This is a genomic window from Azospirillum doebereinerae (assembly GCF_003989665.1).
Classification (GTDB): Bacteria; Pseudomonadota; Alphaproteobacteria; order Azospirillales; family Azospirillaceae; genus Azospirillum; species Azospirillum doebereinerae.
Window position 1 is genome coordinate 1 of record NZ_RZIJ01000020.1, and the last position, 56,915, is coordinate 56,915.

General features: G+C 69.2%; 46 protein-coding genes and 5 pseudogenes (1 of these 51 running past the window's edge). 21 read left to right on the plus strand and 30 right to left on the minus strand.

Annotation, left to right across the window (positions count from 1 at the left end; translation table 11 throughout):
* Positions 1-322 precede the first annotated feature (322 nt).
* The 4 genes from EJ913_RS21945 to EJ913_RS21960 form a co-directional block, all read right to left on the minus strand.
* Positions 323-1,219 (minus strand): tetratricopeptide repeat protein, encoded by an 897-nt coding sequence (locus tag EJ913_RS21945; protein ID WP_127001889.1) that lies wholly within the window; start codon positions 1,217-1,219, stop codon positions 323-325.
* An 8-nt stretch (positions 1,220-1,227) separates the two neighbouring features.
* Positions 1,228-1,734, minus strand: a complete 507-nt coding sequence (locus EJ913_RS21950; RefSeq protein ID WP_185909885.1) for an invasion associated locus B family protein — start codon at positions 1,732-1,734, stop codon at positions 1,228-1,230.
* A 335-nt stretch (positions 1,735-2,069) separates the two neighbouring features.
* Complete coding sequence (locus EJ913_RS21955; RefSeq protein WP_127001893.1) at positions 2,070-2,531, minus strand: hypothetical protein; 462 nt, start codon at positions 2,529-2,531, stop codon at positions 2,070-2,072.
* Positions 2,532-2,771, minus strand: a complete 240-nt coding sequence (locus tag EJ913_RS21960; protein WP_127001895.1) for a hypothetical protein — start codon at positions 2,769-2,771, stop codon at positions 2,532-2,534. It abuts the gene before it with no gap.
* 82 nt (positions 2,772-2,853) lie between these two features.
* Here EJ913_RS21960 and EJ913_RS21965 point away from each other — a divergent pair, with 82 nt between their 5' ends.
* The 4 genes from EJ913_RS21965 (at position 2,854) to EJ913_RS21980 (ending at position 10,667) form a co-directional block, all read left to right on the plus strand.
* Positions 2,854-7,353, plus strand: coding sequence for an autotransporter outer membrane beta-barrel domain-containing protein (locus EJ913_RS21965; RefSeq protein ID WP_127001897.1), 4,500 nt, complete (start codon positions 2,854-2,856; stop codon positions 7,351-7,353).
* Between the two features lie 103 nt (positions 7,354-7,456).
* Positions 7,457-9,415, plus strand: coding sequence for a 7TM diverse intracellular signaling domain-containing protein (locus EJ913_RS21970; RefSeq protein ID WP_185909886.1), 1,959 nt, complete (start codon positions 7,457-7,459; stop codon positions 9,413-9,415).
* Positions 9,416-9,964, plus strand: coding sequence for a sensor histidine kinase (locus EJ913_RS21975; RefSeq protein ID WP_127001901.1), 549 nt, complete (start codon positions 9,416-9,418; stop codon positions 9,962-9,964).
* 34 nt (positions 9,965-9,998) lie between these two features.
* Positions 9,999-10,667, plus strand: coding sequence for a response regulator transcription factor (locus tag EJ913_RS21980; protein WP_127001903.1), 669 nt, complete (start codon positions 9,999-10,001; stop codon positions 10,665-10,667).
* A gap of 149 nt (positions 10,668-10,816) precedes the next feature.
* Here the strand turns inward: EJ913_RS21980 and EJ913_RS21985 are convergent.
* Positions 10,817-10,970, minus strand: a pseudogene (locus tag EJ913_RS21985) (IS5/IS1182 family transposase); the annotation flags it as partial.
* Positions 10,971-11,103: 133 nt separating this feature from the next.
* Between EJ913_RS21985 and EJ913_RS31800 the strand changes: the two are divergent.
* Positions 11,104-11,553, plus strand: a pseudogene (locus EJ913_RS31800) (transposase); the annotation flags it as partial.
* A gap of 253 nt (positions 11,554-11,806) precedes the next feature.
* On the opposite strand, the pseudogene EJ913_RS32725 reads toward EJ913_RS31800, so the two are convergent.
* The 3 pseudogenes from EJ913_RS32725 to istA form a co-directional block, all read right to left on the minus strand.
* Positions 11,807-12,612, minus strand: a pseudogene (locus EJ913_RS32725) (IS1595 family transposase); the annotation flags it as partial.
* A 6-nt stretch (positions 12,613-12,618) separates the two neighbouring features.
* Positions 12,619-13,047 (minus strand): annotated as a pseudogene (locus EJ913_RS22000) (ATP-binding protein); the annotation flags it as partial.
* A 10-nt stretch (positions 13,048-13,057) separates the two neighbouring features.
* Positions 13,058-14,558, minus strand: a pseudogene (istA, locus tag EJ913_RS22005) (IS21 family transposase).
* Between the two features lie 187 nt (positions 14,559-14,745).
* Here istA and EJ913_RS22010 point away from each other — a divergent pair.
* Complete coding sequence (locus EJ913_RS22010; protein WP_127001907.1) at positions 14,746-16,791, plus strand: NAD(+) synthase; 2,046 nt, start codon at positions 14,746-14,748, stop codon at positions 16,789-16,791.
* 22 nt (positions 16,792-16,813) lie between these two features.
* Here the strand turns inward: EJ913_RS22010 and EJ913_RS22015 are convergent, their stop codons facing one another.
* The 5 genes from EJ913_RS22015 to EJ913_RS22035 all read right to left on the minus strand — a co-directional run bounded on the left by EJ913_RS22015 (position 16,814) and on the right by EJ913_RS22035 (position 22,474).
* On the minus strand, positions 16,814-17,026 hold the full coding sequence (locus EJ913_RS22015) for a hypothetical protein (RefSeq protein ID WP_127001909.1): 213 nt from the start codon (positions 17,024-17,026) through the stop codon (positions 16,814-16,816).
* Positions 17,023-18,174 carry a PepSY-associated TM helix domain-containing protein gene (locus EJ913_RS22020; RefSeq protein WP_127001911.1) on the minus strand — a complete coding sequence of 384 codons (1,152 nt, stop codon included), beginning with the start codon at positions 18,172-18,174 and terminating at the stop codon, positions 17,023-17,025. Before EJ913_RS22020 ends, EJ913_RS22015 begins: the two co-directional genes overlap by 4 nt.
* Positions 18,175-18,221: 47 nt before the next feature.
* Positions 18,222-20,705: a TonB-dependent receptor gene (locus EJ913_RS22025; RefSeq protein ID WP_244939450.1), complete on the minus strand. Its 2,484-nt coding sequence runs from the start codon at positions 20,703-20,705 to the stop codon at positions 18,222-18,224.
* 127 nt (positions 20,706-20,832) lie between these two features.
* Entirely contained in the window at positions 20,833-21,837 is a 1,005-nt protein-coding gene (locus EJ913_RS22030) for a FecR family protein (protein WP_127001913.1), read from the minus strand.
* 121 nt (positions 21,838-21,958) lie between these two features.
* On the minus strand, positions 21,959-22,474 hold the full coding sequence (locus tag EJ913_RS22035; protein WP_244939451.1) for an RNA polymerase sigma factor: 516 nt from the start codon (positions 22,472-22,474) through the stop codon (positions 21,959-21,961).
* A 252-nt stretch (positions 22,475-22,726) separates the two neighbouring features.
* Here EJ913_RS22035 and EJ913_RS22040 point away from each other — a divergent pair, with 252 nt between their 5' ends.
* Together EJ913_RS22040 and EJ913_RS22045 are read left to right on the plus strand one after the other, a co-directional pair.
* Positions 22,727-23,044, plus strand: a complete 318-nt coding sequence (locus tag EJ913_RS22040; protein ID WP_127001915.1) for a hypothetical protein — start codon at positions 22,727-22,729, stop codon at positions 23,042-23,044.
* A gap of 153 nt (positions 23,045-23,197) precedes the next feature.
* On the plus strand, positions 23,198-25,549 hold the full coding sequence (locus tag EJ913_RS22045) for a tetratricopeptide repeat protein (protein ID WP_127001917.1): 2,352 nt from the start codon (positions 23,198-23,200) through the stop codon (positions 25,547-25,549).
* A 167-nt stretch (positions 25,550-25,716) separates the two neighbouring features.
* Here EJ913_RS22045 and EJ913_RS22050 read toward each other — a convergent pair whose 3' ends face one another.
* The 13 genes from EJ913_RS22050 to phoU form a co-directional block, all read right to left on the minus strand.
* Positions 25,717-26,001, minus strand: a complete 285-nt coding sequence (locus EJ913_RS22050) for a hypothetical protein (protein WP_127001919.1) — start codon at positions 25,999-26,001, stop codon at positions 25,717-25,719.
* Positions 25,991-26,635: a sigma-70 family RNA polymerase sigma factor gene (locus EJ913_RS22055; RefSeq protein WP_238522256.1), complete on the minus strand. Its 645-nt coding sequence runs from the start codon at positions 26,633-26,635 to the stop codon at positions 25,991-25,993. The genes EJ913_RS22050 and EJ913_RS22055 overlap by 11 nt, the downstream gene beginning before the upstream one ends.
* On the minus strand, positions 26,616-27,095 hold the full coding sequence (locus EJ913_RS22060; protein ID WP_127001922.1) for a flagellar export chaperone FliS: 480 nt from the start codon (positions 27,093-27,095) through the stop codon (positions 26,616-26,618). Before EJ913_RS22060 ends, EJ913_RS22055 begins: the two co-directional genes overlap by 20 nt.
* 77 nt (positions 27,096-27,172) lie before the next feature.
* Positions 27,173-28,867, minus strand: a complete 1,695-nt coding sequence (gene fliD / locus EJ913_RS22065; RefSeq protein WP_127001924.1) for a flagellar filament capping protein FliD — start codon at positions 28,865-28,867, stop codon at positions 27,173-27,175.
* 149 nt (positions 28,868-29,016) lie between these two features.
* Positions 29,017-29,841 carry a flagellin gene (locus tag EJ913_RS22070; RefSeq protein ID WP_127001926.1) on the minus strand — a complete coding sequence of 275 codons (825 nt, stop codon included), beginning with the start codon at positions 29,839-29,841 and terminating at the stop codon, positions 29,017-29,019.
* A 357-nt stretch (positions 29,842-30,198) separates the two neighbouring features.
* A complete protein-coding gene (locus EJ913_RS22075) occupies positions 30,199-31,107 on the minus strand; it encodes a flagellin (RefSeq protein WP_127001928.1) in 909 nt (302 codons plus the stop codon).
* Between the two features lie 11 nt (positions 31,108-31,118).
* A complete protein-coding gene (gene flgK / locus EJ913_RS22080) occupies positions 31,119-32,858 on the minus strand; it encodes a flagellar hook-associated protein FlgK (RefSeq protein ID WP_127001930.1) in 1,740 nt (579 codons plus the stop codon).
* Between the two features lie 27 nt (positions 32,859-32,885).
* Complete coding sequence (locus tag EJ913_RS22085) at positions 32,886-33,359, minus strand: hypothetical protein (RefSeq protein WP_127001932.1); 474 nt, start codon at positions 33,357-33,359, stop codon at positions 32,886-32,888.
* Between the two features lie 164 nt (positions 33,360-33,523).
* Positions 33,524-33,772 (minus strand): hypothetical protein, encoded by a 249-nt coding sequence (locus tag EJ913_RS22090; protein WP_127001934.1) that lies wholly within the window; start codon positions 33,770-33,772, stop codon positions 33,524-33,526.
* 10 nt (positions 33,773-33,782) lie between these two features.
* On the minus strand, positions 33,783-35,093 hold the full coding sequence (gene flgE, locus EJ913_RS22095; RefSeq protein ID WP_127001936.1) for a flagellar hook protein FlgE: 1,311 nt from the start codon (positions 35,091-35,093) through the stop codon (positions 33,783-33,785).
* 52 nt (positions 35,094-35,145) lie between these two features.
* The gene (locus EJ913_RS22100; RefSeq protein WP_127001938.1) at positions 35,146-35,823 is read right to left on the minus strand and encodes a flagellar hook assembly protein FlgD; all 678 of its coding nucleotides are present in this window, start codon (positions 35,821-35,823) and stop codon (positions 35,146-35,148) included.
* Between the two features lie 230 nt (positions 35,824-36,053).
* Positions 36,054-37,934 (minus strand): right-handed parallel beta-helix repeat-containing protein, encoded by a 1,881-nt coding sequence (locus EJ913_RS22105; protein ID WP_127001940.1) that lies wholly within the window; start codon positions 37,932-37,934, stop codon positions 36,054-36,056.
* 44 nt (positions 37,935-37,978) lie between these two features.
* On the minus strand, positions 37,979-38,794 hold the full coding sequence (gene phoU / locus EJ913_RS22110) for a phosphate signaling complex protein PhoU (protein ID WP_244939452.1): 816 nt from the start codon (positions 38,792-38,794) through the stop codon (positions 37,979-37,981).
* A gap of 256 nt (positions 38,795-39,050) precedes the next feature.
* On the opposite strand from phoU, the gene EJ913_RS22115 reads away from it, so the two are divergent.
* The 3 genes from EJ913_RS22115 to EJ913_RS22125 are packed head-to-tail and all read left to right on the plus strand — an operon-like array spanning position 39,051 to position 43,621.
* Positions 39,051-39,749 (plus strand): hypothetical protein, encoded by a 699-nt coding sequence (locus EJ913_RS22115; protein ID WP_127001941.1) that lies wholly within the window; start codon positions 39,051-39,053, stop codon positions 39,747-39,749.
* 19 nt (positions 39,750-39,768) lie between these two features.
* Complete coding sequence (locus tag EJ913_RS22120) at positions 39,769-41,907, plus strand: adenylate/guanylate cyclase domain-containing protein (protein ID WP_127001942.1); 2,139 nt, start codon at positions 39,769-39,771, stop codon at positions 41,905-41,907.
* A gap of 7 nt (positions 41,908-41,914) precedes the next feature.
* Complete coding sequence (locus tag EJ913_RS22125; protein WP_127001943.1) at positions 41,915-43,621, plus strand: ShlB/FhaC/HecB family hemolysin secretion/activation protein; 1,707 nt, start codon at positions 41,915-41,917, stop codon at positions 43,619-43,621.
* A 49-nt stretch (positions 43,622-43,670) separates the two neighbouring features.
* On the opposite strand, the gene EJ913_RS31805 is transcribed toward EJ913_RS22125, so the two are convergent.
* Complete coding sequence (locus tag EJ913_RS31805; RefSeq protein WP_185909888.1) at positions 43,671-43,847, minus strand: hypothetical protein; 177 nt, start codon at positions 43,845-43,847, stop codon at positions 43,671-43,673.
* 217 nt (positions 43,848-44,064) lie between these two features.
* Here EJ913_RS31805 and EJ913_RS31810 point away from each other — a divergent pair, with 217 nt between their 5' ends.
* From EJ913_RS31810 to EJ913_RS22140, 3 genes are all read left to right on the plus strand, one after another.
* Positions 44,065-44,490: an RcnB family protein gene (locus EJ913_RS31810; protein WP_185909889.1), complete on the plus strand. Its 426-nt coding sequence runs from the start codon at positions 44,065-44,067 to the stop codon at positions 44,488-44,490.
* A gap of 533 nt (positions 44,491-45,023) precedes the next feature.
* Complete coding sequence (locus EJ913_RS22135) at positions 45,024-46,172, plus strand: quaternary amine ABC transporter ATP-binding protein (RefSeq protein ID WP_238520464.1); 1,149 nt, start codon at positions 45,024-45,026, stop codon at positions 46,170-46,172.
* On the plus strand, positions 46,165-47,007 hold the full coding sequence (locus EJ913_RS22140) for an ABC transporter permease (RefSeq protein WP_127001946.1): 843 nt from the start codon (positions 46,165-46,167) through the stop codon (positions 47,005-47,007). Before EJ913_RS22135 ends, EJ913_RS22140 begins: the two co-directional genes overlap by 8 nt.
* A gap of 11 nt (positions 47,008-47,018) precedes the next feature.
* On the opposite strand, the gene betI is transcribed toward EJ913_RS22140, so the two are convergent.
* Positions 47,019-47,597 (minus strand): transcriptional regulator BetI, encoded by a 579-nt coding sequence (gene betI, locus EJ913_RS22145; RefSeq protein ID WP_127001948.1) that lies wholly within the window; start codon positions 47,595-47,597, stop codon positions 47,019-47,021.
* Between the two features lie 156 nt (positions 47,598-47,753).
* Between betI and EJ913_RS22150 the strand changes: the two genes are divergently transcribed.
* Positions 47,754-48,722 carry a choline ABC transporter substrate-binding protein gene (locus EJ913_RS22150; protein WP_185909890.1) on the plus strand — a complete coding sequence of 323 codons (969 nt, stop codon included), beginning with the start codon at positions 47,754-47,756 and terminating at the stop codon, positions 48,720-48,722.
* Between the two features lie 109 nt (positions 48,723-48,831).
* Here the strand turns inward: EJ913_RS22150 and EJ913_RS22155 are convergent, their stop codons facing one another.
* Positions 48,832-50,181, minus strand: a complete 1,350-nt coding sequence (locus EJ913_RS22155) for a PQQ-dependent sugar dehydrogenase (protein ID WP_127001950.1) — start codon at positions 50,179-50,181, stop codon at positions 48,832-48,834.
* A 624-nt stretch (positions 50,182-50,805) separates the two neighbouring features.
* Here EJ913_RS22155 and EJ913_RS31815 point away from each other — a divergent pair.
* A complete protein-coding gene (locus tag EJ913_RS31815) occupies positions 50,806-51,129 on the plus strand; it encodes a DUF3325 family protein (RefSeq protein ID WP_185909891.1) in 324 nt (107 codons plus the stop codon).
* A gap of 34 nt (positions 51,130-51,163) precedes the next feature.
* Here the strand turns inward: EJ913_RS31815 and EJ913_RS22165 are convergent, their stop codons facing one another.
* Positions 51,164-51,784 carry a cold-shock protein gene (locus EJ913_RS22165; protein ID WP_127001954.1) on the minus strand — a complete coding sequence of 207 codons (621 nt, stop codon included), beginning with the start codon at positions 51,782-51,784 and terminating at the stop codon, positions 51,164-51,166.
* A 280-nt stretch (positions 51,785-52,064) separates the two neighbouring features.
* Here EJ913_RS22165 and EJ913_RS22170 point away from each other — a divergent pair, with 280 nt between their 5' ends.
* From EJ913_RS22170 to EJ913_RS22190, 5 genes are all read left to right on the plus strand, one after another.
* Positions 52,065-52,736 (plus strand): TetR/AcrR family transcriptional regulator, encoded by a 672-nt coding sequence (locus tag EJ913_RS22170; protein WP_127001956.1) that lies wholly within the window; start codon positions 52,065-52,067, stop codon positions 52,734-52,736.
* 141 nt (positions 52,737-52,877) lie between these two features.
* The gene (locus tag EJ913_RS22175; protein WP_127001958.1) at positions 52,878-53,681 is read left to right on the plus strand and encodes an ABC transporter permease; all 804 of its coding nucleotides are present in this window, start codon (positions 52,878-52,880) and stop codon (positions 53,679-53,681) included.
* Between the two features lie 114 nt (positions 53,682-53,795).
* The gene (locus tag EJ913_RS22180) at positions 53,796-54,797 is read left to right on the plus strand and encodes an ABC transporter substrate-binding protein (protein WP_211099023.1); all 1,002 of its coding nucleotides are present in this window, start codon (positions 53,796-53,798) and stop codon (positions 54,795-54,797) included.
* A gap of 48 nt (positions 54,798-54,845) precedes the next feature.
* Entirely contained in the window at positions 54,846-55,670 is an 825-nt protein-coding gene (locus tag EJ913_RS22185; RefSeq protein WP_127001962.1) for an ABC transporter ATP-binding protein, read from the plus strand.
* Positions 55,671-55,819: 149 nt separating this feature from the next.
* Positions 55,820-56,915, plus strand: the 5' portion of a protein-coding gene (locus EJ913_RS22190; protein WP_127001964.1) for an enolase C-terminal domain-like protein. The gene runs 239 nt beyond the window's last position; 1,096 of the gene's 1,335 nt are visible here — the first part of the coding sequence; its start codon is at positions 55,820-55,822; the stop codon falls past the right edge of the window.

Here is a 56,915-nt window from a genome sequence, read left to right on the forward strand (position 1 = left end):
TCACGGTGATGCCGCGGGCCGCCAACATCTCCTCGACCATGCGCAGGCTCAAGGGGAAGCGGAAGGGAAGCGGAAGGGAAGCGGAAGGAGAGCCACACCGCCGTCGCGATGACCTCGGCGGGGAAGCGGAAGCCGACGTAGCGGGGGGCACGGGGCGTCGTCATGGCAACCAACCCTATACCCGCACCCCAGCCACCCAGCCACCCAGCCACCGTGGACTTGACGGTGCCACTCGTCGAGATGGCCCTGGGCGCGCAGGGCGACCGCCAGCAGATGCCAGCAGTTCACCGCCCCGTCCCGCCGGCCAGCGCCTGGGTTCCGGTCATTGCGGCTTGCCTTTCGCCGCCGCCTCCGCCTCCGCGATCCGGCCGAGCCGATCCACGATGAACGCACGGGCGCCGGGAAGCTTCGGGTTGTCGGGAGCGAAGTCGCGCAGGGCCTCCAGCCAGTTCAGGGCATCGGTCCAGCGCCCGCGCCCGGCCTCCAGCTCGGCGGCGTTGAGATAGGCGTCGGCCATGCGCGGATTGATGGCGAGGGCGCGACGCAGCAGCGCCATGCCGGCCTCGGGCTGTCCGAGCGCGGCCGTCAGCTTCCCCAGATTGCTGCACGCGTCGGCGTAGAGCGGGTTGAGGATCAGGGCCGCGCCATAGCGCAGGGCGGCTTCCCCCGACCGCTCCATCAGCAGCAGGGTGTTGCCGAGGTTGTTGTGCCCCTCCGGCGCGTCCGGCGCCAGCGCCAGCATGCGTTGCAGGCAGCGCGCGCTGTCCTCCAGCTTTCCCGCCTCCTGCAGGATGATGCCGAGGTTGCTCCAGATGCCGGGCGCCAGCCAGTCCCGCGCCGCCGCCTGCCGGGTGGCGCGCTCGGCCTCCTCCAGCCGGCCGGCGCGGCGGCACAACTCGCCGAGATTGCTGAAATAGGCGGCCGGCGCCATCGGCTGCCCGCAGGCTTGGCGCATATGCTCGATGGCGAGGTCGAGGCGGCCGAGCGCGTGCGCCATCAGGCCCAGCAGATGGTGGGTGTCGGGCTGCGCGGGCAGCACCGCCAGCACCTGCCGGCAGAGCGTCTCCGCCTCCGGAAACTGTCCCGCCTCCCAGTGGCGGTAAGCCAGGTCGATGGCCTGTTCGACCGGTATTCCCTGGGCCGGCATTCCCTGGGGCGCGGAAGCGGCGGCGCGGGAGCGCGCGTGTCCCGGCTTGCCGGGTCGTGGGGAACGAGCCATCGGCCGGCCTATTTCTTCAGCTGCTTCAGGGCCGCGTCGAAGCCCTTCAGCGGGACCGGGATGTCGACGGCCTGCCGGTCGGCGGTGACGAAGCGCACCGTCATCTTATCGCCGCGCCGGAACTGGTCGAGGCTGGACTGGTCGAGATCGGCGACCATGCGGCAGCCGCCGGCCTGACAGTTCTCGAAGGGCAGGGTGACGGGCTTCGCGGAATCGATGCTCATCGCCAGCCCCGGCGCCAGCATGACGCCGAGCGGCGCCGTCATGATCATGCGGGGCTTCCCCTCGGGTCCCAGGAAGCCGACGAGGACGTTCAGCAGGACGGCGTTCGCCGGCATCGCGACGGCGTATTGCTCGATGAAACAGACCTCGCGGTCGTTCTCCTTGACGCAGCGCTTGCTCCACAGGGGTTGGGCAGCACCGTCCGGCTTGGCGGGCGGGTCGGCCGCAAGGGCGGGCTCCGTTCCCACCGCGGCGAGGGCGAGGCAGAGCAGGGCGGCCTTCCAAACGTTCATGGCATCCTTATCCATCACTGCGCCCTTCCGTCATACTGCGGCCGGAGCGGCGCGTAAACAGCCCGCAGGGTATTTGGCCGGGCCTTTGTCCGCATCCATTCTGCACGCAATGAGTGCAAATCTTCAAAATATCAATAAATTTAGCAAACGCGGCATTATTTAGCAAACCTCATGTCATCACTTAAAATGAAAGAACTGGAAAGAACTAGAAAGGATTGGAAAGATCTTGGTGTTACATTTCGTGACATTGACTTTTAACATGTTTTTGCTATTCATAAAGCCATATTTCATTTAATAGATGAGATATTGACTTGGTATCAAATCCTAAGAATCCATCATTGCTGCAATAACTCAACAGCCGCAATCTCCAATTGCCGATGACTTGCGCAAAACACAGCCCCTGGCCGGATCGGGATGCATCCCCACGCGACCTCCGAATCCCGTGCCAAGTGAATGACCGAGGTTAGGACGATGATGTTGACCGTTTCCGCCCGCAACCACGCCAATCTGCGCCGGGGTCTCCTGGCGGGCGCTTCGATGATCGTTCTTGCCGCCGTCCTGGGGCCGTCGCCGGGCGAAGCGACGACCAGCACCGTCTCCTCGTCCGTTACGACCCCCCAGACGATCAATTCCGGCAACAGTTTGTCGATCAGCTCCGCCGGCACCATCTCTCTGAGTTCGGGTGTCGCCGTCACAATCGGTAGCGTCACGATCGGCTCGATCTGGAACGACGGCAACATAATTTCGACCAACTCGAGCGGCATCGCCATCGCGAGCAACGGCTTGGTCGGCGGCATTTACAACACCGGCACCATCAGCACCGCTTCCATCGGTGTAAGGGGAAGCTCGGGTTCCGGCATCGGAACGATCACCAACTCCGGCACAATCATCTCCTCGACCTTTCCCGCCCTCAGCTTCGACGGCATGACGCTGGGCACCATCACCAATTCGGGATTGCTGCGGGGGGGATCCGGATCGAACGGCGGCATCATGCTGGCGGGCACCACGAGCAGCCCGGCCCTGATCAACACGAGCATTGGGACGATCGACGGAAACGGGGGACCCGGGCTCTACGTCAGCAATGCGGCGGACTCTCTGACGCGTGTCGACAACGCCGGCGTGATCACCGGATCCAGCGGCCTGAGCCTCGCGGGGACGATCGGCACGCTGACCAACAGCGGCACGCTTCAGAGCGCTGGGGTCTCCGGATACGCGATAACGATCGGCAGCAGCGCTGTGCTGGGCACCCTGATCAACACGGGGGCGATTCTTGGCAGAATCAGCGATTCCCGGACCAGCGGGCTGACGATCCAGGGCGGCACTGGCACCATCTACGGCACGCTGGCGGGGAGCGTGTCGACGATCACCAACACGATCGCCTCGGCCGGCAATGTCAGGTTCAACGGCAACACCTATCTGGGCAACCACGTTTCCGCCAATTCGGGCACGGGCACGATCACCAACACCGGGACGCTGTACGTTGCGCCGCGTTCCCTGACCATAACGGGCTCCTACACCCAGGATTCCACCACGACGCTGATCATCGGGGTCGATTCCACGTCCAACTACGGCGCCCTGAAGGCGACGGCCGGGATGACCCTGACCAACGGCTCGATCCTGTTGCAGCCGGTCACGGGAACCCTGGCGGCGGGAAGCTACACGATCGCCAGCGGCCTCAACGGCACGGCCACCAGCTACGCCGGCGTCACCGTGACCGCGCCCTCGACCAGCCTGGAAGTCGCCACGGCCACGACGATCATCAGCACCCTGAAGCAACTGGTGGTCACGCTGGCGACGCCGAGCCGGCTCTACTGGGACGGCGATGCGGGCGGCAACGCCACCAACGGCACGGTGGACGGCGGCAACGGCACCTGGAGCGGCGCCGGCGCCAACTGGACGGGTGCCAGCGGCGCCACCGGCGGCACCCTGACCGGCGACACCATCACGCCGTATTTCCAGGGCACGGCCGGGACGGTGACCGTCTCCGGCTCGGTATCGGTGGCCGGCATGACCTTCGGGACCAACGGCTACCTGCTGACCGGCGGCACGATCGGCCTGACCGAGAGGGCCTCGCCCATCGTCTCCAACAGCGGCGTCGTCGCCACCATCGCGTCGAGCCTGACCGGCTCGGCCGGGGTGTACAAGGACGGCGCCGGCGAGTTGATCCTGTCGGGGACCAACAGCTTCTCCGGCTCCACCAGCATCAACGCCGGCACCCTGACCGTGATGGGTGGCTCGGCCCTCTCCGACAGCGGGGCGCTGGCGGTTCTCGGCGACGGCACGCTCAAGCTCGGCGCCGACGAGACGGCTGGCGCCCTGTTGGGCGCCGGCGTGTTCAACCTGGGCAGCCACACCCTGACCACCAGCGTCGGCGCCCCCCCCACCACCACCATCACCGGCACCATCACCGGCACCGGCGGGCTGGTGAAGGCCGGCACCGGCACGCTGACCCTGTCGGGCACCGGCAGCTACACCGGCGGCACCACCATCACCGGCGGCACCCTGGTGTCGACCAGCGGAGCGGCGCTGGCCAGCACGGGGGCGATGCAGATCGGTTCCGGCGCGGTCTTCAAGATCGACGCCAACCAGACCATCGGCGCGCTGTCCGGCATCGGCGACATCCAGTTGGGCAGCCGCACTTTGACGGCCGGCGACAGCGCCAGCACCAGCTTCGGCGGCACGATCAGCGGCACCGGCGGCTTCAGCAAGGCGGGCAGCGGCACGCTGACCCTGTCGGGCGTCAACAGCTCCACCGGCACGACCACCATCACCAGCGGCACGCTGGCGGTGACCGGCACCATCGGCAGCGTCGCCATCGCGCCGGGCGCGACCTTGAGCGGCAGCGGCACCGTCGGGGTCCTCACCAATTACGGCACGGTCGCGCTCGGCAGTTCGGCGCTGACGGTGGCCGGCAACATCAACGGCAACGGCGCCATCACCTTCACCATCGGCAACGGCGGCACCGGCTACATCGTCAACACCACCAACACGGCCAACTACACGCCGGGCGCCGGAACCGTCACCATCACCCCGACGCTCAGCGGCGTCACCCTGACCAACGGCGCCACCGTCGCCCTGATCCACGGCAACGGCGGCACGGCGGCGCCCAGCTTCGCCGGCGCGACCGTTTCGGTGGTGTCGACCGGATCGCTGACCTGGACGGCGGCAACCGGCACGGCCTATGTCGGCACGGTCGACCTGAACGGCTACACCATCGCCGCCAACGACACGGTGCTCGTCGCCACCGTGACGTCGCCTCCTCCTCCTCCTCCTCCTCCGCCTCCTCCTCCTCCGCCGCCGCCTCCGGTGGTCACGACGCCGACGACCCCCGAGGTGACGACGCCCACCACACCGACCACCCCGGTCGTCACCACCCCGACGACGCCGACCACGCCGGAGGTCACGACGCCGACCACGCCGACGACCCCGGTGGTGGTGACGCCGACCACGCCGACCGTCACCACCGGGGTGATCGACGGCTCCAAGCCGACCTTCACCAACGAGGACGGCGCGGTGCGGAGCTCCACCGTGACCTTCGACGGGGGCACCCTGAAGCCGACGGCGCCGCTGACCCTGACCCAGACGGTCAACGTCGAGGCGACCAACGGCGTCATCGACCCGAACGGCTCGACCGTCACCCTGTCCGGCTCGATCACCGGCGCGGGGCGGCTGACGGTGAACGGCTCCGGCGCGCTGGTCGTTTCCAACACGGTCGCCAACAGCGGTGGCATGAACGTCCAGTCGGGCGGCCTGACGGTCGCCGGCGGCGGCAACGTCTCGGGACCGGTCACGGTGGGTGGCGGTACGGTCACCATCGAGCAGGGCGGCAGCGTCTCGGCTCCGGTCACGGTCAACGGCGGCGCCGTCACCGTCAGCAGCGGCGGCACGGTCGCCTCGTCGGTGACGGTGGAGAGCGGCGGCACGGCCAAGGTCAACGGCGAGGTCACCGGCGCGGTGACCGTCGCCAGCGGCGCGACGCTGAGCGGCAGCGGCCTCATTGGCGGCATCACCTCGGTCTCCGGCATCCTGGCGCCGGGCAACTCTCCCGGCACGCTGGTCTTCACCGCCCCGGTGACGCTGAACGCCAGCTCCACCTATCAGGTCGAGATCGACGGCACCGGCACCGGAACGGGCGCCGGCAACCACGACCAGGTTGTGGTCGTGGGTTCCTCCTTCACCGCCGGGGGCCGGCTGACGCCGATCATGCGCGGCATCGGCGGATCGGCGACCAACAGCTTCACCCCAGCGCTGGGGCAGAGCTTCACCGTGGTCACCGCCGACGGCGGCGTGTCGGGCCGCTTCGCCAGCCTCGACCAGCCGACCAGCGGCCTCGCCGCCGGCACGCGGCTGGACCTGATCTACGGCGCCGGCGCCGTCGCCCTGGTGGCGACGCCGATCAGCTACGCCAACCTCGGCCCGGCCGGCCTCGGCCAGAGCATCAACCAGAAGGCCGTTGGCGCGGCGCTGGAAAGCTTCCGCCCGCCGGCCGGGGGGCAGTCGTCGGACGCGACGACCCAGGCGCTGTTCGACAACCTCCACACCCTGTCCGGCGGTCGGATCGGCCCGGCGCTGAACCAGCTGTCCGGCGAGATCCACGCCGACACGCTGGCGGCCGACGCCGTCAACCGCCGCCAATTCGGCCGCACCGTCGAGGCGCGGCAGGCGGCCGGACGCGGTTCGGCCGGCGCGCCGGGGCCAGTGGCGGGGGTGGTGCAGTTCCTGTTCGACGGCAAGGCGCGTTCGGTCTCCGGCTTGGCCGAAGGTTCGGACGGAGCCGCCAAGCCGGCGGCCGGCGGAGCCAGCCTGTGGGGCCAGCCGTTGGTCGGCCGGGGCCGCAGCGGCGGCGACGGCAACGGCGGAGCGGTCGACCGCTTCACCGGCGGCTTCATGCTGGGCTCGGACTATGCCTTCGACCCGGAACTCAAGGCGGGGGTGGCATTGGGCTTCCTGCGCACCCGCGTCAAGGCGGACGGGGGCTTGGGCAAGGGCACGGTGGACAGCTACCAGGCGACCGCCTATGGAAGCTGGACGCCGGGCGCGGCCTTCGTCGATGCGGCGCTGGGCTATGGCTACAGCCGCTACGAGACCACGCGGTCGGTGATGTTCGGCAACGTTGCCGGGGCGGCGTCGGGCGAGGCGGGCGGCAACGACCTGTCGGCGGAGCTGTCGACGGGGACCCGCGTGGCGCTGGACGGCGATGCCTGGGTGGAGCCGCGGGTGGGCTTGCGCTGGGACCGGCTGGAGCGTGGTGGCTTCACCGAGGGTGGCACGCCGCTGCTGAGTCTGACCGAGGAATCGGCGACGCAGAACGCGCTGCGCAGCTCGGTGGGCTTGCGGGCCGGCACGCGGCTGAGCGTCGGCGAGACGGTGCTGGAACCGACCGGCCTGCTGGGTTGGGAGCATGACTGGCGGGACGTCGACGCGTCGGCGACCGGTGCGCTGAACGGCGCGCGCTTCACGGTGCGGTCGAGCCGTCCCAGCCGCGACGCGGCGGTGGTCGGCGCCGGGGTCAACGTGGCGATGACGCAGCGGCTCTCCCTCCAGGCCGGCTATTTCGGCGAGATCCGCCGCCGCGAGAGCAACCACGGTCTTTCGGCCGGCCTGCGCTGGTCTTGGTGAGGATCGGCGGGCAAAGGCGGCGTTCGGTTGAGAAACCATCTTTCCAAAAGCGGGAGGATGAGAAAAGATGGGGTACCCCGAAAATGGCCGGCGGTGGACGGTGATGACGGGACGATCGGGGTTACTAGGCTTCCGCATGAGCTGGTGCGGCGTCCTGGCGGCGCTGCTGCTTCTCGCCGCGGGAGCCGCGAGGGCCGAGGCGGTGCGGATCGACGGCAGCGACCGGGTCGCGCTGTCCTCCTTCGCGCTGTTGCGCGACCCCGGCCACACGCTGACCATTGCCGACATGCTGGGCCGGGAGGCCGGTCGCTTCGAGCCAGCGCCCCGGCTGGCCGAGGGTCACAGCCTGGGCTTCACCGCCGACGCGCTGTGGCTGCGGGTGGATCTGACGGTCGCGCCGAAGGGCGCCGGGCGCTATTTCCTGACGCTCGACATCCCCAATTTCGACCGGCTGGAGGCCTGGGGGTCCTGGACCTTGGCCGGGGAGGATGGGCGGGCGGACGCGCCACCGCTCCTGCGGTTCGGCGACCGCGTCATCGACGACCAAGCGATGCCGACCCGCGTGCATGCCGCCGGCATCGACCTGCCCGCCGGGCAGCACCGGCTGTGGCTGCGCGCGGTGTCCACCAGCTCGATGGCCTTGCCGGTCGACTTGTGGCGTCCGGGCGCCTTCTGGGCGTCGGAGCAGGTGAAGGTCCAGATCCACACCATGCTGACCGCCGTCATCGTCCTGCTCGGGCTGGGCGCCCTGCTGCTGGCGGTGGCGCTTCCAAGCCTGCCGATGGCGCTCTACGCCGGCTCCGCCCTGGCCACCTCCGGGCATGTCATGGCGATGAACGGACTGGACGTCCTGCTGTGGGGCGGGCATTTCTTCTTCGGTGACATCTCGTCAGTCGTTTGGCTGGTCGGTGCCGGGGTCCTCGGCGCCGGATTCCTGCTGACTGCGCTGCCGCTGCGGCGCCATGCCCGCTGGGCGGTTCCGGTGTTGGCCATCCCGGCCCTGCTCGGCGCCGGATTGCTCGCCGGCTATCCCTTTCTCGACGGCTACACGCGGCCGGTGGTGATCCCGTTCGCCACCAACCTGATGCTGGTGGTCCTGGTCGCCGGGATGGCGGCCAGCGTCCAATGCCGGCTGGCGGGCGACCGGCCGGCTCTCTACATGATTTTCGGTTGGCTAGCGCTGGCCGGGGGCAATCTGCTGGCCGGGCTGCGGAACGCCGGGATCCTGCCCTGGACCGACCTGACCTATTACCTGCCGGCCTATGCGCCGATGGTGGAGATGCTGTTCTTCGGCGCGATGCTGGCGGCCCAGCTTCGCCAGCTGCGCGTGGAGAAGGCCCGCACCCAGCAGGCTCTGGTCGAGGCCCTGCGCCGCAACGAGGCCGAATTGGCGCATCGGGTGGCGGAGCGCACCACAGCCCTGGACCGCGCCAACGCCGTCCTGCACGACCGGGAGACGCAGCTGCGCGCGATCCTTGAGGCGGCACCGTTTCCGATCCTGCTGTCCGACGCGGCCGGGTCCATGATGCTCTACGCCAACCGCCGGGCGCGGGTGCAGTTCCTGGGCGATCCGGACGCGGCGCTGACTCCTCGCCCGGCCGCCGGCTTCTTCTGCGATCCAAGCGATCGCACCCGGCTGCTCGCCCGGTTGGAGCGGGAAGGCGTCGTCGAGAATGCCGAGATCGAGTTGCAGGATATCGCCGGCAGACGTTTCTGGGCGCTGACGTCGATGGCGGTCGTCGCGCATGAGGGCCAACCGGCCCGCCTCGTCGCCGTGAACGACATCAGCCGGCGTCGACAGCTCGAGCAGGAACTGACCAAAGCCAAGGAGATGGCGGAGACCGTCGCCGGGCTGGAGCGCGCGGCGCGTGCGACCCAGCGGCAGTTCCTGGCGATGATCAGCCACGAGTTCCGCACGCCGTTGACCGTCATCGGCATGGCGGTGCAGAATCTCGGGCTGGACGCCGCCGACGCCGACGCCGACGCCGACGCCGACGCCGCCGACGCCGCCGACGCCGCCACGCAGGACCGGCTGGCGCGGATCGGGCGGGCGGTGCGCTAAATGAACGGCATGATCGACGCCTGTCTGCTCGACGACCGCATCGACGGAGCGGGGCTGGTCCTGCGCACCGGCGTCCTCGATCTGGCGGCGCTGGTCCGCGAGGTCGCCGACGCCACCCAGGCGGCCTCCCCCCGGCACCCCGTCGCGGTCCGGGCCGGCGACCTGCCGACGACGGCCGGTGACGCGCCGTTGATCAGCATCGCCCTGTCCAATCTGATGGAGAATGCGGTCAAATATTCCCCGCCGGGGGGCGCCGTCGAGTTGACGTTGGAGCGCGACGGGGAGGACGCGGTGATGACCGTCGTCGACCAGGGAAAGGGCGTGCCGGAGGCCGAGCGCGACCACATCTTTGAGAAATACTACCGCTGCGTCGACACGGGCGGCGTGCCGGGCGCCGGGCTGGGGCTGTACCTGACGCGCAGCATCGTCACCGCCCACGGCGGCACGGTCGAGGTGCGGGACCGGGCGGGAGGCGGCGCCCTGTTCGTCATCCGCCTGCCGCTGCAAGGTGCGTTCGCATCGGGGGACGACGCCCGCGAGGCGGCCTGAAATGCCTGAACGCCATATTCGAGGACCATGGACCATGCCCGTCGACGTGCTCGTTGTCGAAGACCATGCGGATCTGCGGGAGGAGATCGTCTCCTTCCTCCAGCGGCGGCGGATGACCGTGCGGACGGCCGCCTCGGCTTCCGAGATGGACAAGGCTCTGGCCGACCGCCTGCCGGACATCGTCATCCTCGACCTCGGCCTTCCGGGCGAGGACGGGATATCGATCGCGGGGCGGCTGACGAGCGGCGGTCCGCGGCCGGGGTTGATCATCGTCACCGCGCGCGGCCGGGTCGAGGACCGTATCCTGGGATTGCACAGCGGGGCCGACATCTATCTGGTGAAGCCGGTCGATCTGCGCGAGTTGGAGGCGGCCGTCCTGTCCGTCATGCGGCGCCGGAGCGAGCCGCCCGCCCCGTTGGCGGCTTGGCGTCTCGACATCACGCAGTGGCGGCTGATCACGCCGGGTGGGGTCGCCGTCCTGCTGAACGAAATGGAGGTGCGCTTTCTCTCGCCCTTCTTCGAGACCCCTGGCGCCACCATCGACCGAAGCTTGGTGGCGGAGCGGGTACAGGGCGACGCCCGTGGCATCGACCTTCTGGTGCATCGGCTGCGCCGGAAGGTGGAAGCCGACACGGGCGAAGCCCTGCCAGTGCGTACGGTGCATGCCCGGGGCTTCGCTTTCACCGCTCCGGCCATGCTCTGAGCAAGGCCGGATGGAAGTTGATCAAAGAGGCGACGCTGGCCGGTCAGGAAGAAAAATTTGCCGCTTTCAGGTAGTCCTGCAGTTTCTCTTTTTGGCGAGCGGCTTTGTGATACTGGGCAGCGGATCGTTGGTGAGTTTGCTTCCATCGGAATCGTTGGTGTCGTAGGCCTTGTCGGCTCCAACTGTGATGCGGTAGCGGCCGGGAATGACCTCGATGGACACGGCGGCCTCACGCTCGGCCCTGCCGGTGGCCTCCGTCAAGCGGACATCCACCACCAGAGCGTGGCGGTTCCGGTTGAATGCTGGGTCACGGCGCACGGGATGTTGGCCGACGAGTAGCGTGCTGGGCAAGATCCTCCAAGTCGGATCGCGCCGCTGCCAACATCTCCTGTTTGTATCTCGATATAGTCGATCTGTGGATCCCAAGGCGTTCTGCAATTGGATGAGGAATCTCCTGGCCTGCGTCGGCAAGGTTCACCAGACGATGGTCGCCGCCACCATCCGCACCGCCTTTGCCCAGGAGACCACCGAGGCCGCCCACGAGCAGTGGCGACACGTCGCCGACAGCCTGCGGCCACGCTTTTCCAAACTGGCCGCCCTGATGGACCAAGCCGAGTTCGACGTGCTGGCCTACATGGTCTGTCCCAAGGACCTGCGCACCAAGCTGCACTCCACCAACCCCTTGGAGCGCCTGAACGGCGAGATCAAGCGGCGCGCCAGCGTCGTCGGCATCTTCCCATGCGAAGCGGCCGTCACCCGGCTGGTCGGCGCCCTGCTGCTGGAGCAACATAACGAATGAGCGGTGTGCCGACGCTACATGACCATGGAAAGCTTGGCCGTGCTGTGCAACCCTGCGGGCGACCCGCTTGTCATCTCAGCGGAGTAAACTGGCACCCTCAGCGCGCCGAGGAACACGAAGCCTCCTCAGACGCCATGCCGCGGGGCATGATCGTGACGGCCGCCGAGACGGCTCCCACCCAGCGGGACCGCCACATCCAGACCATCGCCGAGCGCGGTCGCCTGGGATGGCAACGACAGACCGAGCATGGAAAGCGGAGCAAGGCGGAAACCGCGATGGCGCGCTATAAGCGCATTCTGAGGATCGAGCGATAGGTGTTAGATAAACAACGCCACCATTATCAACCAAAGACAGCTATGGCCGAGCGGATGCTGATCCCGCCGTCCTTGGTTCGCCGGAGTTGGCGGCCGACAGCGTAGCGAAAGACGGCCGGTAGCTGGAGGGCGGGAACATGAGACCACAGAGTTTGGATCACCATCCGCCCCTTGCGGGTGCGGCGTTGGGCCTGACCTGCCACCGTGCGCTGGGACCAGCGGAAGCCGATCTCGCCAAAGTACAGGTTGGCGTGGTCGGGGGGTGATGTGATGGAAGACGCCGGCGATGGTGCGCCGGACACGATCGTTGAAGCCCTCGGCCGAATTGGCATGCACGCTGCCGCGCACATACTCGCGCTGGGAATGGCGGACCGTATCGTGCGCACCGAATGCGCTGCCGATAGCGACGAATGCCTTTCATTCGTCGCTCATCAAGTGCGCGTCGGGATCGACAGCAGCTTCCAGCACCCGCTCGGCGCTCGTCGAGCGACAGGTCGGCGACCACGGCGGCACGGGCTTCCCCTGCCGGCGTTCCCGGTTCCCGACCGCTTGGCCGCTGGACGATCGCAAGAGCTGGTGTCTTCGTCGTGCGGGGATGACCCTTTCGTCCTCGCCCCAGTTTGGGAGGGTTGGGGTCACGGCGCGGCTTGGCTCCGAAATGGAACTCGTCGATCTCCACTGTCCCGCCCAGCGAATGGTCGCGCAACACCAGGAGCCGCAGGACGTGGACCATCCGCCATGCTGTCGGCTGGCTGACGCCGAGTGCTTCGGCCAGACGGATGGACGAGATGCCCTTGTCCGATTGCAGGATGAACCATAGTCCCATGATCCAAGTTCGCCGGCCCTGCCGCCCAGCCCGGGTTTCGGCCTCCAACCGGTTGACGAGGTCGACCACGTTGAAGAAGCGCCCCCGGGAGCCGGCTCGGATGCAGCTCCGGGCGATCGCAACGGCGAGATGGGTCTTGCCGGTCCCGGTGCCGCCGACCAGGACGACATTGCGCTGCTGGGTCAGAAAAGCACCGCCGGCGAGATCGCGTACCAGTGTTTCGTTGACCGGCGTGTCGTCAAAGACGAAATCGTCGATGTCTCTGGCGAGCGGCAGCTTGGCGATGGTGATCTGGTACTTGATCGAGCGTGCCTGCTTTTCGGAGATCTCGGCGGCAAGCAGGTCGCCGACGACCCGCTGCGGCTCGTGCTGGCGCTTGACGGCGGTGGCGATGAGTTCGTCGTAAGCGGCCTTCATGCCATAGAGCTTGAGTTCGCTCATGGTGGCTCCATCACAGGGGTCTCCTCAAGCTGTCGTAGCGGGCGCAATCGGCGGCCGGTTCGTGCTGGAGTCGCAGGGCGTCGGAGGTCATGATCGTGATCGCCGCCGCCGGTTCCCGGCGCCGGACCAGGATTTTGAGAATGACGGCGGCGGAGTGGACGCCTTCGCGCAGGGCCTCGGCACAGGCCGCCTCGACGGCTGGCAGACCGTCGCTTAGCACGGCGCTGAGAATGTCCACCATTTGCCGATCGCCATCCTCAACGGCGGCGAGCTTGCGCCGGACGCGCTCCAGACCGGCCGGCAGAACCCAATCCTTGAACGGTGCGCCGTTGCGCAAGGCCCCCGGTTTGCGCGCCAGGACCGGGACATAGTGCCAGGGATCGAACACCGTCCGGTCGCGGCCGAAGCAGCGGGCGTGCTCGCCGACAATCCGCCCATCCTGGCGCAGTTCGATCCGCTCGGCGTGGGCGCGGATTTCCACCGGACGGCCCACCGCGCTGGCCGCGACCGAGTATTTGTTGTTGTCGAAGCGTACTAGGCAGGTCTTGGACACAGAGGCCGGCACCGCATGGAAGCCATCGAACCGCCCAGTATAGGGAACCAGGCTCGGCCGTTCCGCCTCGAACATCTCCCAGAGCGTCCGCTCCCGTATTTCGGGATGGCGATGCGCCTTGGCGTGGGCGACGCAGCGGTCCAGGAGCAAGCCGTTGAGTTCATCGTAGCTTTTCACCCGCAGCCGGGGTGTGAAGAAGCGCTCGCGGACCAACCTGACCTGGTTCTCGACCTGTCCCTTTTCCCAGCCTGAAGCCGGGGGGCAGGCGACCGGATCAACCAGATAATGGCTGCACATCTGCAGAAAGCACCGGTTATAGACCCGTTCCTTGCCGGCAAAGATCGTGTCGACCGCTGTCTTCATGTTGTCGTGGATGCCCCGCATACAGGCTCCCTTGAAAAAGGCAAAGGCCCGGTCGTGGGCGTCGAACACCATCTCCTGGCTTTCGCGCGGATAGGCCCGCACGAACAGCATCCGGCTGTGGCACAGGCGGACATGGGCCACCTTCACCGTGACCGTCGTTCCGTCGATCAGGGCGACCTTATGGCTCCAGTCGAACTGGTAGGCCTCGCCCGGGGCAAAGCTCAACGGCACGTAGGCTTGCGCGACGGAGGGCCCCTGCTCCTGCCGCCAAACCCGGGCATAACGACAGACAGCGTCGTAGCCCCCTTCATAGCCGCGGGACCGTAACGTTTCGAACAGCCGAACCAGCGTCAGGCGCTCCCGTGATGCTTTGCCCTCGTTGGCCAGCAACAGAGCATCCAGTTCTTCACGCCAGGGGCCGATCTTCGGCAAGGGCTGGTTCGTGCGTGTGTAGCGGAACTCCGTGGCCTCCGACCGGATCACCTTCCGCACGACCTGCCGGGACAGCCCGAAGTCCCGGCAGATCACCTTGATCGGCTTCTGCTGCACGAAGTAAGGCACGACGGATCTTCGCGATCGTTTCCACAATCAGCATCCCTCGACAGGCCTCCATATCCTCCATGGTGGCCAGTGTGGACCCAAAGCAGCGAGGGTCCCGTTTCGATGCCGATCACCCCCTAAACGGGGTCCTTATTCCATGCCGATTCACAGGAGCCTGACGGCGCCGAAAATCCTGCTATGGTGTTGCGACGCAAGGCCGCAAGCTCAGGGCATCACGGGTCATGACCTTCACCTCCCTCTACCGTCACGGTTTCGCGCGGGTGGCCGCCTGCACCACGCGCTGCGCGCTGGCCGATCCCGCCGCCAACGCCGCCGCCATCCTGGACTCGGCGCGCGCCTGCCACGACCAAGCGGTGGCCGTGGCCCTGTTCCCCGAGTTGGCGCTGTCCGGCTACGCCATCGACGACCTGTTGATGCAGGACCCGCTGCTCGACGCGGTGGAACGCGCGGTGGAGCGGTTGGTGGAGGCCTCGGCCGATCTGCTGCCGCTGCTGCTGGTCGGTGCGCCGCTGCGCCACGAGGGGCGGCTCTACAACACGGCGGTGGCGGTGCATCGCGGGCGGCTGCTGGGCGTCGTGCCCAAAATCCATCTGCCCAATTACCGCGAATTCTACGAGCGTCGCCATTTCGCCTCGGGGGAGGGCACCGGCGGCGGCACGATCCGTGTGGGAGCCTCGAGCGCCCCCTTCGGCCCCGACCTTCTGTTCGCCGCCGAGGACCGGCCGGGGTTGGTTGTCCACGCCGAAATCTGCGAGGATCTCTGGGTCGCCGTCCCGCCGAGCGCCATGGCGGCGCTGGCCGGGGCCACGGTGCTGGCGAATTTGTCGGCCAGCAACATCACCATCGGCAAGGCGGACACCCGCCGCCTGCTGGCCCAGTCGCAGTCGGCGCGCTGTCTGGCCGCCTATCTCTACTCCTCCGCCGGGGTGGGGGAGTCGACGACCGATCTGGCCTGGGACGGGCAGGCCTCGATCTTCGAGAACGGCGAGACGCTGGCCGAGACGGACCGCTTTCCCGACGGCGCCCAGATGGCGGTCGCCGATGTGGACCTCGACCTGCTGCGCCAGGAGCGGCTGCGCCAGGGCAGCTTCGACGACAACCGCCGCCTGCATGGGAGCGCGACCGGAGCCTTCCGCAGGATCGCCTTCCGGCTCGACCCGCCGCAGGGGGATGTCGGGCTGCGGCGGGTGGTGCCGCGCTTCCCCTTCGTGCCGGCCAATCTGGAGCGGCTCGATCAGGACTGTTACGAGGCCTACAACATCCAGGTTGCCGGGCTGGTCCAGCGGCTGCGCGCGGCGCGGGTCGAAAAGCTGGTCATCGGCGTGTCGGGCGGGCTGGATTCCACCCACGCGCTGATCGTCGCCGCCCGCGCCATGGATCGGCTGGGGCTGCCGCGCGACGGGATCCTCGCCTACACCCTGCCGGGCTTCGGCACCAGCGCCGGCACCAAGGGCAACGCGTGGCGGCTGATGCGGTCGCTGGGCGTCACCGCCCGCGAACTCGACATCCGGCCCGCCGCCAACCAGATGCTGGCCGACATGGAGCACCCCTTCGCCAAGGGGGAGGCGGTCTACGACGTCACCTTCGAGAACGTGCAGGCGGGCCTGCGCACCGACTACCTGTTCCGGCTGGCCAACCAGCACAACGGGATCGTGCTCGGCACCGGCGATCTGTCGGAGCTGGCTCTGGGCTGGTGCACCTACGGCGTCGGCGATCAGATGTCGCACTACAACGTCAATTCCGGGGTGCCGAAGACGCTGATCCAGCATCTGATCCGCTGGGTGATCCGCTCGCGCCAGTTCCAGCCGGAGGTGCTCGGCACCCTGGACGCCATCCTGAAGACGGAGATCTCGCCCGAGCTGGTCCCGGCCGAGGAGGGCAAGGCGATCCAAAGCTCCGAATCGGTGGTCGGGCCGTACGACCTGCAGGATTTCAACCTGTTCTACGTGCTGCGCTACGGCTTCCGGCCGTCGAAGATCGCCTTCCTGGCCCGCCACGCCTGGGGCGACGCCGCCAAGGGTGACTGGCCGGCGGGCTACCCGGAGGACAAGCGGCGCGGCTACGAGCCGGCGGAGATCCGCGACTGGCTGCGCGTGTTCCTGCGCCGCTTCTTCGGCTTCAGCCAGTTCAAGCGCTCGGCCATGCCGAACGGGCCGAAGGTGTCGGCGGGCGGCTCGCTGTCGCCGCGCGGCGACTGGCGGGCGCCGTCCGACGGCAACGCCCGCGTCTGGCTGGAGGAACTGGAACGCGAGGTCCCGGCGGAGTGAGGCGGGGCTCCGTCGGCGCCCCCTACCCCCGGCGGCGGCGCAGCGCCCAGCCCAGGACCAGCAACGGCACCAGCAGGGCGGCCCAGGACACCGCGTCGTAGAGGCCGTCGTCCAGCAGCGCCGAGACCAAGCCGACGATGGTGACCAGCGCGATGGCGAGCGGCGCGCCGAAGATCGCGGCGAACGGCAAGGGGGCGTTCGGCTTGGCCGGCGTCGCGGGAGGCTTCGCCGTCATTCGGCCGCTCCCGCCCGGAGGGTGCCCGCGCCGTCGAGGTCCTTCAGCCGCGTCTCGACGGAGGTCCGGCGGCGGACGATCCACAGATACAGCCCGCTCCCCAGGATCACGATGGCGGCGAGGTCGAGCGCCGCCCACAGCAGCTTCAGTGGCAGCCCGCCGTAATCGCCGAAATGCAGCGGCTGCGACAGACGCAGGGCCAGCATGTACCAGGGCATGGAGCGCATCTCGGTCAAGGCGCCGGTCTCGGCGTCGATCAGCGCGGGCGTGAGGATCCGGTTGGTCGCCGGGGTCGCCCCCTTCAGCCAGACCGCGTAATGGTGGTTGCTGGAAAAGCGCACGCCGGGAAAGGCGACGAATTGCGGCCGGGTGCCGGGCGCGGCCGCCATCGCGGTGCGCACCGCCGCGTCGAGCGAGACGAAGCGCTCGGGCACCGGCTTGTCCTTGTAGGGCGCGATCATCGCGGCGAGCTGGTCGGAGCGCCAATAGGCGACCAGCGGCACCGACAGCGTGTTGATCACCCCGGTCAGCCCGACGACGCCGACCCACATCAGCGTGACGATGCCCAGCAGATTGTGCAGGTCGAGCCATTTCAGCCGCGCGCTGCGCGTCGTCCGCACGGTGCCGAAGCGCAGCTTGCGCATGAAGGGGGCGTAGACCACCACCCCCGACACGGTGGCGACGACCAGCAGGAACCCCATGAAGCCGAGGAACAGCTCGCCCGGCAGCCCGGCGAACAGATCGACGTGCAGGCGCAGCATGACGTGCATGAAGCCGCTCTCGTCGTTCAGGTCGCCGACGATCTGCGTCGTGCGACGGTCGATGGCGGAGATGTGCATCTCCTTGCGCGACGCGCCGGCGGTCGGCCCGGTGGTGACGTTCACCACCGGCCGGTCCACGTCGAAGCTGAGAAACAGCCCGCGCTCGCCCGGATAGGCGGCGAGCGCCGCCGCCACCGCCTCGTCCAGATTCTTCAGCGGCGTGTCGGCCGGCATCGGGGGCAGCCGGTCCTCTTCGAAAAGATGGTCGATCTCGTCATGGAAGATCAGCGGCAGCCCGGTCAGGCACAGCAGCAGCATGAAGAGCGTGCAGATCAGGCTCGTCCATTTGTGGACGAGGCACCAGACCTTGATGCTGCGGTTGGTCATGGCGGGTCCTTCCGGCTGGCGTCGGCGCTGGCTTGAGGCGTTGCGGATCAGAAATCGACCGACATCGACAGCTTGGCCGTCAGCGGGTTGCCCTGCGTCAGGTAGCCGCCGTTGGCCGACGCCCAATAGGCCTTGTCGGCGACGTTCTCCACGGCCGCTCGGAAGGTCACCGGGCGGTTCTGGACGTCGGCGGTCATGCGGGCGCCCAGGTCGAAGCGGGTCCAGCTCGGGATCTTCAGCGTGTTGGCGACGTTCACGTATTGCGCCCCGGTGTGGATCATGCGGCCGGTCAGGGTGACCTTCGGCAGCGCGGCCGGCAGGAAGGGCAGGTCCCATTCCACGTTGGCGTTGAACTGGTGGCGCGGCGCGCCGACCGCGTCGTTGCCCTCGGTCGCGGCGTTGCCGGTGTTGGTCAGCTCCGGATCGATGACGGTGGCGCCGCCGATCAGGCGCAGGCCGTCCACCGGCTCGCCGTACAGCATCAGCTCGACGCCGCGGTTCTTCTGCTTGCCGGACACGCTGTAGAGGCGGGTGACGGGGTCGGTCACGCCGCTCGGCTGCGAGGTCTGGAACAGGGCCAGCGAGGCGCTGAAGCGGCCGAAGTCGAGCTTGCCGCCGACCTCGTACTGCACCGACTTGTAGGGCTCGAAGATCTCGCCCGAATTGACGGAGGTGGTCGGCGCGGTCGGCCCCTGGGCCAGCCCCTCGATGCGGTTGGCGTAGAGCGACAGCTCCTTCAGCGGCTTCACGACCAGCCCGACCACCGGGGTCAGGGCGGATTCGTCGTAGTTCGTGGTCCGCAGGCCGCTGGCGCGGTTGTAGCCCTTGACGTGCAGGTTCTGCTGGCGCAGGCCGGCGGTCAGCGACACCCGGTCGTCGAGGATCGACAGCGTGTCCGAGGCGTAGAAGCTCTTCAGGTCGGCTTCGCTGACCTTCGGCGGCTCGCCGGTCACCCCGGCGGACGAGGTCGTGCGCGGCCGGGCCACGATGATCGGGGTGTTCAGGTTCGTCGGTGCGCTGGCGCCGAACTCGAAACCGTTGTGGTTGGCGGTGCGCATCAGCGAGGCGCCGACGTCGAAGCGGTGCAGCACCGGGCCGGTGCTCTGCTCGGCGCGCAGGCCGATCTGCCCGCTCGACGCGTAGTCCTGGCGCGGCACGGTCAGGCGGCTGCTGGTGCCGGCGCCGTTGCCATTGGTGACGGTGGGCGAGGCGTAGTCGCCGTCCTCCCGCGTGTGGCGCAGGCCGAGCGCGCCGTGGATCGTGACGTTGGGGAGGATGTCGTACTCGGCACGGATCTGCCCGAAGGTGTCGCGCATGTCCGAATAGGTCCAGGGCTGCGCGTAGTTCTTCGAGGCCGAGGGGGCCGAGGGCACGGCGTTGCTGTTGAGATGGACCACCGGGCGGCCGTTCTCGACCCGCTGGCGTTGCGAGGCGAGGTCGAGCGTCACCCGCGCCCGCTCGCCGCGATAGTCCAGCGCCAGCGTGCCCAGCAGCAGCGAGCGCTTCTCGCCGTCCACGGCGGTCTCGCCGTCGCGCGCCACCAGATTGGCGCACACGCCGAACATCCCGCCCTCGCCGAAGCGGCGGCCGATGTCGGCGGCGCCGCCGAAGCGGCTGTCCATCGCGTAGGTGGCGGTCAGCCGGGTCAGTGGCTCGTCGTCGGCCCGCTTGGGTACCAGGTTGATGCCGCCGCCGATGCCGGTCCCGGTGGGGGCGGCGCCGTTCAGGAAGGCGTTGGCGCCCTTCATCAGCTCCACCCGCTCGTACATGTCGGCGGCGGAGACCTGACGGGGGGCGATGCCGTAGAGCCCGTCGACGGCGATGTCCTCGCCGTAAAGGGGGAAGCCGCGGATGACGAAGGTCTCCGCGAAGTTGCCGTAGCCGAAGCTGGAGCGCACCGCCGGGTCGTTGGCCAGCGCCTCGCCGACGGTCTCGGCCTGCTGGTTGCGGACGGTCTCGGCGGTGTAGGCGGTGACGCTGAACGGCACGTCCATCACGTCGCGGTTGCCGAGCGCCCCCAGCCGCCCGCCGCGCGCCACCTGCCCGCCGGCGTAGGCCTGGGGAAGCGCGCTGGGGCCGGTGGCGGCGCGGTTGGCCTCGACCTGCACGGGGTCGAGCTGGACGGCGCCCTGCGCCGCGACGCGCTCGACCGTCACCGTCTCGTCGTTCAGGAAGCGGGCGACGAGGCCGGTGCCCGACAGCAGGCGGTTCAGCCCGTCGCGCGCCGAGAGCCGGCCGCTGGCGCCGGGGGAGGACACGCCGCGCGTCGCCTCGCCCGGCGTCAGCACCTGGATGCGGGTGGCGGCGGAGAAGGCGGCGAGCGCGCCGTCCAGCGATTGCGGGGCGATGGCAAAAGTCACCGTGCCGGCCTGCTGCGCCTGTTGGGCGGGGGCGGGGGCGCTGGAAAGGATCAGCCCCGGCACAATCAGGACCGTGGTCGCCAGCAGGCGACCCAGCCAGGGCGCCCGGCGTTTCGTCGAAAATTCCGTCATACCGCGCCGCTCGCCGTTGCGCATGCCCGCTGCCGCCATCGCTTGCCTCTGTCGATAAGGGGGGCCGACGCGGTCACTCGCGACTGCGTCTCATTTGCCCCTTTCCCGACAAGACGACGGCGGAGCGGAAAACCCTGGGAAGTTTTTTTTCGCTCTGCGTCACAATTCAGCGCAGCAGGGTCAGGTAGGGCGTGATCCGGGTGGCGCGGACGCCGATCCCGCGCTCCAGCGCGTCGAACACCGAGGCCGGACGGTCGAGCGAGAACACGCCGGAGACGACGCGTTCGGCGGCCTCCTCATTCAGCAGAACGATCCGGCCCGGCCATTGCCGGTTCAGCGCGTCGATGACCGAGGCCAGCGATTGCTGGCGGAACACGATCTGCCCGTGGCGCCACGCGAAGGCGATGCCGGGGTCGGCCGCTTGGGGCGCCGACAGCCCGCGTGGGCCGGTCTCCACGCTCTCGCCGGGACGGACGCGGACGGTGTCCTCCCATCGGAACTCCCCGCCGGACTCCACCGCCGCGACCTCGACGAGCCCCTCGCCGACCGTGACGGTCACGCGGTCGTCGTCGCGCCGCACGCTGAACTGGGTGCCGAGCACGCGGGCCGCGCCGACGCCGGCGTCGACGACGAAGGGGTGGGCGGGGTCGTGGCTGACCTGGAACCACGCCTCGCCGCGCAGCAGGCGCACCCGCCGCTCCTCGCCGCGGAAATCGACCGCCAGCGCGCTGTCGGTGTTGAGGTCGGCGGTGGACCCGTCGGGAAGCCGCAGGGTCAGGCGCTGTCCGGCCGCCGTGGCGTGGTCGGCGATGGCGTTCTGGTACAGGGTGGGGCCGCGCCACAGCGCGCCGCCGGCCAGCAGCAGGACCAGCGCCGCCGTGGCGAAGCTTCGCAGGGCGCGCCGCACCGGCGCGGCGTGCGGGCGCTTGAGCGATGCGGTCGGGCTGGCCACCCGGTGCGCGGCGCGGGCCGGCGCCTCCAGCGCGCCCAGCAGGTCGCGCACCTCGGCCCAGGCGCGGGCCTGGGCGGGGCCGCGCGCCAGCCACGCGGCGAACGCCGCGCGTTCCGCCGCCGTGTGATCCTCGGCCTGGAGACGGAAGAACCACGCGCTCGCTTCGGAGAACAGGGTGTCGTCGTCCTGGCTGGTCCGGTGTTCGTCCGTTCCGTTCATCGTCCGTCCGGCGGGCGCGGGGTCGCGCGCCCATCCAGGTTGCGTTCCCCTACAAAGACGACGGGACCGGGGAAAACCCCAGGAAAATCGGCGGGAAAAATGGCGCTCATGGGCATGGCGGTCATGGGCGGACGGGCCGCCGCTTCATGTGGGTCCGGCACTGCTCCAGCGCTTGGCGCAGATGGTACTCGACGGTGCGGGGCGAGATCCCCAGCCGTTCCGCGATCTCGCGGTAGGCGAGCCCCTCGGCGTGGTAGAGCAGGAAGACGGCGCGGGTCTTGGGCGACAGCCCGTCGATGGCGCCGCGCAGACGGGCCATGGTCTCGTTGCGCTCGGCGACGGCCTCGGCGGTCGGGCCGGGGGCCGGCAGGTCGTCGTCGAGCGGGCCGGCGTCGCGCAGCCGCTGCCGCCGGGCCGCCCGGCAATGGTCCAGAGCGATGCGGTCGGCGACGGTGAACAGCAGCCCCGCCGGATTCTCCACCGCATCGCCGTCCGGCATGCGGGCCAGCCGCAGGAAGGCGTCCTGCGCCAGATCGCCCGCCGCCTGGGGGTCGCCCGTGCGGCGCGAGATCACCCGCTCCACATGGGCGCGGTGCGTCGCGAACAGCCCGGCGATCTTGCCCGTCCAACTGGTCACGGACTCGGGCCGGGGCGGCGGGCGGGAAGGGGACGGTCGGTCACGGTCGCGGATGGGGGCGGAAGGGAAAGCTGGCCGAAAGCTATAGCGTCGATTTCGCAAAAATGCGAATCGTTCTTATCACGCGCCCGGAGGTGCCGAATTTCCGGAGGCGACCGTGAAAAAACCGCGCCAGCTTTCGCCGCGCCGTCCGTGGGAAGGATCATCGAGGCCAAAAGCCCCTCAAGATTGAGTCCTCAAGGAGAAAACCCCATGCTCGACGCGAAGCCGGACGTGAAGCTGGGCAACATGCTGCTGCACGTCAACCTGCTGGCGCTTGGCACCCTGCTGGCCAAGGTGATGGAGGAGCTGTTCCGGATGTCGGGCGATCCGGCGGCCAAGGCCGACGAATGGCTGCGCCTGTTCGAGGCGACCGCCGGGCAGATGACCTTCGTCAACGAGACCCCGGAATGGAGCGATTTCGCCGCGCAGGAGTTCCGGGACATCCTGATGCAGCACATCCACCGCGCCCGCGCCGTGTCGCTGGGCCAGGAGTGCGACCCCCGCGCCTATCTCAAGCACCACGGCTGACCGTGACGGCGCGGCGACTCGCCACGCAGGAAAAGTTCCGCTTCGGGTAAGAAAAACTCTCCGCGCCGACGCAGGAAAATACGGCTTAACCCGTACAAGGAACAAGGGCAGCAACAGCCGCCCCGAGTTCGACAGACGGGACGGCGGCGGACCATGAGCGGGAACGTGACACGGCAGACCGACAGCTTGCTGCGTCTGGCGGTTCAGCACCACAACGCCGGGCAGACCGAGCGCGCGGAGCGCTTTTACCGGGAAATCCTGCGGCTCGACCCGCAGCATTGCGACGCCGCGCATCTGCTTGGCCACATCGTCTACCAGGACGGCCGGCGCAAGGCGGCGACCGCATTGTTCGTCACGGCGGCGCGCGGCAACGCGACCGTCGGATCCTATCATCTGGCGCTGGGTCAGGCGCTGCTGGACGAGGGGCGGGCCGGGCCTGCGCTGGCGGCCGCGCGCCGCGCCGTGGCGCTCAGCCCCGACGACGCCGACGCGCTGTGCCTGCTGGGCGCCGCCGCCGGGCGTCTGGGCAAGCCGGTCCCGGCCTTCCGCGCCTTCAACGCCGCCGTCCGTCTGGTTCCCGACGCGCCCGAACCCCGGCTCGGGCTGGGCGGCGCGCTGGAGGATCTGCGCCGGATCGACGCCGCCATCGGCTGTTACCGGTTGGCGGTTCGTCTGCGGCCCGAGGACGTCGGCGGCTGGATCGCGCTGGCCAACGCGCTGCGCCGCTGGTCGCGCCCGGCCGAGGCGGTCGCCGCCTACCAGGAGGCGCTCAAGCGCAACGTCACCAACGCGTCGGTCTGGACCAACCTGGGCGCCACCTGGCAGAGCCTGGGGCAGCACGGCCACGCGCGGGAGTCCTACAACGGGGCCTTGCGGTACCAGCCGGACAACGTCGAGGCCCGCAACAACCTCGGCCTGCTGCTGCACGCGCAGGGCCGTCACGCCGACGCGCGCGCGTGCTTCGCGGCGGTGCTGGCGGTGACGCCGCATTACCTGCCGGCGCTCGTCAACCTGGGGCTGGCGGAGGCGGCGCTCGGGCGCTTCGACCGCGCGGTGGCGCTGTACCGCCGCGCCCTCGGCGTCGACCGGCGGCAGGCGGAGGCCTGGAACAACCTGGGCAACGCCCTGAAGGCGACCGGCCGGCGCGACGAGGCGGCGGCGTGCTGGAAGCGGGCGCTGGCGCTCAACCCCGGCTTCGCCGACGCGCTCGGCAATCTCGGCGCGGAGTTCCGCGACCGCGAGCAATTCGCCCAGGCGGTGCCGCATCTGCGGCGCGGCGTGCGGCTGATGCCGGGCCACGCGCCGCTGCGCGCGGTGCTGGCCTACACGCTCAGCGGCGAATGCCGTTTCCTGGAGGCCGCGCGCGCCTGCCGGCAAGCCCTGGCGCTGGAGCCGGCGCTGGCCGATCCGCTTTGCACGCTGGGCCTCGTCGAGCAGCGCATCGGCATGCCGAACGCGCGGCGCTGGTTCGACCGCGCCGTCGCCGCCGTTCCCAACCACGCGCTGGCCCGCTTCAACCGGGGGCTGGTGGCGCTGGAGCAGGGCGCGCTGACGACCGGCTGGGCCGATTACGCCAGCCGCTTCCAGGCCGGGCGGGCGCGGCCGTCGCGCCGCTTCACCATTCCCGAATGGCGCGGCGAGCCGCTGGACGGCAAGCGCCTGTTCGTCTGGCGCGAGCAGGGGGTCGGCGACGAATTCCTCTTCGCGTCCTGCTACGCCGACGCCATCCGTCTGGCCGGCGCGGTGGTGATCGAGTGCGAGCGGCGGCTGGTGCCGCTGTTCACCCGTTCCTTCCCCCGCGCCCTGGTGCGCGCCGAGCAGCCGCTGACCGGCCTGACCGAGGCGGAAACCGTCGATTGCGACTACCACATTCCGGCCGGCTCCCTGCCGCGCCTGCTGCGCGACCGGCTGGGTCAGTTCCCGGCGCGGTCGTCCTGGCTGTTCCCCGACGGCACGCTGGCGGCCGACTGGCGCGAGCGGTTGGACTCCGAGCAGACCGGGCTGCTGGTCGGGATCAGTTGGCGCAGCCAAATGATGACGCAGGAGCGCCAGTCGTCCTACCTGCCGCTGGATGCCTGGGGGCCGGTCTTCGCGGTGCCCGGCGTCACCTTCGTGAATTTGCAGTACGACGAATGCCGCGCCGAGATCGCGCAGGCCGAGGCGCGTTTCGGCTGCCCGATCTACGGCTGGACCGGGCTGGATCTGCGCGACGATTTCGAGGAGACGGCGGCGCTGATCAGCAATCTCGATCTGGTGATCGCGCCGGCCAATTCGGTGGCCGAGCTGTCCGGCGCGCTCGGCGTTCCGGTCTGGCGCTTCGGCCACCGCGACTGGACCCATCTGGGGACCGGCGGGCGGCCCTGGTACCCGTCGATGCGCGTGTTCCAGCCGCTGGCCGGGCAGGGGCTGGACGACGTGATGGCGCGCATCGCGGGGGAGTTGCGGCGCTTGCCGCGCGTGGATGGGAAGGCCGAGAAGAGGGGTGGGAGGAAGCGGGGGCGCTGAGGGCGCTGCTGCCCCCTCCCCATCCCTCCCCCGCTGCGCGGGAGAGGGGGCCGAACCCTTGTTGAGGGGCTCGTCTAAGGTGCGGCGGAGTTCCCTCTCCCGCGCAGCGGGGGAGGGTTAGGGAGGGGGCACGCGCCTCAATCCCCACAGAAAAGCAAAGTCCCCCCTCACATCAGCCGGCCCGGCCGCTCCATCTCCTCGTCGAGATCGAACCCCCGGTCGGACGGTTCCGACCGGAAGGCGGCCTCGAAGATGCGGTCGGCCAGACCGGCCGGCGGCCGGTCGCCCGGCCGGCTCAACGCCAGTTCGATCGCCGTCGCCTCGTCCAGCATCGCCTGGGCGCGCACCGAACGCAGCAGAAGGCGGCGCCCGTCCCGCGCCGCCGGCGGCGGCCACAGGGCGAGGTCGCCGCCGTAGCGATCGAGGTGATCGCGGAATTCCTCATCCGTCATCGAACGAATCCTTCGCCGCCTGCGCGCTGGCGCGCAGCAGCAGGCGAAGCTGCTGGCGCGCGCGTTTCAGAAGCGACTCTACCGCACCGACGCTGATTCCCATAACGATCGCGATGTCGGCGTTGCTTAAATTCTCGTAATAAAACAGGGTCACCACGGCGCGCTGCTGCGGCGTCAGCTTGGTCTGGGCGTCGCTCAGCCTCGCTGCGACCTGCCGGCGGTGGATGGTGGTGACCGCGTCGGGGGCGGCGTCGGAGGGTTCGGGCACCGCCTCGATGTCCTGGCCGACCGGGCGGCGCTTCAAGTCGATGCAGCGGTTCACCACCACGCGGTACAGCCAGGTGGTGAATTTCGCGCCTTCGTCGGTCCATTGCGCGCGGCGCTGCCAGACCTGGAGGAGGGCGTCCTGGACGACGTCCTCCGCCTCCGCCTCGTTGCCGCAGAGCCGCCGCGCCAGCCCGTAGGTGCGCTTCAGATGGCGATGCACCAGACGGCGGTAGGCCGTCTGGTCGCCCGACCGGATCAGCGCCATCAGCGCCTCGTCCGAGTCCTCGCCCGTTGCGATGTTGACGGTCGCCGTGACCGGTCCACGGTTCACGGCGCGTCCGCGCTCGTCAAGCCGAGAGTCCGCCATGTGCATGATCCATCGTTCTCCCGACGACGGATGCATGCGGCCCTTTGGCCGACGCACCGGCGACTGTGGATGCCACGCCGCGTTCTGCGGCGATGGCTTGCCACGCCTTCAGCATGAAGGACAATTGGCGAATGAGCGAATCGCAGGCGGCGACCGGATCGCGGCGGCTGGCCGCCGATCCCGCCTGGACGATGAGGCGGTGGTAGAACCGCCGCAGCGTCTGTGCGACATCCTCATATTTGTCGAAAATTAGAATGGAATCAAGGCCGGCGAAGATCATGACGGCACGATTCACGGCCTCGTGGTGGGCTTCGAAGCGGCCCTGCGCCGCGGCGTCGCGCGCGGCGTGCAGATGGACCATCGCTCTCTCGTAGAGGCGCACCACGGCGACCAGCGGCGGCACCGCGCTGTTGGCGGTCGCGTAGGCTGAGATGGCTTTGTTGAGAAAGGGGTTGCGCATGGCGCGTGTCCTTCTTGTGCGGTCCCGCGAGAGGGGAAGCGGGTGTGGAGGAGGCGCCCGGCCCCGGTCGGCCGCCGTCAACTGTCGTCGTCGCTCGACGACTTGTAGGTCAGCTGTTTCAGAAGGAGGGCGGCCTGCTCGGCGGCGGCCTCCAGGCGGGCGTAGTAGGCGGTCAGGGTGGTGCGGTAAGTCTCCGCCTTGGTGCGGATCTCGTCGGACCGGGTCTGGAGTTGGTTGTCGTTGGTTTCCAGATCGTCGATGGCGGTGCTGAGGTCGCTGTCGTAGGTGGCGGCCACGTCGTCGATGGCGCCGTAGAGCCGGTCGGCCAGCCCTTGCGAGAAGTCGACGCTCACGCTGCCGCTGCCGCCGGTGTAGACTAGGACGATCCCGGCATAGGCGGTGCCCTCGTTGCCGACGAGGCGGGTGCCCTTCACCGTGAACAGCGAGCTGTCGCCGTTGACCGACGTCGAACTGATCGAGCCGTCCGTGCCCATGTCGATGTCCAGGGTGAAGGAGAGGGCGGTCGCCTTGGTGTCGTAGCGCAGCAGCGACATCTGGCTGGACGACGACGTCATGTTCAGGCCGAGAAGCTTCTGGAGCCCGTCGATGTTGTCGGTCAGCGCGCTGTTCAGCGTGTCCTCGTCGAGCACCAAGTTGTTGGTGCTGTCGAAGCTGATCCCCAGCGTCGACAGCGACAGCACCGAGCCGTCGCTGTTGGTGATCGTGGTGTTGAGCGCGCTGTTGACCGACTGGGTGATCTGGCGCAGCAGGCTGTCGGCGAACAGGGTGGCGCTGTCGCTCTTGGTGCCGTCGCTGTTGACCGCCTGCTGCTGGACCACAAAGTCGCGGAAGGCGTTGTAGGCGTCCACGAAACCGGAGATCGCGGTCTTGATCGAGGCCAGATCGGTCGAGACCTCCATCGTCAACGCGGTGTCCGGACGGGCGGTGTAGAGGTTCAGCGTCACGCCCTCGATGGCGTCGGCGATGGTGTTGGAGTTGCGGGAGATGGTCACTCCGTCGACCTCGACGATGGCGTTCCGCACCGCGACCAGCTCGTTCTTCACCGAGCCGGAGCTGTCGGTCAGGCCGAGCCCGCTCAGCACCCCGCCGCCGTCGTCGGTCATCGCGATGGTCTGGCCGGTGTTGTTGCCGGTCAGGATCAGCTGGTAGCTGGAATCGCTGACCTGCACGATGCTGGCCGTCACGCCGCTGGCGGATTTCTGGGCGTTGATGGCGTCGCGCAGGTCGGTCAGGCTGTCGTCGGCGTCCATCGCGATGGACACCGCCGTGCCGTCGGCCGCCTGGAGCGTGAAGCTTCCCGACTGGCCGAGCGCGTCGGTCTTACTGCCGACGGTGTCGGAGCCGATCTTGTGCTTGGTCGCCAATTGCTGGACGACGACGGAATAGGTTCCGGTCTCGGTGCCGTCGGCCACCGTCGCGGTGAACACGTCGTCGTTCGACACGTAGGCGGCGCGCTGGGCGAACAGGTTGGTGGAGGCGCCGGTGGACACCGACCGGTTGCGCAGGCCATCCAGCGAGGTGTTGACCGTCTGCAGCAGGGTCTGCATCTCGGTGTAGGCGGAGATCTTCGCTTCGTTCGCGGTGATCTTGGAATCGACGCGGTCGGCGCGGACCAGCCGGGCCTGGACCTTCGCCTCGATCAGCAGCGAATAGTCGATGCCGGTTCCCGAGCTGGTGGAGGACAGGGCCGAATAGCCGGTGGAGGCGCTCGTGGTGGACGTCGTCGATGTCGTCGAGGATACGGTCGTCATGACGGCAAGCCCATCCTGTGACCGGCGCCGGTGGGGCGCGGCCGTTCGGGAGATTCCAGCGGTGGGAAGGGAAGTGGCCGCCGGTTCCTAGTGGCGTCTCGCGGGTTGTGAGGCGACACGAAACGCCGGAACCGGCGGCCAACGAACCGTCAGCGGAGCAGGGAGAGAAGCTGCTCGGGCATCGAGTTCGCTTGGGAAAGGACGGCGATGGCGGCCTGGGTCAGAACCTTGGTCGAAGCCAGTTCCGATTGTTCGGCGGCGACGTCGACGTCCATGATGGCGGATTGGGCGGCCTCGGTGTTCTCGATGGTCGTGTCCAGCATGTCGCTGCGGAACTCGAAGCGCGAGATCAACGCGCCGACGTCGGCGCGGGCGTCCGACAGCGAGGTCACGGCGGCGTCCAGCGCGGTCAGCGCGGTGGCGGCGTTGGCCGAGCTGGTGACGTCGCTGGTGTTGATGCCGAGCCCGGTGGTCGTCACGTCGGCGATCTTGACGTTGATCTTGTCGCTCGCCGTCGTGCCGACGCGGAAATCGATGCCGGCCGCCCAGTTGCTGGTGCCGTCGAGCAGCGAATCGTCGTTGAAGCGCGTGCCCGACGCGATGCCGTCGATTTCGTCGGTCAGCTGCTGGAACTCGGCGTCGAGATAGGCGCGCTCGTTGTCGGTCACCGAACCGGACAGCGCCTGGGTCGCCAGCGAGCGCATGCGCTGCACGATGTCGGAGATGCTGGACATGCCGCCGTCGGCGGTCTGCAGGATCGAGGATCCGTGCGAGGCGTTGGTCGCCGCCTGTTTCAGCACGGTGACGTCGGACTGGAGCGAGGTGCCGACCGCGAGACCGGCCGCGTCGTCCGACGCCTTGGTGATCCGCGATCCGCTGGCGATCTTCGACACCGAGTTCGCCTGGCTCTCGGAGTTGATGTTCAGGTAGCGGAGAGCCGAGTTGGAAGCGGTGTTGGTCGTGATGACGGGCATGGTGTGGTCTCCTGGATCGAACCGGGCCGTTTTCCGCGACCCTCACCAAGGACTCACGGGCGGGAAGGGGAAAGCTGGCGGGGTTTTTCGGGGGGCCGCGTTTTTTCTTGGAACCTTGTCCTCACGCCTGCGGCCCTGGAGATCGGCTTTTCCATCCAAGCGCCGAGATAAGCCCCTCTCCCCTCGTGGGAGAGGGGTTGGGGTGAGGGGGCGGCTTCAGCCGGCCGGAAATCTCCTGCTTCTTTCCGCCTTTCAAGCGGAACACCCCTCATCCCAACCCTTCTCCCGCAAGGGGAGAAGGGCTCCGTCGGCGCTCAGGTGCCTTCACGGGAATGACGATAAGTCAGCCCCCTGGCCTCACAGGTATTTGGACAGGTTGTTCTCCTCCAGGATCTTCATTAGGCTCATGGTCGCTTCCAGCGACGCCTGGAGCTGCGACAGGCGGGTGGTGGATTCCGCCAGATCGACGCTGCGGATGTCGTCGACATGGCTTTGCAGCACCAGCTGCTCGTCGACGTGGCGGTCGATGGTGCGTTCCAGCGAGGCGCTGCTGGCGCCCAGCTTGGCCTGGGTCACCGCCAGCGCGTCGGTCGAATCCGACGCCAGCTTCGTCGCCTCGGCCAGCACGTCGGTGTCGACCGGGTCGGTCTGGAGGTTGGCGATCAGGTTGAAGGCCCGCAGCGCCTTCTCGAAGGCCGGCTGGTCGGCCGTCACGCCGTAGGACAGGATCAGGTCGTCGGCCGCCTGGAAATGCGCGACGGTCTGGTCGCCCTGGTAATAGGCGGTGTCGGCGGTGGACGGCACGGTGGTCTGCGCCGTGGTGCCGCTGAGGTCCACCGCCGGCTGGTCGGTGCGCCCGCCGGCGAACAGGTAGCGCCCCTCCTGCTGGGTGTTCAGCAGGGCCGCGAATTCCTGCATCAGTTGCCCGGCCTCGGCGGTGACGCCCTCCACCCCGGCGGCGTTGTTGCCCTGGAGCCCGGTGATCAGGGCGCTCAACCGCGAGGTCAGGTCGCTCATCCCGCCGACGGCGTCGTACAGGCTCTGGATCCGGCCGTTGACGACCTCGCCCTCGTCGACGTACTGCTCCAGCCGCTTGTAGTGGCTTTCCAGGTTGACGAGCCGGCCGCTGTCGGACGCGATGCCCTTGTAGTCGGTCGCGTTCAGCCCGGTCGCCGAGCGCACCTGTTCGGCGGCGACCTGGGCCTGCGCCTTCAGCATGTACTGGACGAGCTGGTTCTGGTGGTTGTAGGTCGCGACCCGTTCCATCGCGGTCTCCTCTACTGGACCATGTTCAGCGCCGCGTCGAACATGTCCTGCAACGCCTTCATCACCGCCGCGGCGGCCTCGTAGGCGGATTGCAGGGTGGAGATCGCTGCGGTCTCCTCGTCGACGTTGACGCCGCTCTGGGACGAGAAGCTCGTCTCCAGGCTGGTGGTGTACGTGTTCTGGCTGTCGTAGGTGGCCGAGGCGGCGGCGGCGAGCGTCGCCGCCCCCTGGATCACCGCCCCGGCGTAGCCGGCCAGCGTGGTGGTGCGTCCGGCGAGTCCGCCGGCCGTATCGAAGCCGCGCGAGGCGGAGAAGGAGGCGCTGAGCGCCTGCGCCACCGATCCGTCGCCGCTCGCCAGCGCCGTGCCGCCGGCCGCCAGCCCGGAGGCCGTGGACAGGGCGCCGGTCGCCAGCAGGGCGCTGTTCGCCCCGATGGCGCTGGAGATCCGGATGTCCGACGCGCCGGTTCCGGTCAGCAGATCGTTCATGCCGTAGGCGGTCGAGAAGGCGCCGCCGTCGCCGCCCAGCGCCACGCCGTTGGAGGCGCTGTTCGCGGCGATCACCAGCTTGCCGTCGGCGGAGATCGAGGCGCTGGCGTTGCTCATCGTGTTGATGGCGTCGACCACGTCCTGAAGGGTGGACGTCGTCGACAGGTCGATGTCGAGCACCTCCGCCGCCGTGCCGGAGGAGTCGGTGACCGCGACGCGCAACGTGCCGCTGGTGACGGCGAGCGCGTCGCCGCCCGACACCGCGACCGTTCCGGTCAGCGTCTGCGGCGGCGGGGAGGCGGTGCCCTGGTTCTGGACGCCGTTCAGCGTCTCCTTCAACGTCGTCGCCAGCTCGTCGAGCCGCGCTTGCTGGGCCGGCAGCTCCTTGTCGCGCAGGGTGACGAGCGTGCCCAGCGTGCCGCCGGTCAGCGAATTCGTCATGTCGACGCCGTCGATCATGATGCCCTGGAACCCGCTGGTTCCCGTGGCGCTGTAGACGGTGCTGGCGCTGACCGAGGCGGCCGAGGTGTAGGAGAGTTCGTGGACCGAGGAATCCAGCAGCGCCTTGCCGGAGGCCGTGGAGATCCGCATCATCCCGTTGGAGTCGACCTGATAGGTGACGTTGATGTTGGTGGCGAGAGCCTTCAGCGCCTCGTTGCGCTGGTCCTCCAGGTCGGTGGTGTTCTGGCCGAGCGCCTTGCCCTTGACGATGCGGTCGTTGAGGTCGTCGAGCGTGGTCAGCGACGCGTTGACGCTGTCCACCGTGGTGGCGACGGCGTCGTCGGCCTGGGCGCGCAGCGCCTGCACCGAGGCGGAGGTGTTGCGCAGGCTCTCCGCCAGATCGGAGACGCTCTGCACCACCGCCGCCTTGGCGCTCTCGCTTTCCGGCGAGGTGGCGAGCGTGGCGGCGACGTCGGCCACCGCGTCGATCATCGAACCGAGGTCGGTGCCCGAACCGTCCGACGACACCGATCCCAGCGCCGCTTGCAACTGGTCGAGGTAGTCGTTGCGGGTCGTCGCCTTGCCCAGGTCCGAGGTGGCGGACACGATGGTCTTCAGCAGGTACTGGTCGACGTTGCTGCGGATCGACGCGACGTCGACGCTGGCGACGCCGACGGCGGTGTCGCGCGTGGTGTTGGAGGCGATCTTGCGGGTGTAGCCGTCGGTGCCGGCGTTGGCGACGTTGGAGGACGCCACCGCCATGCCGACTTCCGACGCGCGGAGCGCCGAGGTGGCGATGGAACCCGCGACACGAAGGGACATGGCGGTTTCTCCCGGTTCGTCGCCGGATCAGACGGTGACGGCCAGTGCGTGGCGGGTCATCGGCGCGGACGGACGCGCGCCGTAGCGCGCGCCGGGGCCGTAGGACAGGGCGGGAGCGCCCGCTGCGGCGTTCGAGGCGGCGCGCAGCGCGGCGCCGATGGCGGCCTGGCGCACACGATGGACCTTGATGCGCGCCTCCAGCGCCCGCATCTGCCCGCCCAGCGCCGGCAGCACACGGTCGGCGGCGGCGCGCGCGGCGGCGCGGACGGCGGGCGGCACGCGCTTGCTGCGGGTCTGCACCAGCGCGTCGGCCAGCCGGTCCTTCCAGGCGGCGAGCAGCGACTGCATCGCCCCGGCCGCGAGCAGCGCGTCGCGCGCCCGGCCGTCGCGCATCGCGGTGTCGGCGTCGGCGGTCAGGCGGTCGAGTTCGGCCGTGAAGCGTTCCAGGACGTCCACCGGATCGACACGGAGGAAGACGGTGTTGGCCGGCGTGGTCGCCATGATCGGGTCTCCTTCGGTGGGTGGAACGCTTCGTTGCACGGGCGGCGGCGGAAGAACTGGCGCGGTTTTTTTGAGTGATTTGATCGGGACGTGCTTTGCCCCCTCCCTAACCCTCTCCCGCCGCAGGCGGGGGAGGGATGGGGAGGGGGCACCGGGGCAGACGCTTAACGCCGCAAACCCCCAGCCCGCCCGTAAGCCGACGCCGCGATCCGCGCGGCGCTGCCGTGCCGGATCGCCTTGGCCATCGCACTCTTCGCCTCGTGCAGGCGGTCGATCAGCGTCATCAGGTCGTCGGCCAGCGCCAGCCGTTCCGCCCGCGAGGCCGGGCCGGCCAGCACCTTTTGCGCCTGGGCGACGATGCGCCGGTGGTCGAGCAGCAGCGCGTCCTGCTCCTGGAAACGTTCCCCGGTCATGACGTCGCCCTCAACGCTTCATCGCGATCAGCGTGTCCAGCATGTCCTGCGCCGTCGTCACCACCTTGGAGGCGGCGGAATAGGCCTGCTGGGCGGTGATCATCCGGCTGAACTCGTCGGTCAGCTCGACGGTGGAGCTTTCCAGCGAGCCGGCGGCGATCTCGCCGGCCTTGCCGTCGCCGGCGGTGCGCAGCTGGTACTGGCCGGATTCGTTGGTCTGGGTGAAGGTGCTGCCGGTGTCGCTGTCCAGACCGTCGGCGTTGGCGAAGGTCGCGATGGGGATCTGGTAGATCGCCCGCGTCTCGCCGTTGTCGAAGGTGGCGCGGACGACGCCACTGGTGTCGATGGTGGTGCCGGTCAGCGTGCCCGGCGCGTAGCCGTTCTGCGTGCTGGTCCAGTCGCCGATCGACGGCGTGTCGTCGCCCGACGCGTATTGCGTCAGCCCGTCGGTCCCGGCGGCCGTCCCCAGATCGAGCGAGACCGTGCTGTCGGTGGCGCCGGTCGTCCAGCCGCCGACCGAGAAGGACACCTTCGCCGGATCGACCGACACCATCGTGCCGCTGCCGTCGTCCTGGGTGGCCGAGGCCAGCGAGCCGTCGCTGTTGAAGCTGATGGACAGCGGGAAGCCGGCGATGGTGCCGGTGGTCGCCGTGGCGTCGGAGGATTTGGTCGGGTTGGAGGCGTTCAGCGACCAGGTGTTGTCGGCCGTCTTCTCCCAGGTCAGCGTCACCGAATGGCTGTTGCCCAGCGCGTCGAACAGCTCGACGTCGGAGGTGAAGCTGTCGCCGGTCTCGGCGTCCGACGGCAGGTTGGCCTCCAGCCCCAGCGTCGAGGTCGCCTTGGGCGTTCCCTTGATGCTGGTGAGGTTGATGGCCTCCAGGCTGTCGGTCGAGGTCTTGTTGCTGGCGGCGACGGTGCCGCTGTCGGTCAGCTTCCAGCCGTAGAGGTAGTTGCCCTCGTCGTTCTTCAGGTAGCCCGACGCGTCGGCCGAGAAGGAACCGTTGCGGGTGAAGGCGACCTCGCCGTTGGCCGACTTGCCCGACACCACGAAGAAGCCCTCGCCGTTCACCGCCATGTTGGTGCTGGTGGCGGAGGACTGGATCTCGCCTTGCCGGCTGATGCTGCGGCTGTTCGACGCGATGACGCCGCCGACCTGCTCGTCGATGGTCGAGGTCTTGTTGATGTAGGAGGTGAAGCTGGTGACCGTGCCCTTGAAGCCGGTGGTGCTGGAGTTGGCGATGTTGCTGGAGATCGAGGCCAGCGCCTTGCTTTGGGCGGTCAAGCCGGACATGGCGCTGTACATCGCGCTGGTGATGCTCATGGCGACACCCGTCGAAAAGGAAACCGGGAAGGAAGGGAGGCGGACGGGGCGGTCAGGAGATCGCCAGCACGTCGTCCGCCGAGACGCTGACGCCGCCGATGCTGAGCGTCGCGGAGCCCGAGCTGCTGTCGACGCCGGTCACCGTGCCCTTGATGCGGGTGGTGGTGCCGACGCTGGCGCCGCTGGAATCCACGGCGCTGACGGTCAGCGTGTAGGTGCCGCTGCTGTAGGTCGTGCCGTTGTCGGCGGTGCCGTCCCAGCTCACCGCGTGGGTGCCCGACGAGGTGTCGCCGGTTTCGGTGTGGACGGTCTTGCCCGCGCTGTCGGTGACGGTCAGCGTGACCTTCGACGCGGTGGAATCCAGGTCGTATCCCCAGGACGCGCTGCCGCTCTGCAGGGCGGTGGTCGATCCCTCCGCCTCCACGGTGCGGCCGAGATAGCCGATGGCGTTGCTGCCGCTGCCGAGCGACGTCCCCAGCGAGGTGACGGCGGTGCTGAGGTCGTCCAGCTTGTCGCCGATCGACATCTGCTGCTCCAGCGAGGCGAGCTGCACCAGTTGGGTCGTGTACTGGCTGGCGTCCACCGGGTCGGTCGGGTCCTGGACCTCAAGCTGTTTCAGCAGCAGCGTCAGGAAGGACTGGTAGTTGTCGACCAGCGACGCCGACGAACTCTTCGTCGAAGAGGAGGTCGTCGTCGTTGTGGACGAGGAGCTGATTGAATCCACCGACATCGCCATCTCCACCCAATCGCGGCCCGTTCGCGGACTCCGGGCAAGGGCGTCCACGGCGGCGAGGCCGGTGTTGTTCAGGGAAGGGCCGCGCGTCGGCGCCGCCCGTTCGTTCTGAGGGTATCCACGGAGTGGCCGGCGAAAGCTGGCGCGGTTTTTTCGCAAAAAAGAAAAAAGGCCGCCGCCCGGTGAGGGCGACGGCCTTTCTGTCGGCGTCGAAGGTGGTGCGGGCGTTACGCCGCGTGGTCCCAGAACTGCGGCATCTCCGCGTCGGCGTTGTAGCCGGCGGTGCCCATCGACGACCAGCTGAGGTCGTGGATGCCGGTGGCGAGCGCCGCCGCGTCCTCCTTCAGCGAATAGTCGCCGTGGGCGCTGTCGGTGAAGCCGGGGTTGAACATCTGGTCGTTCGGCCCGTAGCTCCGGCCGTTGGCGGCGAGGTTGCCGTCCATCAGGAAGTTCTCGCCGGGGCTCATCAGCTTCCAGTACTGCTCGATCGGCGCCTCGCCGGCCGCGAGGTTGTGGATGATGGTGGCGTCGTCCGGCCGGGCCTGGTCGCCGGCCTTGGGCACCCACTCGACGCGGATGAAGGCGTGGTCCGGGTCGCTGACGACGCCGAAATTGTTCTCCAGCAGGTTCCCGTCGCCGCCGTGCAGGTAGATGCCGCCCCAGGAGAAGCCCTTCACGAAGTTGTCGCGCACGGTGACGCCGCTGGTCAGGTCGTCGAGCGAGATGCCCCAGCCCTTGTGGTCGTTCAGCCAGTTGCCCGACGCGTCGGTGGCCAGCCCGCCGGTGTCCTGCACGTCGTTGCCCTGGATCACCGAACCGGTGGCGGTGCCGGAGCGGCCCAGCATCTCGATGCCGCCGCCGTCGGCGGTCTCCTGCCCGACATGGTGGATGCGGTTGAACGCGACGACGTTGTTCCGGTTGACCTGCCCGTCGTCCCATTCCTTCAGCGACACGCCGTAGCGCGGGGCGTCGGTGATGTCGTTGTGGCTGATGACGGTGCCGCTGCTGCCGACGCCGCCGATGCCGGCGCCGCCCTTCACGATCTCGCCGATGTGCTGCATCGTGTTGGCGTAGATGTGGTTGCCGTCGGCGGCGTTGGTCAGGCTGACGCCGTTGCCGGCCAGATGCTCCATGCGGTTGCCGCCGATTCGGCTGTCGTCGGTGCCGTCGAGCGCGATGGCGGTGCCGACGTTGACGAAATGGTTGCCGCCGACCGCGTTGCCATGCCCGCCGGTCATCGAGAGCGCCGAGCCGTCGTATCTGCCGTCGGTGAAGGTCAGGCCGGTGATGCTGAGGTTGCTGGCGTCCTTGGTGGCGATCAGCGTGCCGAGCTTGGCCACCACCGCGCCGTCCTTGAGAAGGGCGGCGGAATCCTCGGGCTTCACCACCAGCGTGTCGTCCGACGCCCGCCAGCCGAATTCCCCGGCGTCGCGGATCAGCTTAGCGTCGTTCATCACGCGGTAGGTGCCGCCGCTGCGCAGGGCGTAGGAGGCGTCGGCGTCCAGGGTGACGGTGTTGGTCGTGGCGTCGATGGCGCGCACGGCCGTGATGTCGTCGCGCAGCCGCTCGGTGTCGAAGGTCTGCACGACCAGCCCGTCATGGGGGGCCAGCGTCGCCGGGACTTCGCCCTCCTTGTAGGTGAAGACGGTCTTGCTGGCCCCGTCCGCGTCGGCGCGCAGAACCTGCCAGCCGCTGGTGGCCGGATCGGCCGGATCGTAATCGCCGGTCTGGGCGACCTGCTGGCGCACGCCGCCGATGGTCAGGTCCAGCCCGCTGGCGGCCGACAGCTTGGCGGAATAGAGCCCGTCGCCCTCGGTGGTGAAGCCGCGCACCAGTTCGCCGCCGCTCAGGATCGGCGTCTCGCCTTTGTAGGCGGCGAAGCTGTGACCGCTGTCGTGGGAATCGAGGCTCAGCGTCTCGTCCAGGCGGTAGGTGCCGCCCCGGATGTAGGTGGTGTCGGTGTCGCCCGCCCGCATCCCGTCCCTCGCCCGCTCCAGGCTGGCGAAGGGACCGTCGGTGCCGTCGGCGTTGGGGGCCGCAAGCCGGCCTGACCAAGAATCCTTGCCCTCGGTGGAGACATAGAAGGCGGTCTGGTCGATGGTCGTCATGATCAAGTCCTCCGTGCTATGGGTCGGAGGAGACGCTTTTATGGTTAATTTTTTCTTTCCAACGGAGTTACCCCAAAGGGGGTGTCATCGTGGTCAGCGCCGTCGTTGCCGAAAACGTCCGGCAGCAGGGCCGCGGGGATCGTTGCCGCATCGTCCGGCGCCACCACGGCGAAGCTCGACCCGTCGCTCTTGGGGCGGACGAGAGCCAGGGGCGAGCCGACCACCACGAAATGGATGGTCTCGGCGATGTTGGTGGCGTGGTCGCCGATGCGTTCCAGGTTCTTCGCCATGAACAAAAGATGCGTGCAGGGCGTGATGTTGCGCGGATCCTCCATCATGTAGGTCAGAACCTCGCGGAACAGGCTGGTGTAAAGGTCGTCCAGCTCTTCGTCGCGCTCCCAGGCGGCGACGGCCTTGGCCACGTCGCGCTCGATGTGGGCGTCGAGCACGTCCTTCAGGATGGATTCGACCAGCCGGCCCATGCGCGGGATCGCCGCCGCCGGCCGGACCACCGGCACCTGGGCCAAGGCCAGCGACCGCTTGGCGATGTTGGCGGCGTAGTCGCCGATGCGCTCCAGGTCGGCGGCGATCTTCAGGGAGGAGACGATCTCGCGCAGGTCCTGCGCCATCGGCTGGCGCAAGGCGAGCAGACGCACCGCCTCCGCGTCGATGTCGCGCTCGTAGGCGTCGAGCCGGACGTCGGCCTGCATCACCTGCGAGGCCAGCCCGACGTCGCGGCGCGACACCGCCTTGACGGCCGCCTCGACCTGGGCCTCGGCGACGCCGCCCATCTGGGTGACGAGGTTCGACAGGCGCTGAAGCTCCTGCGCGAAAGAGCGGACGATGTGTTCCGAGCCCATGATCCGCCGATTCCCTGTCCGTTCGCACGCGATGGCATAGGATAGCCGGCGGCGATGACGCGCCGGTTGCGGCAATGTTGCGGTTTCGTGACAACGCCGGCTTGGCGGCGGCCGGTGATAAGAGTCCGGCGGCCGAGCAAGGGGTTTGAAGTGGGACGGTAACTTCGCTAAAGGAATAGAGGGGATTTTATCCGTTCGAGCGGGTGACCGTCCCTTCGACATTGCCCCTTCGACATTGCCGGGAGGCCGACCAATCATGTCCGTCGCGTTCCAGACGCCCGTGCGGGCGCTCGCCGCCAGCGCCCTGCTGATGCTCGCCGCCGTGCCGTCCGCCGTGCCGGCTTTCGCCGCCGCCCCCGCCGGCCAGCCCACCGCGCTGGTGGAGGACGTGTCCGACGGCGTCGCCGGTGTGCAGCCGATGGACTACCTCGGCGCCGGCCGGACCGTGACGCTGGCCGCCGGCCAGACCCTGACGCTGAGCTACCTCGATTCCTGCGTCAACGAGACCATCACCGGTGGCGGCGTCACCATCGGCGCGCGGGAATCGACGGTGACCGGCGGCAAGATCGACCGTCACACGCTGCCCTGCGACGGCGGCAAGCTGCTGCTGGCGGCCAACGAGGCGGGCAAGGCCGGGGTGACGGTGTTCCGCAGCGCCCCCATCGCCCTGCCGGGCGCCAAGCCCAAGCCCGACCTGACGCTCTACAAGACCCGCCCGCTGCTGCTGCTGACGGCCCCCGGCCCGGTCACCTTCGAGCGGCTCGACGCGGAGGGGACGGCCCCGGTGACGGTCAACGTGCCCGGCACCACGCTCGACACCGCCAAGGGCGGCGCGCCGCTGGTTCCCGGCGGGCTGTACAAGGTCGCGGCCGGCGCCAAGTCCTACGTCGTGAAGATCGACCCCCAGGCCAAGGACGAGGCCGGCCCGGCGCTGGGCCGCCTGATCCGCTTCTGAGCGCGGACGGCGTCACGCGATGAGGCTGCCCCGGCGCGCCCGCCTGATCCTGCTGGGCGCCGCGTCGCCGCTTCTGGCGGCGGCGCTGGCGCTGGCGGGACACGCGTCGCTGCAGGGGCCCTCCATCGACACGCTCTATTGGCTGCGCGAGGCGCTGCACGGGCCGAAGCCGGCCCCCAGCCCTTCGCCGGTCGTCGTCGTCGGCATCGACGAGGAGACCTACCGCCGCCCGCCCTTCGCCGGCACGCCCCAGGCCCTGTGGGGGCCGAAGCTGGGCGTCGTGCTGGCCGGCATGCTGGATGGCGGGGCGGCGGCCATCGGCCTCGATCTGGTCCACCCGACCTCGGTCGAGACGCTGATACCGGGCTTCGAGCGCGAGTATCTGCTGACCCTGCGGCGCGGCGGCAAGGAGGGACGGCTGGTGCTGGCCAAGGTGCAGCACCAGAGCAACCCGCTGATGCCCTACCGGGGCTACGCCATCGCGGCCGGGATGGGCAACATCCGCTCGGTCAATCTGGTGGAGGATCCCGACGGCGTGCTGCGCCGGGTTCCGGTGACCCTCAGCGTCGCCGGGCCGGACGGCAGCCCGCGCCCCGAGCCCGGCATGGCGGCGGAGGTCGCGTCGCGCGCGCTGGGCAAGCCGCTGGAACGCGCGGCCGATGGGACGGTCAGTCTGGACGGCCACCGTCTGCCGGAGGGGGCCGGCAACCGCCTGCTGGTCAACCACGCCACGGCGGCCGGCGCCATCCCGACCTACTCCCTGGCCGACCTCCACGCCTGCGCCCAGGCCGGCAACACCGCCTTCTTCGAAAAGCATTTCAAGGGCAAGGCGGTGATGGTCGGCACCGTGCTCGACGTCGAGGACCGCAAGCTGTCCTCCAACCGCTGGGTGACCAAGCCGGAGGGGCTGAACCTGCCGGAACGCTGCGCCCTGCCGGTGATGGGCGACCTCTACGTCGCCGGCCAACGCCGCGACAGCATCCCCGGCGTCTACATCCACGCGGCGGCGATCTCCAACCTGATGACGCATGACGGGCTGGCCGAGACGAGCCGGGCGGTCGGCGCGGCGCTGGTCCTGCTGCTGGCGGGCCTTGCCGCCGCGATCACGCTGGCGACCCGTCCGCTGCTCGCCGCCGCCGGGCTGGCCCTGTTGCTGGGGCTGTGGAGCGGCGTCGCGGTGGAGGCGTTCCAGGCCGGGCTGGTGCTGCCCTACCTCCAGGCGGCGTTGGCGGCGGTCCTGGTCTTCCCGCTGCTGCTGGGCTTCCGCTTCGCGGTGCTGGACCGCGACCAGCGCCAGATCCGCAACGCCTTCAAGCTCTATCTGCCGGGCTCGCTGATCGACGACATGATCGCGTCGGGCCAGTCGCCCCGGCTGGGCGGCGAGGAGCGCAACCTGACCATCCTGTTCTCCGACATCGCCGGCTTCACCAAGATGTCGGAGGGGATGGAGCCGGAAGACCTGGTGCTGGTGCTGAATCGCTACTTCACGGTGATGACCGACATCGTCGAGGCGCATGGCGGCTTCGTCGACAAGTACATCGGCGACGCCGTGCTGGCGGTGTTCGGCGCGCCCTACGCCATCGACAACCACGCCCGCGCGGCGGTGAACGCGGCGCTGGCGATGCAGCAGGCGATGGCCGACGACAAGACCCTGTTGGCGACGGAGAGCGGGCGGGGCTCCTGCCGCATCGGTCTGGCGACCGGGCCGGCGCTGATCGGCAACATCGGCTCGCCGCGCCGGTTCAACTACACGGTGATGGGCGATACGGTGAATCTGGCCTCGCGCCTGGAAGGCGCCAACAAATATTACAGCACGGCGGTGATGGTCAGCGGCGAGACGATGGCCCATCACGGCGACCCGGACGCCTTCCGCGCGCTCGACATCGTCCAGGTCGTCGGCCGCAACGAGCCGGTGGCGGTGTTCGAGCCGCTGTCCGAGGCGCGGCGCGCCGATCCGGAGGACAGCGCCCGGCGCGCCGCCTACGCCGCCGCGCTGTCCGACTGGCGCGCCGGCCGCTTCGACGCCGCCAACGCCGGCTTCACCGCGCTCGCCCCCGCCGACAGCGCCGCCGCCGCCATGCTGCGCAAGGCCGAGAAGCGCACGGGAACCCCGGCCGAGCCGGGCTGGACCGGCATCACCGCCCTGACCGAGAAATAAGCGACCCATGCGCCGTCCCTCCCTGCTTTGTCGCGCGCTGTCCACCGCCGTGCTTCTCTCTGGGGCCGCCCTCGCCCCGGCCGGCTTGGCGCAGACCGTGCCGCCGGTCCAGTTGCCGCCCTCTCTCGATCCCAACCGGCTGGAGCAGCGTTTCGAGACGCCCCCGGTCCCGCAGTCCTTGCCGGAAATCGAGATGCCGGCGCCCGAAAAGGCTCCGCCGCCCAAGGACGCCGAGCGCATCACCCTGACCCTGAACGAGCTGCGGATCAGCGGCAACAGCGTCTACGGCAGCGACGCGCTGGCGGAGCTGTGGCGCGGCCTGCTGGGGCGGCCGGTGACGCTGGCCGAACTCTACGGCGTGCGCGACGCGATCACCGCGAAGTACCGCAACGACGGCTACGTGCTGTCGCAGGCCGTCGTGCCGGCCCAGCGCATCCGCGACGGCGTCGTCCGGCTGGAGGTGGTGGAGGGCTACGTCAACGACGTGGTCGTCCAGGGCGAGGCGGCCGACCGGCTGGGCCTGCTGCGGGCGATGGGCGAGAGGATCAAGGCCTCGCGCCCGCTGCGCATGGCCGAGATGGAGCGCTACGTCCTGCTGGCCGACGACCTGCCCGGCGTCGCGGTGAAGACGGTGCTGGAGGCCTCGCCCGACACCCCCGGCGCCTCGCGGCTGACGCTGACGCTGGAGCGCACGCCGCTGAACGGGCTGGTGACGCTGGACAACCGGGGGACGCGGGCGGTCGGGCCGGTGCAGGCGGCGGCGCTGGTCAACGTCGAGGATCAGCTCGGCCTGTTCGAACGGACCACGGTCCAGGGCATCGTCACCCCGCAATGGCGCGAACTGCGTTTCCTCGACCTCGCCCAGGCGGTGCCGGTGGACGCGGAGGGGACGATGCTCCAATACGGCGTCCGCCGCTCCTGGTCGCAGCCCGGCGACAGCGTGCGCCCGCTGGAGCTGGACAGCCTGACCTCCTCGGTCCGGGTCGGCCTCTCGCACCCCTTCCTGCGCAGCCGGGCGGAGACCCTGCGCGGCACCGTCGATCTCACCCTGCGCGACAGCCGCACCCGCGCGCTGGCCGCGCCCTTGTCGGAGGACCGGCTGCGCATCGTCGGCGCCGGCCTGTCCTACGACGTGTCGGACGGGTGGGACGGTGCCAACGTGCTGACGGTCCAACTGTCCAAGGGGTTGGACATCCTGGGCTCCAGCCGGTCGGGCAGCCCGGACCTGTCGCGCGCCGGCGGGCGCAGCGATTTCCGGAAGATCAACCTGAGCGCCCAGCGCAACCAGAAGCTCGGCGAGTCGGACGTCCTCGTGCTGGCCGGCGAGGCGCAGTACAGCCCGGACGAGCTGCTGTCGTCGGAGGAGTTCGGAGTCGGCGGCAAGCTGTTCGGCCGCGCCTTCGACCCGTCGGAGATCAGCGGCGACAACGGCTTTTCCGGCCGGATGGAGCTGCAGCATTTCCTGGCGGCCGACGACCCCGGCCTGGATTACGCGATGCTCTACGGCTTCGCCGATTACGGCGCGGTGTGGAATTACGAGAGCGGCACGCGGCACGGCCGCCGCTCGCTCGCCTCGGCGGGCGTGGGCTTGCGCTTCGGGGTGTTCCAGCGGGTCGAGGGCAGCTTGGAACTCGCCAAGCCCTTCATCACGGTGCCGACCAGCACGCTGGACCGCTCCGCGCGGGCCTTCTTCACGCTGTCCACCCGCTTCTGACGCCGTTCCCGGCCGTAGCGGCCTTGTGGAACGGCGCCGGGCGGGAGCGTCAGGACCTCTTTTTCTTGGAGGGGGTGTCGGGGCGCTTGGCCGATTCCATGTCCGGGGTGATCGGCTTGCCGGTGTCGGACACCGCCCTGGCAGCCTCCAGCGGGTCGGCGATGGCGCGGTCGGGCTTGCTGGTCAGCGTGTTGCCGTCCTTCGGGGTCGTCGTGTCGTCGGCCATGGCGGCGGTCTCCTCTGTTGCGTCCGCCGTGATCAACAGGAGAGAACGCGTCCCGTTGCCGGACCCCGCGTTTGCTCCGGCCCTGCGTTGCGCCGGGGATCGTTCGGCGGATACAGAGTGTTACCAATCGCCCCCGATCCCGACATCGTCCCGCAACGATCGGGGCGCAGGCTGTGTTCATCGGGACCGCGGTCCCGGCGATCGAAGGATGGTTTCCATGAAGCGCGCTTTGATGTCCGCCATCGTTGCCGCCGTTGCCTTGACCAGCCTGGCCGGAGCCCCGGCCATGGCCCAGGGCTGGGAGCCGGACCGCAACGGTCCGCCCCCGCACGCGCAGCACGGGCCCGACCGCAACGGACCCGACCGCAACGGGCCGGGCTGGAACGGGCCGCAGCGGCACGACGACCGGCGCCCCGACGCCCGTTGGCACGACGACCGGCGTCCCGACGAGCGCCACTGGCGGGCGGGGGACCGGCTGCCGAAGGACTACCGCGCCAAGCGCCACATCATCACGAAGCCCGCGGCCTACCACCTGCACCGGCCGCCGCGCGGCCATCATTGGGTGCGCGTCGGTCCGGACGCGCTGCTGGTCGTGTCGGCGACGGGAATCGTGGTGGAGTTCGCGCCCGGCCTGTTCCGCTGATCCCATCCGGCTGAAGGCCCGCGGTCGGGCTTGCGGTTCGTGGGGACGTGCCTCGCCGCAGCCCGGCTTGCAAGCCGTGGCACACGAACGGCTCCAGGCGGTGGATGTTCTCGGCGCATCCGCCGTCCGGTTGCCGGTCTGCGGCGAGGCCAGCGGAAGATGCCGCAAGGGATGCGGCTCTGCCATCGGGGGTGGTCCCAATGGCTGGGGCGGTCCCCGGTCCAGAGACCGGCGGTCAGGGTGACCGGGCCGGTCGTTGCCGGTGCGCTCCGCCTTCAGCGCGCCAAAGACGCCGCGTCTATTTTTCATTGAACGATCAATTAAAAAAGAACCCGCGTCCTGTTGTCGCTGCTGCCACGCGGCCTTCATCAAAATGCAGCCCAGACGAAACGGACTATCGACCTCGGCCGGTCGCTCGGGGCAATCTACGGCCGGTCCCGGTTTGGGACGTTCCGTTGATTGGGGCCGCCGCCATGACGATGATCCTGCCTTCCGAAACCGCTTCGTCTTCGACGAAGCCGGCGGAGGTGCGCATGGAGGTCCGGCGTCTCCGCAAGGTCTTCGCCGACGACCCGCGCCCGGCGCTGGCGCTGCTGGATTCCGGCGCGTCGAAGGCCGAGGTTCTGCGGCGGCTCAACGTCAACGTCGGGGTGGTGGACGCCAGCTTCGACATCCGGGCCGGCGAGATCTTCGTCATCATGGGGCTGTCCGGCTCGGGCAAGTCCACCATGGTCCGGCTGCTGAACCGGCTGATCGAGCCGTCGGGCGGCGACATCCGGCTGGACGGCCGCAATCTGACCCGGCTTCCCAAGCGCGACCTCGTCGAGGTCCTGCGCCGCGACATGAGCATGGTGTTCCAGTCCTTCGCCCTGCTGCCCAACCGTAGCGCGCTGGAGAACGCCGCCTTCGGGCTGGAGGTGGCCGGCGTGGACAAGGCGACCCGGCGCGACGCCGCCCTGCGGGCGCTGGAGCAGGTGGGCTTGGGCGCCTACGCCGCGCGCTACCCGCGCGAGCTGTCGGGCGGCATGCAGCAGCGCGTCGGTCTGGCCCGCGCGCTCGCCAAGAATCCGACGATCATGCTGATGGACGAGGCGTTCTCGGCGCTCGACCCGCTGATCCGTACCGAGATGCAGAACGAGCTGCTGCGCCTTCAGCGCGAGCAGGCCCGCACCATCGTCTTCATCTCCCACGACGCGGAGGAGGCGATGCGCATCGCCGACCGCATCGCGGTGATGGAGGACGGGCGCATCGTGCAGATCGGCACCCCGGCGGAGATCCTGCGCGAGCCCGCCGACGACTACGTGCGTGCCTTCTTCCGGGGGGTGGATTCCTCGCGGGTGTTGCGGGCGCGCGATCTGGCCCGCTGCGACGGGACGACCGTGCTGCTGGAGGACTCCGACGACCGCCGACCGGCGCTGCGCCGGCTGAGCGAACTCGGCGCCGGCTACGGCTATGTCCGCGATCCATCGGGCCGGTTCCGGGGGATCCTGTCGCGCGACGGCGCCGACCTTCTGGCGGTGGAACCGGCGGCCGGGGACGCGCCGGTCCACGCGCTGCTCCGCCGGGTGGCGACGTCGCCCTGTCCGCTGCCGGTGGTGGACGGCGAGGGGCTGTTCCTCGGCGTCGTCTCGCGCGCCGCGCTGCTGGAGACGCTGGACCGCGGGGGGCTCGGCGATGGATGAGTGGCTGGCCGAGACCATCGGCGGCGGCATCGGCTATTGGGCGGAAAAGCTGGTCGGGCTGATCCTCGACCACGGGCAGCCGACGCTGGACGCCATCGCCGCCGTGGTGGACGGCTTCGGTGGCGCCATCGACGGGGCGCTGCTGGGGGCGCCGCCCTGGGCGCTGGGGGCGGTCATCGTCGCGGCGGCCTTCTGGCGGGTCGGCAAGGGTTTCGCGCTGTTCACCGCGCTGGCGCTGGGCGCCATCTTCGCGATGGGGCTGTGGGAGCCGACCGCCTCCACGCTGGGGCTGGTGCTGGCGTCGACCGCGCTCAGCCTGCTGGCGGGAGTGCCGCTGGGCATCTGGATGGCGCGCAGCCGGGCCGCCGACGGGGTGGGGCGGACCCTGCTGGACTTCATGCAGACGATGCCGGCCTTCGTCTACCTGATCCCGGCGGTGATGTTCTTCGGGCTGGGCCGGGTGCCGGGCATCATCGCCACGGTGATCTTCGCCATGCCGCCGGCCGTGCGGCTGACCGCGCTGGGCATCCGGCAGGTCCCGCCCGAGCTGGTCGAGGCCGGCCGCGCCTTCGGCTGCCGCGACCACCAGTTGCTGTTCAAGGTGCAGCTGCCCAACGCGCTGCCCTCGATCATGGCCGGGGTCAACCAGACCATGATGATGGCGCTGTCGATGATCGTCGTCGCCTCGATGATCGGGGCGGGCGGCTTGGGGAACGTGGTGCTCCAGGGCATCCAGCGGCTCGACATCGGGCTGGGGGTGGAGAGCGGGCTGAGCGTCGTCCTGCTCGCCATCGTGATCGACCGCATCACCCAGAGCTTCGGGAAGATGCGGTGATGCGCCTGCGCCTAGGCGCCCAGCTCCGCGTCCAGATACCCCAGCGCCACGGCGCGGGCCTCGCTGCCGTCCATGGCGCCGGTCAGGGCGAAGCGCAGCCACAGCCCGTCGATCAGCGCCGCCAGCCCCATGGTCACCCGCTCGGCCCGGTCGGGCGGCAGCAGGGCGCGCAGGCTGTGGCGCAGGTTGGAGTGCAGGCGGCGCGCGTTGATGCGTTGCAGGCGGGAGAGCGCCGGGTTGTGCGGCGCCTGCGCCCAGAAGCCCAGCCACGCCGCGACCACGCGCGGCTCGAATTGCCCGGCGGCGAAATTGCAGTCGACGATCGCCTCCAGCCGCGCGCGCGGCGACGGGCCGGCGGCGGCCAGACGTTCGGTCACGTCGCTGCGCAGCTGCACCAGCATGCTGCGCATGGTGGCGGCCAGCAACTCGTCCTTGCCGCCGAAATAATGATGGATGATTCCGGGCGACACCCCGGCGCCCCGGCTGATCGTCTGCACGGTGGTGTCGGCCAGCCCATGCTCGCCCATCGACGCGATGGTGGCGTCGATCAACTGACGACGGCGGATGGGTTCCATTCCAACTTTGGGCATGCGCCGACCTGTCCGACTGTTCCGTGCCAAGGCGAGATCCAACCGGAGCCTTGGCCTCCACGTCAAGGAATGCGCTTTTTTCACGGCTCCGTCGACGGTGAAAAAAGCCGGCCGGCCCAGACGACACACGCACACGACACGAAGGAGTTGACGATCATGACGGCATGGAACGCCCTGAAGGCGGCCACGGTAGGGATGGCGGCGGTGCTGGCGCTGGGGGCCGGCGTGGCGCAGGCCGCCGATCCGGCCGCCTGCAAGGCGGTGCGCTTCGGCGACGTCGGCTGGACCGACATCGCGGCGACGACCGCGCTCGCCTCGGTGACGCTGGAGGGGCTGGGCTACGCGCCCACCACCACCATGACCTCGGTCCCGCTGGTCTACACCGGGCTGAAGACCAAGTCGCTCGACGTGTTCCTCGGCAACTGGATGCCGACGATGGAGACCTTCCTCAAGCCGGTGGTCGAGGACGGCTCGGTCGAGGTGACGCGCGTCAACCTTGAGGGCGCCAAATACACGCTGGCGGTGCCGAAATACGCCGCCGACGCCGGGCTGACGAGCTTCGCCGATCTGGCGAAGTTCAAGGACAAGCTCGACGGCAAGATCTACGGGATCGAGGCCGGCAACGACGGCAACCTGATCATCGACAAGATGCTGAAGGCCGACGCCTTCGGGCTGAAGGGCTTCAAGATGGTGGAGTCCAGCGAGGCCGGCATGCTGGCCGAGGTGAAGCGGGCGGTGCGGGCCAAGAAGTTCATCGCCTTCCTGGGCTGGACCCCGCACCCGATGAACAAGGCGTTCGAGCTGACCTATCTGGCCGGCGGCGACGACTGGTTCGGTCCGAATTTCGGCGGCGCCACCGTCAGCACCAACACCCGCAAGGGCTATGCGGCCGATTGCCCGAACGTCGGCAAGCTGCTGGCCAACCTGTCCTTCACGCTGGACATGGAGAACGCGGTGATGGACGACATCATGAACGCCAGCAAGAAGCCGGACGCCGCCGCCAAGGCCTGGCTGAAGAAGAACCCCGACGTGCTGAAGGCGTGGCTGTCCGGCGTCACCACGCTCGACGGCAAGGACGGCCTCGCCGCCGTGCAGACCAAGCTGGGGATCGCGGCGAAGTCGTAAGGTTCGCGGCACCCTCCCCCGCTGGCGCGGGAGAGGGGACGTCGTGTTCCCTCCACCGCCAGCGGCGGGGGAGGGGGCCCGCGAAAGCGGGTGGGAGGGGACCGGTTGCTTAAGGCCGCTCCGCCGATTGCGGGGCGGTCGCGCCGCTGACCCGCCAGACGACGTTGCCCACGTCGTCGGCGACCAGCAGGCCGCCCGCGCGGTCGAAGGCGACGCCCACCGGGCGGCCCTGCGCCTTCTCGTCGGCGTTCAGGAAGCCGGTCAGCACGTCCACCGGCTCGCCAGCCGGCTTGCCGTTGGCGAAGGGCACGAAGACCACCTTGTAGCCGCTGTGCGGCTTGCGGTTCCACGAGCCGTGCTGGCCGATGAAGACGCCCTCGGCGAAGGCCGGCGGCAGGCTGCCCGGCTTGGCGAAGGCCAGCCCCAGCGAGGCGGTGTGCGGACCCAGCGCGTAGTCGGGCGGGATCGCCTTGGCGACCAGATCGGGGCGCTGCGGCGTCACCCGCTGGTCGACGTGCTGGCCGTAATAGCTGTAGGGCCAGCCGTAGAAGCCGCCGTCCTTCACCGAGGTCATGTAGTCGGGCACGAGGTCGCTGCCGATCTCGTCGCGCTCGTTCACCGTCGTCCACAACGCGCCGGTCTTGGGTTCCCAATCCATGCCGTTGGGGTTGCGCAGGCCCGAGGCGAAGACCCGGTGCGCGCCGGTCTTCAGGTCGATCTCCCAGATGGCGGCGCGGTCCTGTTCGGCCTCGATGCCGTTCTCGGCGACGTTGCTGTTGGAGCCGACCGTGGCGTAGAGCTTCGACCCGTCGGGGCTGGCGACGATGTTCTTGGTCCAGTGGTGGTTGATCGTCCCGGCCGGCAGGTCGACGACCTTCACGGCGGGCGCCGTGATCCTCGTGTCGCCCGCGCGGTAGGGGAAGCGGACCACCGCGTCGCTGTTGGCGACGTAGAGATTTTCGCCGACCAGCGCCATGCCGAAGGGTGAGTTCAGCCCCTCCAGGAAGGGGAAGCGGGCCTCCGCCACCCCGTCGCCGTTGGCGTCGCGCAGCAGGGTGATGCGGTTGGCGCTGGGCGTCTGGGCGCCGGCCTTGCCCATCACCAGCCCCATGACCCAGCCCTTGACGCCCTTGCCGTCGTCGGGCTTGGGCGGGGCGTTGGTCTCGGCCACCAGCACGTCGCCGTTGGGCAGCGGCAGCAGCCAGCGCGGGTGGTCCAGCCCGGCGGCGAAGGGCTTCACCGTCAGCCCCATGGCCGGAGTCGGCGCCGCGCCATCGGCCCAGCGCTGCACCGAGGCGATGTTGACCGTGGGTATGAAGGTTGCGTTGGGCTCCGGCAGCGTCGGTGTGGGGCCGGTGCCGGCGGCGACCGGCAGGGTCGCCTGCTCGCCGCAGCCGGCCAGGATCGTGGCGGAGAGGGTGGCGGCCAGAGCCAGGGGAAGCCTGTGGAGCGTGCGCATCGGCCGGATGTCCCGCGTTGAAGGGTCTTGCGGGGTCAACGGGGGCGAAGCCGGGTTGGTTCCCCCTTTGGCGCGAAGGCGGCACATCCCAGGGAAGGACGCGCTCCGCGCGCCGCCTTTCGAGGCCGGGCGACCGCGCGGACGCCGGCCCCCTCCTGGGTCCGACTCAGGGGAGAGAGGAGCCCTGCGCCGCACCGCCTTGGAACCGACGTCCGCGCCGCCTTCGCGGCCGGGACGCGATCCCTGTGCGGATCGCGCCCTGACATCGAGAGGAAGCTTACGCCATCATGAATCGACTTGCAAATGATTATCAATAGCTTTATCCAGAAACCTGGCGCGCGGGCGTTGCGCTGGGGCCAGGATGCGTGACCGGCCCGGTAGTAAGAGCAACGACCAACCGCAGAACAGCAAGACGGGGTTTCCGCAAATCCCGTCGCGTGATCCGCGATGCCGCAGTGGATGGCGGCATCGATGATCGCGGTGGGGCGCGGGCGCCGCAGAGCCACGGCGCCCGCGCCCCCCGCACCAGTTTCAGGGCCGGTTCTTAAGGCCGGCTCCTTGGAGAACGATCGATGGCAAGCGCTCTCGGCATCCGCGCGCGCCTTCATGGGGAGGCTTTGGACCATGGATGACGGGTTGTCGCTGCTGGTGGTCTTCGCTTTGGCCTATTTCGCCGCCGCCGGGCTGGCCTTGGCGATGGACCGGCATTGGCGCGATCCGGCCGACCGGCGCGCCAAGCCGCTGCGCCGTGCGGTCTCGCGGCTGCGCCTGTCGGGAAGCGTCTGCGCCGTGGTGACGCTGGCCGTCGCCGTGCGGCGCGGGGAGTTGGCCCTTGGCGTCCTGCCCTGGATCGCCGCGCTGACGGTGGTGGCCTTCGCCGTCGGCGGGGGCATCGCCGCCGGGGCCGCCGGCTGCAAGGCGGCGCTGTCGCGGATGCCCCGCCCCTGACGGAGCGGGACATGGTTTTCCGGAAGCGGACGGATCAGATCAGTTCGACCCGCTGGGCGGTGGGCGCCTCGTCCGGGCCGACCGCCAGATAGCGGACGTCCTCGCCGTCGGCCACGATCTCCAGGCCCGACAGGCGCAGGGTGGCGCGGTCGAAGAACACGTCGGCCCCATCCTCCCACGGCTCGATCAGGCCGGACTGGCTGTCCAGGTTGTACCAGCGCACGGTGCCGTAGGCCATGACGGCCGGGCCGACCGGCTCCGCCGGGCGTTCGCGGCGCTCGCGCGGCGGCTTGGGCGCGCGCGGGGCGGGGGCCTCGCCGCCGTCCATCATGGGCTGCGGCGACTGCTGCGGGAACGGCTGCTGCTGGGGCTGCGCCGCGCCGCGGGGCGGGCGGGGCGGACGGGCGCGCGGGGGCGGGGGGGCTTCCGGCGGGGTGGTGGAGTGAATGGCGACGACCTGCGGCCCCTTGGCGCCCTGCGCCATGTCGCAGACCATCGTGGTGCCCTCGACCGGGTTCGGCAGGGCGGCGGCGGCAAGGACCGAGGCGTGCAGGAACGCTTCGCCCGAACCGTCGGCGAGGCGGACGAACCCAAAACCCTTTTCCGGCTTGAACCACTTCACCGTCGCCGTGACGTTCTTCAACTCTTCGCTCAAGACAGGTCCCTTTCACGTCCCTAGGTCCGGGGTGGCGGCGGTTTTCCCCCGAATTGGGCGGGACACCGCGCCTCAAGACCCGACAATGGCCCCGGCGCCGGCATCTTACCATACAATGACGGGGGAGGGGCCATACCGCCTGCGCCTGTTTTCCCCAGCCGCTGCAAAAATAGGGTCACAAACACGGCCCCGGCGCGCCTGCCTTTCGGCCCTCTTCCTAAAGCGCCGCCCGCCGCACTACCATGCCGGACTTAAGGACGACCGAGGAGCCGGCTTTCGGATGGACACCATCGACCCCACGCCGCCCGCGCCCGCAACGGCGCCCGCACCGGCGAAGGTGACCCGCGACCCGGAGGGCACGCGCGCGCGCATCCTCGCCGCCGCGACGGAGGAGTTCGCCCGCCACGGCCTGGGCGGCGCCCGCGTCGACCGCATCGCCGAGGCGGCCGGCACCAACAAGCGCATGCTCTACTACCACGTCGGCAACAAAGAGAGCCTGTACCTGGCGGTGCTGGAGGGCGCCTACGAGCACATCCGCGTCACCGAGCGCACCTTGAGCCTGGAGACCTTGAGCCCGCCCGACGCCATCGCCCGGCTGATCGGCTTCACGTGGCAATACTTCATCGACCATCCCGAGTTCATGGCGCTGCTGAACATCGAGAATTTGCACCGGGCGGAGCTGCTGAGGGGCTCCGACAAGGTGCCGTCGATGCATTCTCCCTTCGTGCGGATGATCGGCGACGTGCTGGCGCGCGGGGTGGAGCAGGGGATCTTCCGCACCGGGGTCGACGCGGTGCAGCTCTACATCTCCATCGCCGGGCTGTCCTATTTCTACCTGTCCAACGTCCACACCCTGTCGGTGATCTTCGGCCGCGACCTGATGGCCGAGCCCGAGAAGGCCGCCCGCCTGTCCCACATGGTCGAGCTGGTGCTGCACTCGCTGCGCGCCTGACCATTCACACACCGAACCATCAGCTACCACCATTTTCCTTGTTGACGACATCCCCGCGTCCGCCGTACTTTTAACCAGCCGGTTAAAACATGAGGCGCCGCTTCCGAAAGCGGTCGCCCGGCCGGCGGGAGGAGGAGACGCATGGAACGTCGCTCAAGCTCCGGCGCAGCGTTGCGCCTGCTCAATTCCGATTGGTTGCGCCCCATTCTGCTGATCGTGATCCTGCTGGTCCTGTGGGATCTGGCGGTCCGGATCTTCGGGGTGCCGGCCTATCTCGTGCCCAAGCCCGGCGACGTCGTGCTGGCGATGATCGAGGACTGGGATCGGCTGCTCGCCGAATCCGTGCCCACCATGACGGCCACGCTCGGCGGCTTCGCGCTGTCGGTGCTGTTCGGCATCCCCATCGCCATGCTGATCGCCGGATCGCGCACGGTGGAGGCCTACGTCTATCCGCTGCTGGTCTTCTCGCAGTCGATTCCCAAGGTCGCCATCGCGCCGCTGTTCGTGGTGTGGTTCGGCTTCGGACTGATGCCGAAGATCATCGCCGCCTTTCTGCTGGGCTTCTTCCCCGTCGTCGTCTCGGCGGTGCAGGGCTTCAAGTCGGTGGACGGCGAGATGATGGATCTGGCGCGCTCCATGAAGGCGTCGCGCCTGCAGACCTTCCAGATGGTGCGCCTGCCGCACGCCATGCCGGCGATCTTCGCCGGGCTGAAGGTCTCCATCACGCTGGCCGTGGTCGGCGCGGTGGTGGGCGAGTTCGTGGGGTCGAATTCCGGCATCGGCTTCGTCCTGCAACGCTCGATCGGCAATTTCGAACTGCCCTTGATGTTCGCGGCGCTGACCGTGCTGGCGCTGATGGGCGTGGTCCTGTTCTGGCTCATCGACCTGCTGGAGCGCGTCGCCATCCCCTGGCACGCCAGCCAGCGCCAGAACGCCGGGCTCTGACCTTTCAAAAACACCGCATTCACCGACAAGACCCCGGAAAACGGGCGCTCCATTGATCATTCGTGGGCGATCACTTGTGGGAGGAAAACCGTCGTGATGAAAAAGACCGCCTTGATGAAAACGGCCGCTGTCGCGCTCTGCGCCTTCGCCGCCTCCACCGTGTCGGCGCAGGCCGCCGACAAGGTGACGCTGATGCTGAACTGGTACGTCTACGGCGAGCACGCGCCCTTCTACTACGGCAAGGACAAGGGCCTCTACGAGGCCGAGGGCATCGACCTGGAGATCCAGGAGGGCCGCGGCTCCGCCGTGACGACGCAGCTCGTCGCCAGCAAGGGCGTCACCTTCGGTTACGTCGACGTGCCGACGATGATCAAGGCCGCCGCCAAGGGCGCGCCGGTGACCTCGCCGGGCGTGCTGCTGCAGACCAGCCCGATGTCGGCCATGGGCTTCTCCGAGAAGAACATCCGCAAGCCCGAGGACATCAAGGGCAAGATCGTCGCCATGACGCCGGGCGACAGCATGTCGCAAATCTGGCCGCTGTTCCTCAAGAAGACCGGGCTGAAGGAGCGCGACTTCGAGGTGGTGTCGGGCGACGGCCAGACCAAGCTGAACGCCGTCATCAACGGACAGGCCGACCTGCTGCTGGGCTACGTGATGGACCAGAGCATGAAGATCAAGGACGCCACCGGCAAGTCGGTGACGCCGATCCGTTTCGCCGACTACGGCGTCAACATGGTCTCGTCCGGCATCATCGCCAACACCGCGACCCTGAAGGACAACCCCGATCTGGTGAAGCGCTTCATGGCCGCGACGACCAAGGCCATCGAGGGCGCCGAGAAGGCACCCAAGGAGGCGGTCGACGCCATCCTGAAGGCCAATCCCAAGGGCGGCAAGCCGGACACTTTGCTGGAAGGCTTCGAGCTGACCATCCCGCTCTACCGCACGGCGGAAACCAAGGCGATGCGGCCCTTCCAGGTGACCGACGCCAACATGAAGGACAGCGTCGACCTGCTGGTCGAATACGGCGGGCTGGACGCCTCGGCCAAGCAGGACATCAAGAAGTTCTACACCCGCGACTTCCTGCCGGCCGACCCGGCGGTCGCCAAGACCCAATAACCGGTCTCGAACAGCCGGAACATGCGGACCGACGAGGAGACGAACGGCATGGCACAGCCGCAGTTGAAGGTGGTGGGCGAGGCGGAGACGCAACGCCTGTCCGGCGATCCGCTGATCCGGATCGACGGGGTGAGCAAGACCTACCGCACCCGCGACGGCGAGGTCCCCTCGCTCCGCCCGATCAGCTTCGACGTGCGGCCGGGCGAATTCCTGGTGATCGTCGGTCCGTCCGGCTGCGGCAAGTCCACGTTGTTGAAGATGCTGGCGGGGCTGCTGCCGGTCACCGCCGGCACCATCCGCATCGAGGGCGACACGGTGACGGAGCCGCACGACGACACCGGCATCGTCTTCCAGAGCCCGACCCTGCTGGCGTGGCGCTCGGTCCTGCGCAACATCATGCTGCCGGTGGAGGTCCGCCGCCTGCCGCGCGAGAAGTATCTGGAACGCGCGCGCAAGCTGGTCGAGATGACGGGGCTGAAGGGCTTCGAGAACAAGTATCCCTGGCAGCTGTCGGGTGGCATGCAGCAGCGCGCGGCGCTGTGCCGGGCGCTGGTCCACGACCCGAAGATCCTGCTGATGGACGAGCCGTTCGGCGCGCTCGACGCCATGACGCGGGAGCGCATGAACGTGGAGCTGCAACGCATCCAACACGAGACCGGCAAGACGGTGATCCTGATCACCCACTCGATCCCCGAGGCGGTGTTCCTCGCCGACCGGGTGATGGTGATGTCGGAGCGGCCGGGCACCATCGCCGCGACCTACGATGTCCCGCTGCCGCGCCCGCGCACGATGGACGTGATGGGCGACCCGGTCTTCGTGCAGCTGACCCAGAAGATCCGCGCGCATTTCGCGGCGCAGGGGCATCTGGACTAGCGGCAAGCGACACGGCCCCCTCCCTAACCCTCCCCCGCTTTGCGGGAGAGGGGATCCCGGCCCTCTCCCGCGACAGCGGGGGTGGGAGGGGACCCGTGCGAGCATGGGGAGGGAGGGGGCGAGTGACCCCTCCAGGAAAGCATTCGACCATGCCCGCCCCCCGTCTCCGCATCCGCGCCATCGAGCTGTACGAACGGCCGGTCCGTTTCGTGAAGCCCTTCCGCTTCGGCGCCGTGACGGTCGAGGCGGCCCCGCAATCCTTCGTCCGCGCCCTGGTGTCGGTCGAGGGCAGGGGCGAGGCCTGGGGCGCCACCGCCGAGATGATGATGCCGAAATGGTTCGACAAGCGGCCGGACCAGACCCCCGCCGACACGGTGGAGGGTCTGCGCCGCTCGCTGCGGGCGGCCCGCGAGGGCTATCTCGCCGACAACCGGCTCGACACCGCCTTCGGCCATCACGTGGCTTTCACACCCACGCAGGAACCGAAGCTCGCCGCCGCCTACGGCCCGGCGCAAATCGACAAGGCGGTGCTCGACGGGCTGCTGCGGGTACTGGGAGTCGGCTTTTTCGACGGCATGCGCGCCAATGTCGCCGGTCTCGACGCGCGATTGACGCCCGACCTGTCGGGCTTCGACCTCGACGGCTTCCTGGGCGGGCTAACGCCGCTGCCGGCGGTGGAACTGCGCCACACGGTCGGCCTGCTCGACAGCCCGGAGAGCGTGCGCGCGCTGCTGGCCCGCCAGTCGCTGCGCTGGTTCAAGATCAAGCTGGGCGGCGACGTCGCGGCCGATCTCGCCCGGCTGACCGCCATCGCCGCCGTGCTCGAAGAGGCCGCCCCCGGCTACCGCGCCACGCTCGACGGCAACGAGCAATACGCCGGGGCCGAGCAACTGGCGCTGCTGTTGGAACGGCTGGAGAGGGATCCGGCGCTGGCGGCCTTCCGCCGCGCGCTGCTCTGCATCGAACAGCCCATCGCCCGCGAGGCGGCGCTCGCCCAGCCGCTGGGCGCCGTCGCGGAGCGCATCCCCTTCATCATCGACGAGTCCGACGGCGATTACGATGCCTTCCCGAACGCCCGCGCCATGGGCTATCGCGGCGTTTCGTCGAAATCCTGCAAGGGCCTGTACAAGGCCATCCTCAACCGCGCCCGTTGCGCCTCGTGGGGAGCGCCGCTCTTCCTGTCCGCCGAGGACCTGACCTGCCAGGCCGGGCTGTCGGTGCAGCAGGACACGGCGCTGGTGGCGC

Excerpts from the sequence above, each read along its gene's own strand:
- flgE (WP_127001936.1), bottom strand. The coding sequence starts at position 35,093 with ATGAGCATCACCAGCGCGATGTACAGCGCCATGTCCGGCTTGACCGCC.
- EJ913_RS21950 (WP_185909885.1), bottom strand. The coding sequence starts at position 1,734 with ATGAACGTTTGGAAGGCCGCCCTGCTCTGCCTCGCCCTCGCCGCGGTG.
- EJ913_RS22020 (WP_127001911.1), bottom strand. The coding sequence starts at position 18,174 with ATGACCAACCGCAGCATCAAGGTCTGGTGCCTCGTCCACAAATGGACG.
- EJ913_RS21960 (WP_127001895.1), bottom strand. The coding sequence starts at position 2,771 with ATGCTCGTGTTGATCAGGGCCGGGCTGCTCGTGGTGCCCGCCAGCATG.
- EJ913_RS22115 (WP_127001941.1), top strand. The coding sequence starts at position 39,051 with ATGTCCGTCGCGTTCCAGACGCCCGTGCGGGCGCTCGCCGCCAGCGCC.
- EJ913_RS22120 (WP_127001942.1), top strand. The coding sequence starts at position 39,769 with ATGAGGCTGCCCCGGCGCGCCCGCCTGATCCTGCTGGGCGCCGCGTCG.
- EJ913_RS22105 (WP_127001940.1), bottom strand. The coding sequence starts at position 37,934 with ATGACGACCATCGACCAGACCGCCTTCTATGTCTCCACCGAGGGCAAG.
- phoU (WP_244939452.1), bottom strand. The coding sequence starts at position 38,794 with ATGGGCTCGGAACACATCGTCCGCTCTTTCGCGCAGGAGCTTCAGCGC.
- EJ913_RS21975 (WP_127001901.1), top strand. The coding sequence starts at position 9,416 with ATGAACGGCATGATCGACGCCTGTCTGCTCGACGACCGCATCGACGGA.
- EJ913_RS22030 (WP_127001913.1), bottom strand. The coding sequence starts at position 21,837 with ATGAACGGAACGGACGAACACCGGACCAGCCAGGACGACGACACCCTG.
- EJ913_RS21970 (WP_185909886.1), top strand. The coding sequence starts at position 7,457 with ATGACGGGACGATCGGGGTTACTAGGCTTCCGCATGAGCTGGTGCGGC.
- EJ913_RS22075 (WP_127001928.1), bottom strand. The coding sequence starts at position 31,107 with ATGGAACGGGTCGCGACCTACAACCACCAGAACCAGCTCGTCCAGTAC.
- flgK (WP_127001930.1), bottom strand. The coding sequence starts at position 32,858 with ATGTCCCTTCGTGTCGCGGGTTCCATCGCCACCTCGGCGCTCCGCGCG.
- EJ913_RS31805 (WP_185909888.1), bottom strand. The coding sequence starts at position 43,847 with ATGGCCGACGACACGACGACCCCGAAGGACGGCAACACGCTGACCAGC.
- EJ913_RS22180 (WP_211099023.1), top strand. The coding sequence starts at position 53,796 with ATGAAAACGGCCGCTGTCGCGCTCTGCGCCTTCGCCGCCTCCACCGTG.
- EJ913_RS22070 (WP_127001926.1), bottom strand. The coding sequence starts at position 29,841 with ATGCCCGTCATCACGACCAACACCGCTTCCAACTCGGCTCTCCGCTAC.
- EJ913_RS22135 (WP_238520464.1), top strand. The coding sequence starts at position 45,024 with ATGGAGGTCCGGCGTCTCCGCAAGGTCTTCGCCGACGACCCGCGCCCG.
- EJ913_RS22050 (WP_127001919.1), bottom strand. The coding sequence starts at position 26,001 with ATGACGGATGAGGAATTCCGCGATCACCTCGATCGCTACGGCGGCGAC.
- EJ913_RS22100 (WP_127001938.1), bottom strand. The coding sequence starts at position 35,823 with ATGTCGGTGGATTCAATCAGCTCCTCGTCCACAACGACGACGACCTCC.
- EJ913_RS21955 (WP_127001893.1), bottom strand. The coding sequence starts at position 2,531 with ATGCCGCCGACCAAGCCGTTGCTCGCGATGGCGATGCCGCTCGAGTTG.
- EJ913_RS22090 (WP_127001934.1), bottom strand. The coding sequence starts at position 33,772 with ATGACCGGGGAACGTTTCCAGGAGCAGGACGCGCTGCTGCTCGACCAC.
- EJ913_RS22170 (WP_127001956.1), top strand. The coding sequence starts at position 52,065 with ATGGACACCATCGACCCCACGCCGCCCGCGCCCGCAACGGCGCCCGCA.
- EJ913_RS21980 (WP_127001903.1), top strand. The coding sequence starts at position 9,999 with ATGCCCGTCGACGTGCTCGTTGTCGAAGACCATGCGGATCTGCGGGAG.
- EJ913_RS22150 (WP_185909890.1), top strand. The coding sequence starts at position 47,754 with ATGACGGCATGGAACGCCCTGAAGGCGGCCACGGTAGGGATGGCGGCG.
- EJ913_RS22055 (WP_238522256.1), bottom strand. The coding sequence starts at position 26,635 with ATGGCGGACTCTCGGCTTGACGAGCGCGGACGCGCCGTGAACCGTGGA.
- EJ913_RS22175 (WP_127001958.1), top strand. The coding sequence starts at position 52,878 with ATGGAACGTCGCTCAAGCTCCGGCGCAGCGTTGCGCCTGCTCAATTCC.
- EJ913_RS22060 (WP_127001922.1), bottom strand. The coding sequence starts at position 27,095 with ATGCGCAACCCCTTTCTCAACAAAGCCATCTCAGCCTACGCGACCGCC.
- EJ913_RS22125 (WP_127001943.1), top strand. The coding sequence starts at position 41,915 with ATGCGCCGTCCCTCCCTGCTTTGTCGCGCGCTGTCCACCGCCGTGCTT.
- EJ913_RS22185 (WP_127001962.1), top strand. The coding sequence starts at position 54,846 with ATGGCACAGCCGCAGTTGAAGGTGGTGGGCGAGGCGGAGACGCAACGC.
- EJ913_RS22010 (WP_127001907.1), top strand. The coding sequence starts at position 14,746 with ATGACCTTCACCTCCCTCTACCGTCACGGTTTCGCGCGGGTGGCCGCC.
- EJ913_RS31815 (WP_185909891.1), top strand. The coding sequence starts at position 50,806 with ATGGATGACGGGTTGTCGCTGCTGGTGGTCTTCGCTTTGGCCTATTTC.
- EJ913_RS22025 (WP_244939450.1), bottom strand. The coding sequence starts at position 20,705 with ATGGCGGCAGCGGGCATGCGCAACGGCGAGCGGCGCGGTATGACGGAA.
- EJ913_RS21945 (WP_127001889.1), bottom strand. The coding sequence starts at position 1,219 with ATGGCTCGTTCCCCACGACCCGGCAAGCCGGGACACGCGCGCTCCCGC.
- EJ913_RS31810 (WP_185909889.1), top strand. The coding sequence starts at position 44,065 with ATGAAGCGCGCTTTGATGTCCGCCATCGTTGCCGCCGTTGCCTTGACC.
- EJ913_RS22085 (WP_127001932.1), bottom strand. The coding sequence starts at position 33,359 with ATGGCGACCACGCCGGCCAACACCGTCTTCCTCCGTGTCGATCCGGTG.
- EJ913_RS22040 (WP_127001915.1), top strand. The coding sequence starts at position 22,727 with ATGCTCGACGCGAAGCCGGACGTGAAGCTGGGCAACATGCTGCTGCAC.
- EJ913_RS22045 (WP_127001917.1), top strand. The coding sequence starts at position 23,198 with ATGAGCGGGAACGTGACACGGCAGACCGACAGCTTGCTGCGTCTGGCG.
- EJ913_RS22015 (WP_127001909.1), bottom strand. The coding sequence starts at position 17,026 with ATGACGGCGAAGCCTCCCGCGACGCCGGCCAAGCCGAACGCCCCCTTG.
- EJ913_RS22155 (WP_127001950.1), bottom strand. The coding sequence starts at position 50,181 with ATGCGCACGCTCCACAGGCTTCCCCTGGCTCTGGCCGCCACCCTCTCC.
- fliD (WP_127001924.1), bottom strand. The coding sequence starts at position 28,867 with ATGACGACCGTATCCTCGACGACATCGACGACGTCCACCACGAGCGCC.
- EJ913_RS22140 (WP_127001946.1), top strand. The coding sequence starts at position 46,165 with ATGGATGAGTGGCTGGCCGAGACCATCGGCGGCGGCATCGGCTATTGG.
- betI (WP_127001948.1), bottom strand. The coding sequence starts at position 47,597 with ATGCCCAAAGTTGGAATGGAACCCATCCGCCGTCGTCAGTTGATCGAC.